This window comes from Lysobacter sp. CA196 (genome assembly GCF_052078695.1).
Classification (GTDB): Bacteria; Pseudomonadota; Gammaproteobacteria; order Xanthomonadales; family Xanthomonadaceae; genus Lysobacter.
Genome location: NZ_JBQJIN010000038.1, coordinates 1 through 48,130 on the forward strand (window position 1 = coordinate 1; position 48,130 = coordinate 48,130).

31 protein-coding genes and 1 pseudogene are annotated in these 48,130 nt (G+C 66.5%); 14 read left to right on the forward strand and 18 right to left on the reverse strand.

Features of this window, described 5'->3' with window-relative positions:
• Positions 1-376: 376 nt before the first annotated feature.
• Positions 377-1,606 (reverse strand): tyrosine--tRNA ligase, encoded by a 1,230-nt coding sequence (gene tyrS / locus ACTOWK_RS21755; protein ID WP_441332179.1) that lies wholly within the window; start codon positions 1,604-1,606, stop codon positions 377-379.
• 192 nt (positions 1,607-1,798) lie between these two features.
• Here tyrS and ACTOWK_RS21760 point away from each other — a divergent pair, with 192 nt between their 5' ends.
• Together ACTOWK_RS21760 and ACTOWK_RS21765 are read left to right on the forward strand one after the other, a co-directional pair.
• A complete protein-coding gene (locus ACTOWK_RS21760) occupies positions 1,799-3,259 on the forward strand; it encodes a M23 family metallopeptidase (protein WP_441332180.1) in 1,461 nt (486 codons plus the stop codon).
• Between the two features lie 374 nt (positions 3,260-3,633).
• The gene (locus ACTOWK_RS21765; RefSeq protein WP_441332181.1) at positions 3,634-4,812 is read left to right on the forward strand and encodes an anhydro-N-acetylmuramic acid kinase; all 1,179 of its coding nucleotides are present in this window, start codon (positions 3,634-3,636) and stop codon (positions 4,810-4,812) included.
• A gap of 27 nt (positions 4,813-4,839) precedes the next feature.
• Here ACTOWK_RS21765 and ACTOWK_RS21770 read toward each other — a convergent pair whose 3' ends face one another.
• From ACTOWK_RS21770 to ACTOWK_RS21780, 3 genes are all read right to left on the reverse strand, one after another.
• Positions 4,840-5,169: a hypothetical protein gene (locus tag ACTOWK_RS21770; protein ID WP_441332182.1), complete on the reverse strand. Its 330-nt coding sequence runs from the start codon at positions 5,167-5,169 to the stop codon at positions 4,840-4,842.
• 117 nt (positions 5,170-5,286) lie between these two features.
• On the reverse strand, positions 5,287-6,678 hold the full coding sequence (locus ACTOWK_RS21775; protein WP_441332183.1) for an AmpG family muropeptide MFS transporter: 1,392 nt from the start codon (positions 6,676-6,678) through the stop codon (positions 5,287-5,289).
• Entirely contained in the window at positions 6,668-7,441 is a 774-nt protein-coding gene (locus ACTOWK_RS21780) for an exodeoxyribonuclease III (RefSeq protein ID WP_441332184.1), read from the reverse strand. Before ACTOWK_RS21780 ends, ACTOWK_RS21775 begins: the two co-directional genes overlap by 11 nt.
• A 55-nt stretch (positions 7,442-7,496) precedes the next feature.
• On the opposite strand from ACTOWK_RS21780, the gene ACTOWK_RS21785 reads away from it, so the two are divergent.
• From ACTOWK_RS21785 to ACTOWK_RS21795, 3 genes are all read left to right on the forward strand, one after another.
• Positions 7,497-8,051 carry a GNAT family N-acetyltransferase gene (locus ACTOWK_RS21785; protein WP_441332185.1) on the forward strand — a complete coding sequence of 185 codons (555 nt, stop codon included), beginning with the start codon at positions 7,497-7,499 and terminating at the stop codon, positions 8,049-8,051.
• Positions 8,048-8,710 (forward strand): orotate phosphoribosyltransferase, encoded by a 663-nt coding sequence (gene pyrE, locus ACTOWK_RS21790; RefSeq protein ID WP_441332186.1) that lies wholly within the window; start codon positions 8,048-8,050, stop codon positions 8,708-8,710. The genes ACTOWK_RS21785 and pyrE overlap by 4 nt, the downstream gene beginning before the upstream one ends.
• Positions 8,711-8,854: 144 nt before the next feature.
• Positions 8,855-9,508 carry a hypothetical protein gene (locus tag ACTOWK_RS21795; protein ID WP_441332187.1) on the forward strand — a complete coding sequence of 218 codons (654 nt, stop codon included), beginning with the start codon at positions 8,855-8,857 and terminating at the stop codon, positions 9,506-9,508.
• Positions 9,509-9,642: 134 nt separating this feature from the next.
• On the opposite strand, the gene ACTOWK_RS21800 is transcribed toward ACTOWK_RS21795, so the two are convergent.
• The 3 genes and pseudogenes from ACTOWK_RS21800 to coaBC form a co-directional block, all read right to left on the reverse strand.
• On the reverse strand, positions 9,643-11,958 hold the full coding sequence (locus ACTOWK_RS21800) for a phosphomannomutase/phosphoglucomutase (RefSeq protein ID WP_441332188.1): 2,316 nt from the start codon (positions 11,956-11,958) through the stop codon (positions 9,643-9,645).
• 148 nt (positions 11,959-12,106) lie between these two features.
• On the reverse strand, positions 12,107-12,565 hold the full coding sequence (gene dut / locus ACTOWK_RS21805) for a dUTP diphosphatase (protein ID WP_057919374.1): 459 nt from the start codon (positions 12,563-12,565) through the stop codon (positions 12,107-12,109).
• Positions 12,566-12,616: 51 nt separating this feature from the next.
• Positions 12,617-13,848 (reverse strand): annotated as a pseudogene (coaBC, locus tag ACTOWK_RS21810) (bifunctional phosphopantothenoylcysteine decarboxylase/phosphopantothenate--cysteine ligase CoaBC).
• A 171-nt stretch (positions 13,849-14,019) separates the two neighbouring features.
• Here coaBC and radC point away from each other — a divergent pair.
• The 4 genes from radC to ACTOWK_RS21830 all read left to right on the forward strand — a co-directional run bounded on the left by radC (position 14,020) and on the right by ACTOWK_RS21830 (position 18,323).
• Positions 14,020-14,694 carry a RadC family protein gene (radC, locus tag ACTOWK_RS21815; protein WP_441332189.1) on the forward strand — a complete coding sequence of 225 codons (675 nt, stop codon included), beginning with the start codon at positions 14,020-14,022 and terminating at the stop codon, positions 14,692-14,694.
• A gap of 207 nt (positions 14,695-14,901) precedes the next feature.
• On the forward strand, positions 14,902-16,590 hold the full coding sequence (gene argS / locus ACTOWK_RS21820; RefSeq protein ID WP_441332190.1) for an arginine--tRNA ligase: 1,689 nt from the start codon (positions 14,902-14,904) through the stop codon (positions 16,588-16,590).
• Complete coding sequence (locus ACTOWK_RS21825) at positions 16,591-17,532, forward strand: SPOR domain-containing protein (protein ID WP_441332191.1); 942 nt, start codon at positions 16,591-16,593, stop codon at positions 17,530-17,532. It begins immediately after the preceding gene.
• A gap of 377 nt (positions 17,533-17,909) precedes the next feature.
• Entirely contained in the window at positions 17,910-18,323 is a 414-nt protein-coding gene (locus ACTOWK_RS21830; RefSeq protein WP_441332192.1) for a hypothetical protein, read from the forward strand.
• Between the two features lie 201 nt (positions 18,324-18,524).
• Here the strand turns inward: ACTOWK_RS21830 and ACTOWK_RS21835 are convergent, their stop codons facing one another.
• The 3 genes from ACTOWK_RS21835 to speA all read right to left on the reverse strand — a co-directional run bounded on the left by ACTOWK_RS21835 (position 18,525) and on the right by speA (position 21,833).
• Positions 18,525-19,439 carry an NAD(P)-dependent oxidoreductase gene (locus tag ACTOWK_RS21835; protein ID WP_441332193.1) on the reverse strand — a complete coding sequence of 305 codons (915 nt, stop codon included), beginning with the start codon at positions 19,437-19,439 and terminating at the stop codon, positions 18,525-18,527.
• 243 nt (positions 19,440-19,682) lie between these two features.
• A complete protein-coding gene (locus ACTOWK_RS21840; RefSeq protein ID WP_441332194.1) occupies positions 19,683-19,916 on the reverse strand; it encodes a YciI family protein in 234 nt (77 codons plus the stop codon).
• Between the two features lie 27 nt (positions 19,917-19,943).
• A complete protein-coding gene (gene speA / locus ACTOWK_RS21845; protein WP_441332195.1) occupies positions 19,944-21,833 on the reverse strand; it encodes an arginine decarboxylase in 1,890 nt (629 codons plus the stop codon).
• Positions 21,834-22,136: 303 nt separating this feature from the next.
• Here speA and speE point away from each other — a divergent pair, with 303 nt between their 5' ends.
• Positions 22,137-23,003 carry a polyamine aminopropyltransferase gene (gene speE / locus ACTOWK_RS21850; RefSeq protein WP_441332196.1) on the forward strand — a complete coding sequence of 289 codons (867 nt, stop codon included), beginning with the start codon at positions 22,137-22,139 and terminating at the stop codon, positions 23,001-23,003.
• A 214-nt stretch (positions 23,004-23,217) separates the two neighbouring features.
• On the opposite strand, the gene ACTOWK_RS21855 is transcribed toward speE, so the two are convergent.
• The 6 genes from ACTOWK_RS21855 to ACTOWK_RS21880 all read right to left on the reverse strand — a co-directional run bounded on the left by ACTOWK_RS21855 (position 23,218) and on the right by ACTOWK_RS21880 (position 42,390).
• Positions 23,218-23,736: a tetratricopeptide repeat protein gene (locus tag ACTOWK_RS21855; RefSeq protein ID WP_441332197.1), complete on the reverse strand. Its 519-nt coding sequence runs from the start codon at positions 23,734-23,736 to the stop codon at positions 23,218-23,220.
• Positions 23,737-23,901: 165 nt separating this feature from the next.
• Entirely contained in the window at positions 23,902-24,369 is a 468-nt protein-coding gene (locus ACTOWK_RS21860; RefSeq protein ID WP_441332198.1) for a hypothetical protein, read from the reverse strand.
• 1,670 nt (positions 24,370-26,039) lie between these two features.
• On the reverse strand, positions 26,040-29,495 hold the full coding sequence (locus ACTOWK_RS21865; RefSeq protein WP_441332199.1) for a hemagglutinin repeat-containing protein: 3,456 nt from the start codon (positions 29,493-29,495) through the stop codon (positions 26,040-26,042).
• A 231-nt stretch (positions 29,496-29,726) separates the two neighbouring features.
• Positions 29,727-30,188 carry a hypothetical protein gene (locus tag ACTOWK_RS21870; protein ID WP_441332200.1) on the reverse strand — a complete coding sequence of 154 codons (462 nt, stop codon included), beginning with the start codon at positions 30,186-30,188 and terminating at the stop codon, positions 29,727-29,729.
• Positions 30,185-40,591: a hemagglutinin repeat-containing protein gene (locus ACTOWK_RS21875; RefSeq protein WP_441332201.1), complete on the reverse strand. Its 10,407-nt coding sequence runs from the start codon at positions 40,589-40,591 to the stop codon at positions 30,185-30,187. The genes ACTOWK_RS21870 and ACTOWK_RS21875 overlap by 4 nt, the downstream gene beginning before the upstream one ends.
• 89 nt (positions 40,592-40,680) lie before the next feature.
• Positions 40,681-42,390, reverse strand: coding sequence for a ShlB/FhaC/HecB family hemolysin secretion/activation protein (locus ACTOWK_RS21880; RefSeq protein ID WP_441332205.1), 1,710 nt, complete (start codon positions 42,388-42,390; stop codon positions 40,681-40,683).
• A 406-nt stretch (positions 42,391-42,796) separates the two neighbouring features.
• On the opposite strand from ACTOWK_RS21880, the gene ACTOWK_RS21885 reads away from it, so the two are divergent.
• Positions 42,797-43,084, forward strand: coding sequence for a hypothetical protein (locus ACTOWK_RS21885; RefSeq protein WP_441332202.1), 288 nt, complete (start codon positions 42,797-42,799; stop codon positions 43,082-43,084).
• A gap of 61 nt (positions 43,085-43,145) precedes the next feature.
• Here ACTOWK_RS21885 and ACTOWK_RS21890 read toward each other — a convergent pair whose 3' ends face one another.
• Positions 43,146-44,159: a YeiH family protein gene (locus ACTOWK_RS21890; protein WP_441332206.1), complete on the reverse strand. Its 1,014-nt coding sequence runs from the start codon at positions 44,157-44,159 to the stop codon at positions 43,146-43,148.
• A 157-nt stretch (positions 44,160-44,316) separates the two neighbouring features.
• Between ACTOWK_RS21890 and ACTOWK_RS21895 the strand changes: the two genes are divergently transcribed.
• Positions 44,317-45,258 carry a LysR substrate-binding domain-containing protein gene (locus ACTOWK_RS21895; protein ID WP_441332203.1) on the forward strand — a complete coding sequence of 314 codons (942 nt, stop codon included), beginning with the start codon at positions 44,317-44,319 and terminating at the stop codon, positions 45,256-45,258.
• A 96-nt stretch (positions 45,259-45,354) separates the two neighbouring features.
• Here ACTOWK_RS21895 and ACTOWK_RS21900 read toward each other — a convergent pair whose 3' ends face one another.
• Positions 45,355-45,693, reverse strand: coding sequence for a P-II family nitrogen regulator (locus ACTOWK_RS21900; protein ID WP_031371341.1), 339 nt, complete (start codon positions 45,691-45,693; stop codon positions 45,355-45,357).
• A gap of 276 nt (positions 45,694-45,969) precedes the next feature.
• On the opposite strand from ACTOWK_RS21900, the gene ubiK reads away from it, so the two are divergent.
• Entirely contained in the window at positions 45,970-46,236 is a 267-nt protein-coding gene (gene ubiK / locus ACTOWK_RS21905) for a ubiquinone biosynthesis accessory factor UbiK (RefSeq protein WP_057919385.1), read from the forward strand.
• 7 nt (positions 46,237-46,243) lie between these two features.
• Positions 46,244-47,761 carry a YifB family Mg chelatase-like AAA ATPase gene (locus ACTOWK_RS21910; protein WP_441332204.1) on the forward strand — a complete coding sequence of 506 codons (1,518 nt, stop codon included), beginning with the start codon at positions 46,244-46,246 and terminating at the stop codon, positions 47,759-47,761.
• The last annotated feature ends 369 nt before the right edge of the window (positions 47,762-48,130 follow it).

The following is a 48,130-nucleotide window of genomic DNA, read 5'->3' on the forward strand; positions in this document are numbered from 1 at the left end:
CGGTCAGCGGGCCGCGCATCTTACAGCAATGTTTCAGACCGTCAACACCTGTCGAAACCGCCGCTTCTGCGCGTCCCCGCCGTGCGATGCATCTGCTCAGCGGGGCCGCGCATTATGCATACATGAACAGGGGTTGGGAAGGGGTTCCGAGAAAAAATGAACAGGGAATTTCGAGGCGGCCGTCAAAAGCCTTATGCGACAGGCTTAACAGGATGGTTTGCGCCCTACGTCGGCCCTCACCCCGGCCCTCTCCCGCAAGCGGGAGAGGGAGCAAGGCACCGCGATCGGGCATTCAATCGTCTTCTGCATCGAACGATCAGGGCACCGGCCGGCATTCACCGGTGCAGCTCTAACCCAATGACTCGCTATATGACGCTCAGGCAGCGACCAGGCGAACTCGGGCGAAATTACGCTTGCCCACGGCGAGCACCCCCTCGAAACCCGGGGCGAACACCTGCTGCGGGTCTTCTATGACGTTGCCGTCGACCTTCACCGCCCGCTCCTTGAGCTTGCGGTTGCCTTCGGCGTTGCTGGGCATCAGCCCGGCGGCGACCAACAAGGCGGCAATGCGCAGCCCCTCGGCCGGCACGCCGACGTCGGTCAGCGGCAAGGAAGCGATATCGCCCTCCCCGCGCACCGCCGCATTCCAGCCCGCCATGGCCTGCTCGGCCGCCTGCGCCCCATGGAAGCGGGCCGCCAGTTCGCGCGCCAGGCGCATCTTGAGGTCGCGCGGGTTGAGCTGGCCGGCGGCGATCTCTTCTTTCAGGCGCGCCGCCTCGGCGATGCCGATCTCGAAGCTCAGCAGGTCGATCCAGCGCCACATCAGCACGTCGTCGATCTTCATCGTCTTGGTGACGATGTCGATCGCCGGCTCGTTGATGCCGATGTAGTTGCCGAGCGACTTGGACATCTTGTTGACGCCGTCCAGGCCCTCGAGCAGTGGCATGGTCAACACGATCTGGGCCGGCTGGCCGTGATGCTCCTGCAGGCCGCGGCCCATCAACAGATTGAATTTCTGGTCGGTGCCGCCGAGCTCGACGTCACACTTCAGGGCCACCGAGTCGTAGCCCTGCACCAGCGGATACAGGAATTCGTGGATCGCGATCGGCTGCTGGGCGGCGTAGCGCTTGGCGAAGTCGTCGCGCTCGAGCATGCGCGCGACCGTGTGCTGGGCGGCGAGCTTGATCATGTCGGCCGAACTCATCTGGCCGAACCATTCGGAATTGAAGCGGACCTCGGTGCGCTCCTTGTCCAGCACCTTGAACACCTGGTCGGCGTAGGTCTGGGCGTTGGCGAGCACGTCTTCGCGGGTCAGCGGCTTGCGGGTGACGTTCTTGCCGGTCGGGTCGCCGATCATTCCGGTGAAGTCGCCGATCAGGAAGATCACCTGATGGCCCAGGTCCTGGAACTGCCGCATCTTGTTGAGCAGGACGGTGTGGCCGATGTGCAGGTCGGGCGCGGTGGGGTCGAAACCGGCCTTGATGCGCAGCGGGCGGCCTCCCGCCTTCATCGATGCGCTAAGGCGGGCTTCGAGCTCCTCGCGCTTGAGGATTTCGTCGGCGCCGCGGGCGATCAGGTCGAGGGCTTCTTGTACGGATGAGGACACGTGGGGACTCGCTCGGCGGCCACGCCCCGGAGTGCGAACGCGGTCACGGATTCAGGTTAATTGGGAGTTAAACGAAACTAGGCCGGCCGGAGATAAAAACCCCATTCAGCTCAAGGGTTTGACGCGTACTACTCGTGTGACTATGGTAACGCCGCTACGCGGCCTTCACACCTCACGCGAGGGATTCATCCAATGACAGTACCCGAGCAGGCTTCCAGTGTGGGCGCGCAACGCCGCGAACGACTGAAAGCCCTGCGTGAAGCCGCATTGCGCCGCCCCGTGCTGGCGCGTCATCTTTCCGATGGATTCAACGGTCGCTGGTCGGGCCGACAGTGGGTGCAGGCCGGTCTGTTCGCGACCCTGGGCATGATGGTCGCGGCCATCGTGCCGGGCTTCAGCCAGTCGACCGCTTCGGTGCGCGTGCACGAGCCGCGCCAATCCCTGGCCCTCGCGCTGCCGCCGCTGCCGATCGCCCGCGTCCGCGGCGAACACGGCGACAGCTGGCAGCTGGTACGGATCAACCGCGGCGAGACCCTGGGTTCGGTGTTCGAGGACCTGGACATCCCGGCCTCGACGATGCACAAGATCCTCGAGCAACCCGGCGCCAAGGAAGCCTTGAAGCGCATGAAGCCCGGGACCGAGCTCGGTTTCGACATGCCGGTCAACGGCAGCCTGCGCACCTTCCGCTACGACCGCGACGACAGTCACCGCATCGAGCTGAGCCTGGCCGGCGACAAGATCACCCAGAAGATCATCACCCGCCCGACCGAGAGCCGCACCGTGGTCCTCAGCGGCAAGGTCGGCAAGTCGCTGTTCCGTTCGGCGCGCAAGGTCGGGCTGACGCCGGCCAACATCAACACGCTGACCGACGACATCTTCAAGTACGACATCGACTTCAACGAAGACGTCGGCGCCGAAGACCGTTTCAGCGTCGTGGTCGAACAGACCTGGCGCGAAGGCGAACTGCTGAGCACCGGTCCGGTGCTCGCGGCGACCTTCACCAGCGAAGGCCGCCTGCACACCGGCTTCCGCTTCGAGCGCGGCGGCAAGGCCGAGTACTTCACCGGCGACGGCCGTCCGCTGAAGAAGAGCTTCATCCGCATGCCGATTCCGTACGCGCGCCTGACCTCGGGCTTCGGTTCGCGCCGTCACCCGGTGCTGGGCCGCATCCGCATGCACACCGGCGTCGATTACGGCGCGGGCACCGGCACGCCGATCATGGCCGCGGGCGATGCGCGGGTGCAGTTCGTGGGCTGGAAGGGCGGCTACGGCCGCGCGGTGATCCTCGACCACGGCCGCGGCTACACCACGCTGTACGGGCATATGTCGAACTTCGGCCGGATCCGGCCGGGCCAGCAAGTCGGCCAGGGCACGGTGATCGGCTACGTCGGCAGCTCCGGCCTGGCGACCGGCCCGCACCTGCACTACGAATTCCGCATCAACGGCGTGCACCGCAATCCCCTGTCGGTGACGATGCCGCCGCCGGAACCGCTGAGCGGCATGGCGCTGGCCCAGTTCCGCACCCAGACCGGCGTCGCCCTGGCGCGCATCCGCCAAGTCGAGAACATCATCTACGCCGATGCCGGCCCGGCACCGACCGCGGCGCCGGCCCCGGCCAAGGCGGGCGCAAAGAAGAAGACGACCAAGGCCTGACCGGGCCGCGGCAAGCGAAAGGCCTCTTCGGAGGCCTTTCTGCTTTTTGGGGGTGGCGTCGCCGGGTGCCATGCGGCGGTTGGACGCGTTACCGTGGGGCGCTGTGGCCGACAGGAAACTTCCGGCCCCTGCGGCCGCTGGCGTCGCTACGCCCGCTTCAGGCCTTAGGAGCCTTCGTCGCGATTGAGAATTCTTCGATCCCGACGGCCGCTGGCGTCGTCAACCCTCACAGGAATCTTCACCATGGTCCCCACTGTTACTGACGTCGCTACGCCTCTTTCAGGCCTTAGGAGCCTTCACCGTGGTTGAGACTTCTTCGGTCCCTGCTGTTACTGACGTCGCTACGCCTGCTTCAGGCCTTAGGAGCCTTCACCGTGGTTGAGACTTCTTCGGTCCCTGCTGTTACTGACGTCGCTACGCCTGCTTCAGGCCTTTATCTTGGACTGATCTCCGGCACCAGTGCCGACGGCATCGACGCGGCGCTGGTGCGCTTCGACGCCGGCGCCGCGCCGACCCGCTGCGAGCTGGTGCTCGGCCGCACCTACCCCTGGCAGGACGCGCTGCGCGAACGCCTGGTCGCGCTCGGCCAGGGAGGCGACGCGCGCTCGCTGGAAGAGCTGGGCACGCTCGACGTGCAGGTCGCCGAGGCCTTCGCCGACGCGGCGCTGAGCCTGATCGGCGAGGCCGGAGTAACCGCTGCGCAGGTCGCCGCGATCGGCTCGCACGGTCAGACCCTGCGCCATCGCCCGACCGGCGCCGCGTTCGACGGCCGCCATCCTTTCACCTGGCAGATCGGCGACGGCGCGGTGATCGCCGAACGCAGCGGCATCGCCACCGTGGTCGACTTCCGCCGCCGCGACGTCGCCGCGGGCGGCCACGGCGCGCCGCTGATGCCGGCCTTCCACGCCGCCCTGCTGCACTCCGACGGTGAAGACCGCGCCGCGCTCAATCTCGGCGGCATCGCCAACTTCACCCTGTTGCCGGCGCGCGGCGACGTGCGCGGTTTCGACACCGGGCCGGCCAACTGCCTGATGGACGCCTGGGCGCTGCGCCACCTGGGCACGCCGTTCGATGCCGACGGCGCCTTCGCCGCGCGCGGCTCGGTCGACCCGGACTTGCTTGCGCGCCTGCTCGACGAGCCCTGGTTCGCCTTGCCGCCGCCGAAGAGCACCGGGCGCGAGCAATTCCACCTGGCCTGGGTCGAGGCGCGCCTGAGCGGCCAGGAGGCGCCACAGGACGTGCAGGCGACCCTGCTCGAACTCAGTGCGATCACCACCGCCGAGGCGCTGCGCGCGCAGCAGCCGAGCACGAAGCGGGTCTTGGCCTGCGGCGGCGGCGTGCGCAATCGCGCCCTGCTCGACCGGATCGCCGCGCACCTGCCCGGGGTCGCGATCGAGTCGACGGTGCCTTACGGTCTGGACCCGGACTTGGTCGAAGCGATGGGCTTCGCCTGGCTGGCGCGGCAGACCTTGAGCGGACTGCCGGGCAACCTGCCCAGCGTCACCGGCGCGCGCGGCCCGCGCGTGCTCGGCACGCTGCATCCGGCTGCCTAGCCCGCAACGCCCGACCCGCCACCGGCCTCAGGCCGAGTCGGTGTTGATGCGGAATTCTTCGAGCAGTTCCAGGCCGCTGAAATCGGGCCCGGTCGGCTTGGGTGCGGCCGGTTCGGCGCGGCCGATCTTGGAGAAACCCGGGTCGCTGGGGATGTGCTCCAAGGCCGCGATCGCTTCCTGCAGCGCCGAGGCGTCGTGGTCGCTGAAACGGCCGACCATTTCGGCCTCGACCGCGAACAAGCCGCTCTCGATCAGGTGCAGCGCAGTGCGCTGCAGGCTCCAGCCGCGCGTCTCCGCGACCCGGCGAATGCGGTCGGCCAGGATAGCGTCCAGGTTGTGCAGGATGATGTCGGCCACAGGCGAGCAAAGTGCCACCGTTGCGGTATCGATAGCAACACGAAGTTGCTGGATTCGCGTTCAGGAACTCGACTGCACCGACGGCCGGCGCTTGCCGGCGGACACGAGGGCGACCGATCAAGCCGTCGGTTGCACCACGGTCGGCGGTTTGCGGACCGCCAACACGATGCACAGCAACAAGGCCGGAATGCCGACCAGGGCGGTGCCGACGAAGAACAGCGAATAGGCTTCCAACAGAGTGCGGTCGATCGCCAGGTGCTCGACCGCGACGCCCGACAAGCCCTTCAGCACCTTGCCGAGCAAGGCGTAGAACGAACTGAGCAGGGCGTACTGGGTGGCGGTGTAGCCCAGGTTGGTCAGGCTGGACATGTAGCCGACCAGGGCCACCCCGGAGTAACCGTTGCAGAAGTTGTCGATGACCATCGCGGCGGTGAACACGCCGGTGTCGCTGCCGTGCAGGGCCAGGTAGGCGAAGGCGAGGTTCGAGCCCGGCCCGAGGATCGCGCCGGCGATCAGGGTCGGGACGAAGCCGAAGCGCACCGCGCTGAGTCCTGCCGCAGCGACGCCGGCGATGGTCGCGACCAGACCGAACGAACCACGCACGGCGCCGACGGTTTCCTTGTCCATGCCGAGGTCGGCGTAGAACGGATTGGCCATCGGCCCGAGCAGGAAGTCCGGCAGCCGGAACAGGCTGATCGTCAGCAGCATCAGCAGCGCCCATTGGCCGTGCTGGCGGAAGAACGCAATGAACGGACCGACCACCGCATCGGCCAGCCCGCGCGGAGTGAACAAGGCCGGGTGCGGCCTGGCCGCGGCGAGCACGCTCGCGGCCGGCTCGCGCGCCATCAGCGTCGCCAGCACGCCCACGCCCATCAACGCGGCCATCGCCTGGTAGGACAGCGCCCAGCCCGCGTGCGCGGCCAGAATCAGGATCAGCGAGTCGGTGACCAACAGGGCCCCGCGATACCCCAGTGTGGAGGTCGAGGTCAGCAGCCCCTGCTGCTCCGGACTGTCCGCGCTTTCGATGCGCCAGGCGTCGACGACGATGTCCTGGGTCGACGATGCGAACGCGACCACCAGGGCCAGCCCGCCGAACACCAGCAACTGATCGAGGACCACGCCGGCCAGGACCAGTTGGCCCTGGCGCGGCTCGACCAGCGCCATGCCGACCAAGGCCGCGGCGGCGACCAGCTGCGACAGCAGCATCCAGCCGCGCCGGCGTCCCAGCCAGCGGCCGACCAGCGGCGCGTCGAGTTTGTCGACCAACGGCGCCCACAGGAACTTCAGCGAATAGGCCAGCCCGACCCAGGACAGGAACCCGATCGTCGACAGCTCGATCGCGTTCTCGCGCATCCAGAAGCCGAGGGTGTTGCCGACCAGGTAGATCGGGATGCCCGAGCTGAACCCGAGCAGCAACATCACCAGCAGCTTGGGTTCGCGCAGGTTGCTCAGTACCTGCCGCCAGCCCGAACGCGCGGGCCGGGCGACCGGGGCGACCTCAGAGGTCATAGTCCACGCTGAAGGGCGCGTGGTCGGAGAAGCGCGGCGCCTTCAGGATCGAGCAGCCGCGCAGGCGGTCGCGCAGGCTCGGGGTGGCGAACTGGTAGTCGATGCGCCAGCCGACGTCGTTGGCGCGCGCGGCGCCGCGGTTGCTCCACCAGGTGTAGTCCTGGCCCTCGGCGTTCAAGCTGCGGTAGGCGTCGACCCAACCGCTTTCGTCCATGCATACGCCGTTGAGCCAGTCGCGCTCGGGCGGCAGGCAGCCGGAATTCTTCTGGTTCGAGGTCCAGTTCTTGATGTCCAGGCGGGTGCGAACGATGTTCCAGTCGCCGCACAGGACGTAGTCGCGGCCGCTCGCCAGCCACTGGTCGAGGATGGGTTTGAGCCACTCCATGACCTCGAACTTGAAGCCCTGGCGCAGCTCGCCGGAGGAACCGGACGGGATGTAGAACGAAACCACGCTGAGGTTGCCGAAGCGCGCCTCGATGTAGCGGCCTTCCTCGTCGAACGGCGCCCAGCCCAGGGCGGTGCGGACCTCGTCGGGCTCGCGCCGGCTGTAGATCGCCACGCCGCTATAGCCCTTCTTGGTGGTGGCGTCGCGGAAATAGGCGCGGTAGCCGTCGGGCAGGAAGGCCGGCCCGACCAGTTGGTGTTCCTGGGCCTTGGTCTCCTGCACGCAGAGCACGTCCGCGTCCTGGGTCTTGAACCAATCGAAGAAGCCCTTGGTCGTGGCCGACCGCAGACCGTTGGCGTTGAAGCTGACGATGCGCATGCGCGCTCCACATCCGAAGTGCGCACGATCATAGCAACGGCCGGGCACGGGTATCATGTCGGCCATGACCGTGGCGACCTCCGTTTTCAGCGATTCCGCGGCCGCCGTGCGCGTACTGCCGGTGACCGAGGCGCTGGCGCCTGCGGTCCGCGCGCTGCAGGTCGCGCCGGAGCAACAGGCCTTCGTCGGCGATACCGCCTTCAACCTGGCCGACACCTGGCGCGACCCGAACAGCGAGGCGATGGCGGTGCTGGCCGGCGACCGCGTGGTCGGCTTCTACCGGCTCGACTTCAGCGTCCAGGCGATCGCCGGGCGCTCGCTCGGCGAGCCCGGCGTGGGCCTGCGCGCCTACATGATCGACCACGCTCAGCAAGGCCGCGGCTACGGCACGCACGCCATCGCCGCCTGCCGCGACGACCTGCGCCAGCGCCATCCGCAGCGCCGCCTGCTTGCGCTGACCGTGAACGTGCGCAACCGCGCGGCGATCTCGGCCTATCTCAAGGCCGGCTTCGTCGACACCGGCGAGCTGTTCCACGGCGGCAACGCCGGCCCGCAGCACTTGATGCTGCTGCGCCTGGTTCCTTCTTCCCCCGACCCGACCCCGCCATGACCGACCATCGCCATCGCTTCCTCCAGCTCGCCGTGAACGCCGACGCCCTGCGCTTCGGCGAGTTCACCCTCAAGTCGGGCCGGGTCAGTCCGTATTTCTTCAATGCCGGCCGCTTCGATTCGGGCGCGGCGCTGGCCGGGCTGGCGAGCTGCTATGCCGATGCGGTCCAGGCCGCGGGCCTGGAGTTCGACCTGTTGTTCGGCCCGGCCTACAAGGGCATCCCGCTGGCGACCGCGCTCGGCTGCGAGTACGCGCGCCGCGGCCGCGACCTGCCGCTGGCCTTCAACCGCAAGGAAGCCAAGGCCCATGGCGAAGGCGGCACGCTGATCGGCGCGCCGCTGGCGGGCCGCAGGGTGCTGATCGTCGACGACGTGATCACCGCCGGCACCGCGATCCGCGAGGCGCTGGGCCTGATCGCCGAGGCCGGAGGCAGCGTCGCCGGCATCGTCATCGCGCTCGACCGCCAGGAAGCCGTGGACCCTGCACAATCCCGACGCTCGGCGGCAGAAACTGTCGCAATCGAACACGCTCTGCCGGTGGTCGCGATCGCCACCCTCGACGACCTCCTCGCCTTCACCGGCGAAAGTGCACAGTTCGCCTCGCAGCGCGAACGCCTGCTGGCCTATCGCAGCGCTTACGGCCGTAGCGCGGAGGCTTGATCGAGCGGCTGCGCCGTTGCAGACCGCAGCGGGCGTCGGCGACGCTCGCACTGTGACCGCAGGCACGAAAGAGGAGACCGAGATGGCCCGACTCTTGCTTGGTTCTTTGCCGATGGGCCGACCGTTCGACGGCACGAGGGCGACATGAACCGACTCCATACCCTGCTGGCCAGCGCGCTGTTGCTGGCGCTGGCTGCGCCGCTGGCCGCCGCCCCGCCCTCCGACGGGCCGGCCAAGAAGCTCTACTGCTGGAACGAAGGCGGCCGCAAGGTCTGCGGCGATGCCCTGCCCGCGCACGCCGTCGACAGCGCGCGCACCGAGATCAGCGCACGCAGCGGCCTGCCCACCGGCCAGGTCGAGCGCGCCCTGACCGCGGAAGAACGCGTGCTCGCCGAACAGGCGGCGCGCGCGGCGCGCAGCGCCGCGATGGCCGAAGAGGCGCGCAAGCGGCGCGACCACGCCATGGCCGAGTCGTACGCGACCGAGCAGGAGCTGCGCGACTCCTTCCAGGAGCGGATCATCCTGCTCGACGAGACCGTCAAGGCCTCGCAGCTCGGCATCGATGGCCGCCGCCAGACCCTGTTGAGCCTGCTGCGCCGCGCCGGCGAAGCCGAACTCGGCACCAAGCCGGTCGGCAAGACCCTGGCCGACAACATCCGCCACCAGCACGAAGAGCTGATGCACCAGCAGGACATGCTCAAGCAGCAATTGGCCGAGCGCAGCGTGGCCGACGACGACCTTGCCGCCGCGCTGGAGCGCTATCACGCCATGAAGGCGCGCCGGCCCAACCAGGGCTGAGGCCGCGCCACCACAGGCGGCCGCGTCGAGCGGCCGCAGCAAGCAACTTCAGTAACGAAAACGCCGCGGCAAGCCGCGGCGTTTTCGTGTGCGCTGTCGGCACGATGCCGGCCGGGCCGGCATCGCCCCGCCGCTTAGAACGGCAGCTTCAGGTCCGGCTTCAGCGCCAGCAGCTGGGTGCGGAAGGCTTCCTGGATCCGCACCAGCGCCTCGTGGGTGTCGGCGTCGAAGCGCATGACCAGGATCGGCGTGGTGTTGGATGCGCGCACCAGGCCCCAGCCGTCGGCGAAGTCCACGCGCAGGCCGTCGATGGTCGACAGGCGCGCGCCTTCGAACGAGGCCTCGGCGACGAAACGCTCGACGAAGCTGTGCGGGTCGCCATTGGGCGCGTCGACCTTGATCTCGGCGGTGGCGACGCCGTTGGGCAGGGCGTTGAGGGTATCGCTCGGGCTCTGCGGCTGCGCCGACAGGATCTCAAGCAGGCGCGCCGCCGAGTAGATGCCGTCGTCGAAACCGTACCAGCGCTCCTTGAAGAAGAAGTGGCCGCTCATCTCGCCGGCCAGCTCGGCGTCGGTCTCGCGCATCTTGGCCTTGATCAGCGAATGGCCGGTCTTCCACATCAGCGGGCTGCCGCCGTGGCGCAGGATGTGGCCCGGCAAGCGGCCGGTGCACTTGACGTCGTAGATGATCATCGCGCCCGGGTTGCGCTCGAGCACGTCGGCCGCGAACAGCATCAGCAGACGGTCCGGGAAGATGTTCTGGCCGTCGCGGGTGACCACGCCGAGGCGGTCGCCGTCGCCGTCGAAGGCGATGCCGAGATCGGCGTTGAGGCGGCCGACCATCTTGATCAGGTCGATCAGGTTGTGCGGCTCGCTCGGGTCCGGATGGTGGTTCGGGAACTCGCCGTCGATCTCGCAATACAACGGCGTGACCTCGGCGCCGATCGCGGCGAGCACGCGCGGACCGACGTCGCCGGCGACGCCGTTGCCGGCATCGACGACCACCTTGAGCGGACGGTCGATCTGGATGTCCGAGGCGATGCGCTGGACGTAGTCCTCGGAGATGTCGCGCTGCGACAGCGTGCCGGGCTCGGCCGCGGTGTGCAGGCGGCCGCCGACGATGCGCTGGTACAGGTCGGTGATCGCCGTGCCCGACAACGTTTCGCCGCCGACCACGATCTTGAAGCCGTTGTAGTCCGGCGGGTTATGGCTGCCGGTGACCGAGACGCAGGAACCGGCGCGCAGGTGATAGGCGCCGAAATAGACCAGCGGGGTCGGCGCCAGGCCGATGTCGATGACGTTGCGGCCGGCCTTGCGCAGACCCGCGATCAAGCCCTCGATCATCGCCGGGCCGGACAGGCGGCCGTCGCGGCCGACCACGATCTCGGTCAGGCCCTGGTCGTGCATCACCGAACCGACCGCGTGGCCGATCATCTGGGCGACGCCGGGGTCGAGGGTCTGGCCGATCACGCCGCGGATGTCGTAGGCGCGGAAGATTCCGCCGTCGATGGCCACGGCCTTGGGCGCGGCAGAATTCTGGCTTTCGATCACGTTGGCATCGGTCGCTTCGAGTGGAGAGACCGACATGGTCTCAGCCAAAGTCTGAACCGGGCCTTCGTCCTCGACCGGTACCGTGCGATACGCGCGTTGACGCAGGCGCATCAGCACGAACGCGAGCAGGCCGAACAGCACCGCCGCGATGAAGCAGCTCAAGGCGCCGAGGCCCAGCGGGCCGCCCGGAACATCCGGCACGGCCGCAGCCAGACGCAGGTCGCTGCCCGGGATCTTGGCCGCCATCGCCTCGGCGCCGTTGCCGAGCGAGGTGTCGCCGCGTTCGATCACGCTGAAGCCGCCCTGGCGCAGAGCCAGGTAGCTGCTGCCGTCGACGTCGGCCTTTTCGATGCCGTCGCTGATGCGCTGCAAGGGCAGTTGCAGGTAAGCCACTCCGACCAATTGCTCGCCGGCGCGCGCCGGCGCGGCCAGCGCCAGCACCGGCTTGCCGCCGTCGCGCACGATCGCCGCGGTCGGTTTGTCGGCGACGATCGCCGCTTCCAGCGCCGCGAGCCGGCCGTAGCCGCTCTTCGGCAGCTGCGCGTAGTCGCCGGCCAGGTCGGGCGGCAGGACCACGCCGGCCTTCGCACCCGGCCAGCTCTGGGTCAGCAGGGTCGCGGCGCGCGCCAGGTCGCCGGCCTGCAGCGCGGCCTGCATTTCCGGCGCGGCCATGCGTTCGCGCAGGCGCTTGTGCTCGATGCCGAGGGCGTCGTGGGCGGCGCTGACCGCCTTGTCGCGGGCACCGGTCAGATCGGCCCGGCGCGAGGCGTCCCGGTGCTGCTGGACGCCGCTCCAGCCGAACCACAGGGTCAGCAGCAGACATACGAACGCCGTCGGCAGCAATACGGGCTTGATTTGCGCCAGCGACAGCTGCGGCTTTTCCATCTTCACATCGACCATTGCCAGAACCTTTCCCCTGTCTGTGCCTTGCGCGGGCGATACCCCAGTCTGCACCGGGGCCGCGGATCATTCCGTCGACTGCGCCTCGTGACGCGAATCGCTCCCGTGGTTGTCTAGCACGATGTGTGCCATGGCACCCGGACGACGCTCAACGCACCCCGGTATGGCCGAACCCGCCGCCCCCGCGCGCGCTGCTTTCGAACTCCTCGACCACCTGCAGGCTGGCCCGCACGATCGGCAAGACCACCAGTTGGGCGATCCGATCCCCCGGCTGCATCGTAAAAGTCTCGCGGCCCCGGTTCCATACGCTGATCAGCAGCGGGCCCTGGTAGTCGGCGTCGATCAGGCCGGTGCCGTTGCCGAGCACGATGCCGTTTTTATGGCCCAGCCCGGACCGCGGCAGGATCACCGCGCACAGGGTCGGGTCGCCGAGATGGATGGCCAGGCCCGACGGCACCAGCGCGGTGTCGCCCGGGTGCAGGACCAGCGGCTCGTCCAGCGCGGCGCGCAGGTCCAGGCCGGCGCTGGCCGGGGTCGCATAGCTCGGCAACGGCCATTCATGGCCATGCCGCGCATCGAGGATCTTGAGTTCCAGCGTGTGGTTCATCGGTGGGGGGGTCCAGACAGAAGGAGGGCGCCGCCGCGCGGCGCGCGCGGCTCAGGCCGGCCAGCGCGCGAGGATCAGGTCGAGCAGTTCGTCGGCGAGCTGGGTCTTCGGCGCCGGGCCCAGGGCGCGGGCGCCGTCGCGCCAGTACACGGTCAGCGCGTTGTCGTCGCTTTCGAAACCGCTGCCGGCCACGCCGACCCGATTGGCCGCAATCAGGTCGACCCGCTTCTTTTCCAGTTTGCCGCGGGCGTAGAACTCGACATCGTGGGTCTCGGCGGCGAAGCCGACCACCAGGGTCGGGCGCTGCGGGTGCGCGGCGACCTCGGCCAGGATGTCGGGGGTGCGCACCAGCTCCAGGGTGAGCTGCTCGTCTTTCTTCTTGATCTTGCCGGGCGCAACCTGCGCCGGCGCGTAGTCGGCCACGGCGGCGGCGCCGACATAGGCGTCGGCCGGCAACGCGCCGATCACCGCCTCGCGCATCTGCCGGGCCGAACGCACGTCGATCCGCTCGACCCCGGCCGGGGTCGCCAGGGCGACCGGGCCGGCGACCAGCACCACCTGGGCGCCGCGCCGCGCCGCGGCTTCGGCGATCGCGAAGCCCATCTTGCCGCTGCTGCGGTTGCCGATAAAGCGGACCGGGTCGATGTCTTCGAAGGTCGGGCCGGCGCTGACCACCAGGCGCCGACCGGCGAGGCTGACGCCGCTCATGCGCCGGCTCCGGAGAAGGCGGCCCCGGCGAGGGCGGCGACCAGCTCGTGGGATTCGAGCAGACGGCCCGGGCCGGATTCGGGTTCGGCCATGCGGCCCTCGCCCGGGCCGAAGAACGCCACGCCGCGCCCACGCAGGGTCGCCACATTGGCCTGGGTGGCTGGATGGCCCCACATGCGGTGGTTCATCGCCGGGGCGATCGCGACCGGCGCTTCCGAGGCCAGGCACAGGGTGCTGATGAGGTCGTCGGCGAAGCCGTGGGCGAGCTTGGCGATCATGTCGGCGGTGGCCGGCGCGATCAGGATCCGCTGCGCCCAACGCGCCAGTTCGATATGCCCCATCGCCAGCTCGGCCGCCTCGTCCCACAGCGAGCTGCGGACCGGATGGCCGGACAGGGCCTGGAAGGTCGCGGCGCCCACGAAGCGGGTGGCGTTTTCGGTCATGGCCACGCGCACCTGGGCGCCGGCGTCCTGCAGGCGCCGCACCAGGTCGGCCGCCTTGTAGGCGGCGATGCCGCCGCAGACGCAAAGCAGGATGCGCTGGTCGTGCAGCGGCAGGGAGTTGTCTTGCGCCATGGGCGGGCCGGAGCTCGTTCGGTTCTCGATGCAGGTTCGGAGACGATGAGTGATGCGGCCGCGACGAGCGTCGCGTCGGCGAATCCCTACACCCTCTCGGCGGTCTAGCTTACCCGATGCCCCGCACGCCCCCGATGCCGCCCCTGGCCCGGTGCCGCGCAGGATGCGGCCATGAGAATCCACGAATGGCCGAGCGCGGAACGCCCGCGCGAAAAATTGCTCGCTCACGGCAGCGGCTCGCTGTCGGACGCCGAGCTGTTGGCGATCTTCCTGGGCTCGGGCCTGCGCGGCCAGGACGCGGTCGGCACCGCGCGCGCGCTGCTGACCGAGCACGGCCCCTTGCGCGACCTGCTCGACCAGCCGCCGGCCAGGCTGGTGGGCATGCGCGGCATCGGCACGGCCCGCGCCTGCGCCCTCAAGGCCGCGCTGGAACTGGCCACCCGCTGCCTGCGCGCCGAGCTCGATCGCGGCACCGCCCTGACCGACCCGGAATCGGCCGGGCGCTACTTCGCCCAGCGCCTGCGCGGTCTGCAGCACGAGGTGTTCGCGGTCATGTTCCTGGACGCCCGCCACCGCGTGATCGGCTTCGAGGAAATGTTCCAGGGCACCATCAACGGCGCCGAGGTGCACCCGCGCGAGGTGGTCCGGCGCGCCCTGCAGCGCAACGCCGCGGCGGTGATCGTCGGCCACAACCACCCCAGCGGCAACGCCGAGCCCAGCCAGGACGACCGCGCGGTCACCGCCCGCCTGAAGCAGGCCCTGTCCCTGGTCGAGATCCGCCTGCTCGACCATTTCGTGGTCGGCGACGGCCTGCCGATGTCGATGGCCGCGCGCGGCTGGGTCTGAGCGCCGGGCCAGACCGCGGCTGGGCCGGCCGCAGGCCGGCGCCGCACTCACGGCGCCTGGACGCGCCGCACCGGAACATCCGCGCCCGACGAGATCAGCGCCCAATGAAAATCCGCGCCCGATCCAGCCGTCGATCGCCCGCGCAAGCCCGTTCGATACGGGTAAAATGTGCGGTTCCGTAATGCCCTGCGAATCGCAAAGTCCCCTGTGAAAGCCACCCTATATGCGCTCGTCGCGCAGGCCATCGATGCATTGCGCGCAGCCGGCACCGTGCCGGCCAACCTGTCCACGCCCGATTTCGTCATCGAGCGCCCCAAGAGCCGCGCCCAGGGCGACTTCTCGACCAACGCCGCGATGCTGCTGGCCAAGCCGGCGCGCAGCAATCCGCGCGAGATCGCGCAGAAGCTGATCGACGCCCTGCCCGCCAGCGCCGACCTCGGCCGGGTCGAGATCGCCGGCCCGGGCTTCATCAACTTCCACGTCGACGAAGCGGCCTGGCGCCGCCAGCTCGGCGAGGCGCTCGCGCAGGGCGCGCAGTACGGCCGCAACGCCAGCGGCGCCGGCCACCGCGCCGGGGTCGAATACGTCTCCGCCAACCCGACCGGCCCGCTGCACGTCGGCCACGGCCGCGCCGCGGTCATCGGCGACTGCATCGCGCGCGTGCTCGACGCCAACGGCTGGAACGTCGCGCGCGAGTTCTACTACAACGACGCCGGCGTACAGATCAACAACCTGGCGATCTCGGTGCAGGCGCGCGCGCAGGGCCGCACGCCCGACGATGCCGGCTGGCCCGAGGACGGCTATCGCGGCGACTACATCGCCGACGTCGCCCGCGCCTACCTCGACGGCGCCACGGTCGAAGTCGACGGCCACCGCATCACCGGCGCCGGCGACGTCGACGATCTCGACGCGATCCGCCGTTTCGCCGTGGCCTATCTGCGCCGCGAGCAGAACGCCGACCTCGCCGCCTATGGCGTGGGCTTCGACGTGTACTTCCTCGAAAGCTCGCTGTACGAGCAGCAGAAGGTCGAGGAAACCGTGCGCGAATTGATCGCCCACGGCCACACCTACGAAGAAGGCGGCGCCTTGTGGCTGCGGTCGACCGATTTCGGCGACGACAAGGACCGCGTGATGCGCAAGTCCGACGGCAGCTACACCTATTTCGTGCCCGACGTCGCCTATCACCTCAGCAAGTGGCAGCGCGGCTACGAGCGCGCGATCACCGAACTCGGCGCCGATCACCACGGCTCGCTGGCGCGCGTGCGCGCCGGCCTGCAGGCGCTCGACCAGGGCATCCCGCAGGGCTGGCCCGAGTACGTGCTGCACCAGATGGTCACGGTCATGCGCGGCGGCGAGGAAGTGAAGCTCGGCAAGCGCGCTGGTGGCTACCTGACCCTGCGCGACCTGATCGACGAGGTCGGCCGCGACGCGGTGCGCTGGTTCCTGATCGCGCGCAAGGCCGATTCGCAGCTGACCTTCGATGTCGACCTGGCGCGTTCGCAGTCGATGGACAACCCGGTCTACTACGTGCAGGTCTCGCATGCGCGCATGTGCGGCCTGATGCGCCAGCTCGCCGAGCGCGGCCTGTCCTACGACGCCGCGCACGGCCTGGCCCAGCCGCTGGACCTGAACGACGCCGCCGCGCACGAGCTGATCGTGACCCTGCTGCGTTATCCGGACGTGGTCGCGGTCGCCGGCCGCGACCTGGAGCCGCACCAGATCGCCGGTTATCTGCTCGAGTTGGCGCAGACCTTCCAGACGTATTACAACGACCACCAGTTCCTGGTCGACGACGACGCCCAGCGCCATGCGCGCCTGGTGCTGGCCGCGGCGACGCGCCAGGTGCTCGCGAACGGTCTCGAACTGCTTGGGGTGAACGCCCCGGAGGTGATGTAAGTGGCAGCACGACGCGGAAAATCTCAGGCCAAGCGCAACCAGGGCAACGACAGCCTGCCGGGCTGGGCCTGGGGCGTGATCGGGCTGCTGCTGGGAGTCGTGTTGATCCTGGTCGCGCCCAAGTACTTCAAGTCCGACGGCGACGGCTTCTTCCGTCCGCAGCCGAACCCGGACGCCCAGCCGGCCGCGGTCACCGCCGACGAAGAGCCGGTCGCGCCGGAAGACAGCAGCGCGACGGCCAAGCCGGCTCGTAATACCGATGCGGCCGACGCCCAGGCCGGCAAAGACGGCAAGGCCGACAAGGACGGTACCGACTACGACTTCTACACCCTGCTGCCGGGCAAGGAAGTCGAGATGAGCGATGCCGAGCTCGCCGCGACCGAAGCCGCCGAGGAACAGCGCCGCGCCGCCCAGCAACGCAGGAACGCGCAGACCGCCGCGAGCCAGCCGCAGCCGGTGCAGGCCGCGACCGCGGTGCAGACTGCGCCGCCGACCCGGGCCCCGGCCGCCGCCTCGGCCGCCACCGCGACTACCGTCAGCCTGCCCAAGCCGGTCGACACCATCGCGGTCGAACCGACCCGTCCCGCCGCACCGCCGGTCCAGGTCGCCAGCGCGACCCCGCCGCCGGCCACTTCGGTCGCGCCGAAACCGCCGGCCGTCGCCGCGACCCAGGGCAACCTCGCCAAGCCGGCCGCCGCGGTCAGCGACAACACCCGCTACCTGCTCCAGGCCGGCGCCTTCCAGGCCTCCGGCCAGGCCGAGGAAATGAAGGCCAAGATCGCGATGCTCGGCCTCGGCGCGCGCGTCGAATCGGCGCAGATCAGCGGCAAGACCGTATACCGCGTGCGCATGGGCCCTTACGGCACCGCCGGCGACCTGGCCGACGCCAAGCGCAAGCTCGCCGACGGCGGCCTGCCCGGCATGGCGATCAAGGTGCAGTAAGCCTGCGCCGTTGCGGCGGCGATAGGCGCAAAGCGAAGGCCTGGCCGCGAGCCCGGCCTCTAATTGGCGGCGATCCGCAGGCACGACAGCGATCCCGCACTCGCGCAGTTCCGGCCTGCAACGCCGCGTCGCTTTCCACTGGCCGCCCGCACCCGTACGCCGCTGCGTCCGGCCGCCGGAGATTCGCCCAGCCCGGCATTCGCCGTATGCGCGAACCGCGGGCGCGAACCGTCGGCAAAAACTGCCGCGCTGCGTCACCGCGCGTCGGCGCAGTGCCACCTTCCGGCAGCGCGCCCGGCCACAGCGCGACGCCGGTCACCCTGCCTCGCACGAGCGTCGAAGTAGACTGCGCCCGCTACGTAGTCGTTGGGGATCGGATGGACAAGCGCATTCTTCTGGGCTGCCTGAGTGCGGCAGGCGTGCTGTTGTTGTTCGGCATTTTCATCAAGTTCCTCGGCCTGGACGCGCGCCAGACGATCGAGACCGGCGCCGGCGCGATTCCGCTGCTCGACGTGTTCTGGGCCTTGATCGCCATGGGCGTCGGCGGCGCGATCGCGCGCCACCCGCATTTCCGCTGGATCGCTCTGCTGCTGATGGTGGCGATGTGGGTGCTGACCCTGTGGACCATCGTTTCGATGGCCCTGCCGGACAGCCCGCTGCCGATGCGTTCGCTGGCCGGCGCGCTGCGCTACAACGCCGTCGCCATCGTCCTGTCCGTCGTCGCCGCCTTCGCCGGCGCCATCCTCGGCGAGCGCTTCGCGCAACGACGCGACCGGCCGGCTACGCGCTGAACGGTATCTCCGTTCAGCGCTCGTGCCGCGCGCTGCCCGAGTAGGAGCGGCGCCCCACAGGGATTTCCTTCGGTCACAAGCCGCGAACGCGCACCGCCAGTCGCGACGCAACGGCAGCAAACCGATCCGCCACACAACAAAAAACCCGCACGCTGCTGGCAGCGTGCGGGTTTTCGTCATTCGCTGGAACCAGGCCTGCGCTCAGGCCTCGATGCTGGCCGCACTCCCCGGCGCCGCATCCGATTCTTCGACCACCGCCGCCGGACGCGCGCGCTTGAGCGCGATCAAGGCCGAGGTGTCGGACTCGCCATAGCCGCGTTCGATCAGTTCGGCGTAATCGGCCACGGCCTGGTCGATGGTCTGGGTGCGGATGCCGCTGTCGCGGGCGATGCCCTGGACGATGCGCAGATCCTTGAGCATGTGCAGGCACTTGAAGCCGGGCGCGAACTCGTCGCGCAGCATGGTCGCACCGCGCTTGTCGAGGAACCAGTTGCTCGCCGCGCCGGCCATCAGGGTCGGCAGCAGGCGTTCCGGATCCAGGCCGAGCTTCTCGCCGAGCGCCAGGCCTTCGCAGACCGCCTCGTTGATGCCGGCGACCAGGATCTGGTTGATGGCCTTGGTCGCCTGGCCGGCGCCGGTCGCGCCCATGTGGGTGATGCGCGCGGCATAGGTATCGATCACGTCGCGCACGCGCTCGAGCTGGGCTTCGTCGCCGCCGACCATGATCGACAGCTTGCCGTTGCGCGCGCCTTCGACGCCGCCGGACACCGGCGCATCGAGGAAGCCGATGTCGTGCACCGCCAGCAACGCGGCGGCGCGGCGTGCGGTTTCGACCGACACGGTCGAGTGATCGACCACGATCGCGCCGGGCTTGAGCACTTCGGCCAGGGCCGCGACGTTTTCCAGCACGTCGGCATCGAGCGACACGCACAGCACGACCAGATCGCAGTCGGCGAAGTTGGCGGCCGAGCGGGCCGAGCGCACCTCCAGCTCCGATGCCAGCGCGTCGGCCTTGGCCTGCGTGCGGTTGCCGACCGCGGTCAGCACGCCCTTGCTATGCACGTAACGCGCCATCGGCGCGCCCATGGCTCCCAGACCGATTACCCCAGCTTTCATTTCGACCTTCTGCCCGTACGGGCGCTAAATATTGCAAAAGAACATGCTGCCGCGCCGTCGGCGGACCGCCCGACCGGCTGTGGACAGTACCGCGATCCCGCCCGCCCGTCGTGCGACCGGCGTTGCCGGACGACGCCGATGCGCCCCAGTCTGGGTCTCCAGGCTCCCCTGTTGCCTGAACGCGCCGAGCCTCGCGCAGTGAAACCGGCTTGCGCCGCCGAACCCGGCGCGCTCAGCCCGGACTCAGGCCTGCCATTCGTAGACATCGATCCGCGACGAGCCACTCAGGTGCAGCGGATCGCGGAACGCCAGCACCCGGGCTTCATCGAGATCCGACGCGCGCAGCACGTAGGCGCCGCCGCTTTTGTCGCCGAAACCGCCGGCCAGCTCCAGCCGGCCCTGCCCGCGCAGCTCGTCGAGGAAGTCCCGATGCGGGCCGATCTGCGCCGTGTCGAACTGCGGCAGGCGCATGGCCATGACCAGGTAGCGATTCATCGTCATCGTTCAGGCCAGCGGCGAGTCGTCGAGATAGGTGTAGCCGGTCAGGCCGGTTTCCAATGCCTCGTCGAGGCGGCGAGCCTCCTCGGCCGGCAGGTTGGCGGCGGCGACCTTGCTGCGATAAGCCTCGCGCAGGTCGGCGAGCTTGTAGCCGACGTAGTCGAGCATGACGTCGGTGGTGTCGCCGCGGCGCTGTTGGGCCAGGCGATAGCCGTCGCCGTCCACGCGCACTTCGACCGCGTCGGTGTCGCCGAACAGGTTGTGGATGTCGCCGAGGATTTCCTGGTACGCACCGACCAGGAAGAAGCCCAGGCGATAGCTCTCGCCCGACTTCAAGGCATGCAACGGCAGCGAGGTGTCCAGGCCTTCGTTCTCGACGTAGGTGTCGATCTTGCCGTCGGAATCGCAGGTCAGGTCGGCGATCACGCCGCGCCGGCCCGGCACTTCGTCCAGACGCTCGATCGGCACGATCGGAAACACCTGATCGATCGCCCACACATCCGGCATCGACTCGAACACGCTGAAATTGACGAAATACTTGTCGACCAGGCGCTCGTTCAATTCATCGAGCAGATCGCGATGGCTCTTCTCGCTGCCGTCCAGGCGCGCGCGCACCGCATGCGCGATGGCGTAGAACAGATCGTCGATGCGCGCACGATGGGTCAGGTCGATCTGGCCCAGCGCGTACAGCGACAGGCCTTCGCCGTGGTGATGCTGGGCCTCGTGGAACAGCTCCACCGCCGGGCGCTGATCGAGTTCGCCGTGGATCTCGCGCAGATGGCGGATCACCGCCGGCTCGTCGTCGTGCGCCGGCGGCACGCGGCCTTCCGGCGCTTCTTCGATTTCCGAAACATTGGCGACCAACACCGCGTGGTGCGCGGTCATCGCGCGGCCGCACTCGGTGACCAGGCGCGGCGGGGTCAGCCGGTATTCCTGGCAGGCCTCCGCGAGCGGCTGGATGATGTTCGAGGCGTATTGATTGACGCCGTAATTGATCGAGCAATAGCTGCGCGAACGCGTGCCTTCGTAATCGATACCGAGGCCGCCGCCGACGTCCATGTAGCGCACGTTGGCGCCGAGCTTGGACAGCTCGACGAAATAGCGGGTCGCCTCGCGCATGCCGTTGGCGATGTCGCGCACGTTGGAGATCTGCGAGCCCATGTGGAAATGCAGCAGTCCCAGGCAATCCTGCAGGCCGTTGTCGCGCAGTTGCTTCCACAGGTCCAGCACCTGGCGCGGGCTGAGGCCGAACTTGGCCTTGTCGCCGCCGCTGTTCTGCCACTTGCCGGCGCCCAGCGAGGCCAGGCGCATGCGCACGCCGAGGCCCGGCTTCACCCCGAGCGCCTTGGCTTCTTCGAACACGACCTGCAGCTCGGACGGCTTCTCGACGACGATGTAGGTCTCCATGCCGAGCTTGCGGCCGATCAGGGCCAGGCGGATGTACTCGCGGTCCTTGTAGCCGTTGCAGACGATCAGGCCGCCGGGCCGGCTCAACGCCAGCACCGCCATCAGCTCGGGCTTGCTGCCCGCTTCCAGGCCGAAACCTTCGCCGGCGTGCGAGGCCAGCGTGCCGGCCACGCCCTGGTGCTGGTTGACCTTGATCGGATAGACCGCGGTGTAGCCGCCGGCGTAGTCCCAGTCGCGCATCGCCTGGGCGAATGCGCTCTGCAGCTTGCCGAGGCGGTCGCCGAGGATGTCCGGGAAACGCACCAGCATCGGCAGCTTGGCGCCGGCCGCGCGGGCGGCGTCGACGACCTCGGGCAACGCCACGGTCGGGCCGCGCTCGCCGCGCGGGCTCACCGCGATCCGGCCGGCGGCGTCGATGTCGAAATAACCTTCGGACCAGTGGGGGATCGAGTAGGTCTTGCGGGCCTGATCGAGCGACCAGTCGGACATCGGCGTGGTACCGGACAGTGTGGGGAACGCGCATTCTACAGGCCGCACCCCCGGTGGGGACCCGCCGCAGGCGTCGGGGCCGGCCGGATCGGCAAACCCGGGCGATCACGACGTCCGTTCATACGGCCCGTTTCATATGGGTCCGCTACAATCCGCGCCCCCGGCCTCGAAAGCGTGGCCCCGAAACCCGCTGCCGGGCCAGGCACCCGCCCGACCCAAACCAGCGATCACGCGGCACCGGCGCTCGACGCCGTCCCACGCAGCAACGCCCAACCCGCACGGCCTTTATCAGGAAGCAACGGCATGACTACCGAACCGACGTGGCACTACGAAAACTTCGAGCCGACCGGCTCGTCCATCGGCTACCGCGTCACCCGCAAGCTCGATGAAGTCCAATCGCCGTTCCAGAAGATCGAGATCTTCGAGACGACCGACTGGGGCAACCTGATGCTCATCGACGGCGCGGTGATGCTGACCACGCGCGACAACTTCCTGTACCACGAGATGATGTCGCACCCGGCGCTGTTCACCCATCGCGCGCCGAAGAACGTCGTCATCATCGGCGGCGGCGACTGCGGCACCCTGCGCGAAGTGCTCAAGCACGACGGCGTGAGCGAAGCCGTGCAGTGCGACATCGACGAACAAGTCACGCGCATGGCCGAGAAGTGGTTCCCGGAACTGTGCGACCGCAACGACGACCCGCGCGCGCAGTTGCTGTTCGACGACGGCATCGCCTACATGGCCAACCGTGCGCCCAACAGCGTCGACCTGATCATCGTCGACTCCACCGACCCGGTCGGCCCGGCCGAAGGCCTGTTCAACAAGGCCTTCTACGACAGCTGCTTCCGCGCCCTGCGTGAGGACGGCATCCTGGTCCAGCAGTCCGAATCGCCGCTGATGCTGATCGAGCTGATCAAGGAAATGCGCACCGAGATGGGCAAGGCCGGCTTCAAGACCTTCAAGACCCTGCCCTTCCCGCAGCCCTGCTACCCGACCGGCTGGTGGAGCTGCACCCTGGCGCGCAAGCATGCCGATAAGGAGCAAGGTGATTTCGAGTTCCGCGAAGCCGACGCCCAGGCCAAGACCTTCGCCAGCAAGTACTACAACGCCGGCATCCACCGCGGCGCGCTGTCGACCCCGGCCTTCGTAGCCGAGGCGCTGGGCGAGTAAGCCCCGCGCGGCGCGGTGCATCGCGCTTGGCGCAGCCAATAAAAAAGCCCCGCTCGCGCGGGGCTTTTTTATGCTCGAAATCCGCTTCGTATCACGCCCTGCGAAGTCGATAATCGCTGGATGGTAAAGACATCGCCACTCGACGCGATGATATCGCCTGCTGTCGGCCCGAGAGGGGCGGACAACAAATCGCCCTTTGCAGGTCGGCGATGCCTTACTCCTGCGGCTTCACCCCGAGATAGGCACCGGCGACGTACTCGGTAATCCACGGACTGTCGCCCTCCAACTCGAACGCCCGATCGAACATGCGCTCCGCCGTCGCGCGGTCGCCCTGCAGCAGGTAATGCGCACCGATTTCCGCATGCGCCTTCGCGTCGTCGCGGTTACCGGCGATGAAGCGATCGAACAAAGGCTTGGCCTTCGCCCACTCCCCGGCTTCCGCGTACACCCGCGCGATGCGATACACATCGCTGTCCTCGTGCTTGCCCGACAGAATCCCGTCGAACACCGATTGCCCTTGCGCCTTCAACCCGCCGAGGTAATACACCCGGCCGGCCCCGATCCGCTCCCAACTGCCATTCTTGCCGGCCTGCACCAGCGCGACCTCCAGCAATGCCTTAGCGGCATCTTCGGGCGCTTTCTGGTGGTAAGCCGCGGCCGTGGGCTGCGGCTTCTTAGCGGCATGGCTTGCACCGATGCCGGCGCCGAAAAGAACCACGGCCACCGCCGTCATTATGTGTGCCTTCATGCAACTCCCCCTGTTTGGAAACTAGATCCTAGCAGGCGGGGAACCGCAGTTCGACTGAAAAAATATGCGCCTTTGGATAGCACCTATGCTCGATCGAGACCAATTTAACCGACAGCAGCCGGATGGTCACGAGCGCGTTCGCCAAACAAATTAAAGCGCCAGCCGTCCTTCCAGGAAAATTCGCCCTCCGGCCAAATTAAAATCGCCTATCGTGATTTCCTCAATGGCGCGACTTTCACCGGTAGCGCAACAAACACAGGCATAGACCAAAACAGGCGGCTTATAAGCTTTTTGGAAATCACTAAAGCCCAAGCCAACAGCAGAATTTCCTTCGCGTTCCACCCTCAGAAGGCGAACCACTCTAAAATCACAGCGCGCAAACTGCGCCGCCAGCTTCTTCTCAATTGACGCACGCCCCGCGTGGTCAAAATTTCTCCACTCATATGAATCAACCTCAGTAATAGCCACTTCATTCTTTCGACAGCTACTCGCGGAGCAGAGCCCGGCAGTATCCGCATCACCCTCGCCGGAAAATAAAAAATGAGGGAAGACCGATCCACAGGAATCGCAACGAAGCTGCAAAATTGTTCCTTGCACTATTCGAGGCAAGCTGGTCACTTCACCCTCCTCGCATCAAAACGGATCTTTTCGCTGAGCTCGAGCCTCGGGCGACTGGACCACATCATGTAATGCCTCCAACTGAAGCGATAAGCACAGCATCTGAGCAACATCTGACCGGGAGCCGGCTCAGCACCCAGGCGTTACCAAGCGCAGGCCGAACTGCTGCGCGAACAGGGCGCCGGAGTTCATCAAGGCGCGGAACTGGTCTTCGTCGCTGGCGTAGCCGTCGAGAAACGGCGGCCCTCGGCGCCGGATTTACGTCGATCACGAGGAGCTAACAAAAGACAGGAAGTAAGCAACCAGTATCCACGTGATTGATAGTACGAAGACTTCGAGGCGTGGCACCTTCCCAATCGTTATCCAGCGCGCAAGCGCAACTAGCGTCATCAGCGGAGTGATTAATACTGCGGGAGCGAACAACCACTTCTTTAGCTCGTGCAATACTCCACAGATGGATGTATCGCACGAATAGAGGAATGACCCCCCATAATCAATGCTGAAATCGATTGCCATACACAACCAAAAAAGCAAGCAGAATCCCCACAAAGACACATAAATCATTCTTCGCATATTTCCTCCGAAACATCGGACCACACCCTTATTCAAATCAGTAGCGAGCGCAGCTTTGTGCACTACTTCCTGGCCTCAAAGGCGGGCGCGGCCCATAGATCCGCTGGAGTGTTGGCCCGAGCCTACCTAACCGTCGGCGCGGCCGAGCACGGTGCCGACAGCCTCGGTTGACTCGACCTTCGACGTCTGACTCACTGAGCTACACCCCTTATCTAGGCCAGCCCATAGCATGTGTCTTCCGTTTATTTCCGACATCCGTTTGATAACCGACACACTCGACTTTACGCAAGAGCGCCGGCATAAAAACTCATTAACGAATTACAGCGCTAGCCCCTGAATCCGGTAATAGTCATTACAACGTACCAAGCCAGAACCAGGAATTGAATAATCCAAGCAATCAGAGAAAAAATCAGCTCGCGTCTAGACGCCACCACCCCGCCGAGCGCACGAAAATGCAAGAGGATAGTAAGCGCAGGAGTTAGCAATAGTGCACATATCAACGAAATCTTATGCATCACATTTGATAATTCACAGAAAACTTCACTTCCGCAAATGAAACCGTCTAACGTGCCAGACGAAACAAAGAACAACGGCCACGAAACCATGCAAAGCAACCAGAGGAAGTGCGTCGTTTTGGCGCCGCCATTTTTCATATATGTACTCGGTCAAAGTAAAGCGACGCTCTTCACTAATGCCCAGGTGAAACAGAGCTCAAGCGGCAATAGCAGGACAAGAGCAGAATCCACCATCCGACGAGAGCAGACTTATAAACTCTCAGGATCTTATAAAGGAAAGGTTATAGATAAAAGCACTCCAGGCTCCAAAGGCGATCAGAACCTCGATGAATGAAACCACTCTCTTAATTAAGCGGGCCACAAAAATAACACTGATCGCTAAGAGGCCGAAAAAAACCGGCACTTCCAAAGCTTCCTTCAAAACTAGCGCCAACTTGCAAATGCCATGAACACATCGGTACAAGCTGAAGTTATCCGGAAATCGATCGAGCCCAACTCCAAGCCAGTAGATTAAACAAACGACCCATACCGCGATATAGAATTTTTTCCAAGCCACGACACACCTCCCGAATAATAAATTTATCAATCGCCCCTCTGATTCTGCGCCCCTGGCAACTTTCGCGGAATTATTATCCGTCGCCCCTCGCCGCCATATATTCTACGAATTGTCGGCTCTAGCACGCTTTGCAGAGGTGATTGATATGCGTTTTTGGGGACAAGTCCCCGCGCAGTCTGCTTTACATCAGAGATATTTCGAAGCACTGGATTCGCAGTATTGCTCGGCATGACAGATGTGCAATTTTCTCTTAGGCCGCATTCAGAAACCGGCGAACTGACCAACCCTTTAACATCTTGCCCGCCGGCTTGGCGCATAGCTTTCTCGAGAATATTCTTCTGCGCGCTTTCGGCCTCATGACTAGCGACCTCTGTGGCCAGCCTATTGATCTGAGATACCGGCACTACTGGACCTCCCGAGGCTTTTGACGCAGCCCCATATAATACTAACGTATAATCTAAATAGGCTTCTTGATGCGAATATGGGTTATCAGGATCAGGCTGGTTTACCGAATCTCTTGCATGTCCGATCATCGGCGAATAATGCGTCCCATCCCGTTGGACGTGCGCAAAAGAGTCACCGAACGAATGCAGAACTCGCTGAACTTCGGGATCAGTAAGCAACCCAGCCTTTGCTACCGGGTCGCCATCGTACTGTTTGAGCTTCGTTAAAATCGCGGTCACTTCAGCCGCGAGCGTTCGCTGGACCGCAGCGACTTTAGCCGGATCGGTTTCACCATCGAGCAAATGTATCCGCTGCTGCTCATCCCCGGAATCTAAACCTGCGAATATAAAGTTATCTATCGTCATCGCATTGCGTTTATCCGTATCTGGCGACCAAGCGGCCAGAGCAACAGCTTTCGCATCCGTTTCTGAAAATCCAGCCAAATACAGCACCGTCGCCATGGTCGAGTAATGCCCCACCTCGCCCCAATTGTTGTCCACTGCATTCTGCGCTGCAGTTCCACTGGCAATCAGGCTTGAAATATCACTTCCGAACGCGCCCAGCGTCGCACCGCCGATCCCAACGATTGCGCTGACCGTCGACTTCTCCTCTGCGCTTAAATCCTTGGCTTCCTTTCCGTACAGATATTGAGCCAGGGCAGGTGCCGCCGCTTCGGCGCCGCCAGCGGCAATGCCGGCGATCAAGGCATTGTTGCCTCCGGAGGCGGCTACCGCGGCACCCAAGAGGCTGTGGACGAGCAGGTGCGTGGCGCTTCCTTCTTCGCTGCGGCTGCCACCGTCCACCATGTTCTTGGCCGTGTTGTCCTTGAAGTACTGTCCGACCAAGTACGAAGCACCGGGGGCCAAAGTGCTGGCGGCCACTCCGGCTGCACTGTTGGCCGGCGTAGAAAGGCCTCCAGCAATGGCGCTTACTAGCACCCCGACTTTCTGCAAACGCTCGACCTCCCTCTGAGCATCCAGTGCCATCGCCAGCAATTCGCTCCTTTGCGCACCGCTCAAGTTCAGATCCGGGTCTTTCAACGCTGCGTTGGCATCCTTCTGGCGTTGCCTGGCGTCATCGATGGAGGCATTTATTTCGTTGCGCACGCCCTGTTGCGTACGATCGAACGTCTGCGTCACCTGCACCTGCAGATCGAGTTCCTTCTGAACGACGTCGGCATCGAACTTGTTCACCAGTGCGCCGCTGTTCGCGGCCACCGTGTCGGTACCTGTCGTCGTCGCGACCTCTGCTTTGATCTGTTCGGCCGTCTTTCCTGTCGCCGCCTGGCCGATACCATCGGTGATCGTGATGTTCCGAGTATTGATGCCGCTTGCAGTGACGCTGTTCTGGCTACCGTCATCGCTCCCGAAACCGAGCGACTTGTTAGCGGACGTGCCGCCCGCCTTCCCGTCCGCTGAGCCTTGCGCCGTTTGGTGTTTGCCTTGCTCGCCATCGCCATTCTTGCCATAGCTGCCACTCACCCCGAACGCTGTGCCTTCGTACTCGGCTCGGTTCCTGATATCGCTCGCCGTCAGCGTTCCAGTCGTGAAGCTGTTACGACCCGCATCCTCGGCAGTCTGGGTACTGGTGATGATGCCGCCCTTCAGGTCGGTATTGCCCCTGACATTGACGGCATAGCCGCCGTCGCCGGCCAGGATGCCGCTTTGCTCGGCCACACTGGCATAGTTGGAGTCGACTTTGGATTGGCTGTAGCTGGCACTGACTGAGGCACCGAAGCCGACGGTGACCTGCACACTGGCATCCATCTGCTTGCTGGCGTAGGACTCGGTGTCTTGCAGGCTTTCGATGGCTAGTTGGGCCGCATCCACTTCCACACGATCGCCAAGGACTTGGCCACCGCGGATCGTGGTAGCGCCGCCACTGGTCAGTGCAGTCGTGCCGCCACCGCCCACGTGCGAATTGACGTTGGTGACCGTCTTGCCATCGCTGTGACCTTTGCCTGCGTTGACGCCTGCCGTAATTCCGGCGCTCATGCCGCCCGCTCCGACGCTGATTCCGACGCCGACATTCCAACCGCTGGAGCTGTTTTCCGTGCGCTGCTCGTGGGTGCTCTGAGCCGCCAGGATGTCGATGGCGTCGTCGGCGTACAAGCCTGTTCCCGTCCCGCCAATCACCTCTGAACCGGAGACTCGGATATCGGAGTCTTGGCCCGCCCCCGTCGCAACGATGTCCACACGCTCCCCGGCGTTAACGGAACTGCCAACTACCTCGCTCGAACTGGAAGTCAACTCGCTCTTGGACCGCTGCTGTCCCACCGTAATGGAGACACTGGCCGCCTGACCGCTCATCGCAGCGCTGGCTGCGCCCGCCATTTGATATGCGTTGTAGGCTGTGTTGGCCGCCGCCATGGCGTTGATCCTGCCGTCCTTGCTTTGGCCCACGGTCTTGGCCGAGCCGTATGCGGCCATTGCTGCATCCACTATCGGAGCGGAGGCTCCGACGGTCAAACCACCTTGCTTGGTCTTGGTGACTTCGTGATACGCCGAAGTGTTGTAGGCCTCCTCGATATTCACGGCTTGCCCCAGGATTGCTACGCCGCCTTCGGGCGACGAAACCGTTGAGCCTTGAATGTGGACGGTACCGTCGTTGGCCAGAATCGTGGTATCGCCCAGCAGGCTGCCGACCATAGCCCCTCGTACGGTGCTGCTGCTCGATTCCGTTTGAACGTCCTTCTTCTTGCTGCCGATCGTGAAGCTGGCGCCGCCGTTGCCGAATACGCCGGAAGTCTTCTTGCTTGAGGCGTGCGCCGAGGTCGACTCGTCCGTCGCGTGGACGATCTCAACGCCCTTGTTGCCTGATATGACCGTGCCATACGTACTGACCACGTCCGAACCTTGAACGGTCACTACGTTCCCGGCTCTTATCGCCACCTTCTCGCCACTAAGCGAGGTGCCAATGGCGTAGCTATCCATCGCCTCGTCGTGCGTCTTTGTGGTCGTACTGGATAGCGTGCCCTTTTTCTTGGTCGTGCTGTCCTGCACGTAATCGTGCTGCTCCTGCGCAGCCGTCAGATTCACATCGCGTCCGGCCGACAGCGCGATGCCGCCGCTGTGGCGCCAACACGGTGGTGCGGGTGCCTTCGGGCATGGTCACGGTTGTTCGACTAGCCAGACGATGTCGCTGGTCAGTTGCGCCATCTGCGCCGCGGTCAGGGCGATGCCCGGGCGCAGGCCGAACTGCTGTGCGAACAGGGCGCCGGAGTTCATCAAGGCGCGGAATCGGACTTGGCGCGCAACCACTGAAAGCAACTACATTGCCAGCAAAAGCTCTCTTTTTTTAGCTACCACAGCGGCCCATTCAGTGCTCAATAGAACATCATCCTCAAGGGCCATTGCAGTATTTCCGTCTTCCCCGCAAATACAATAGATTTGATTGGCAACATCCTCCGTCAGGATATGCTCAAAATCAAACGACCCTTCAAACGCAAACCAAACGAAGGACGCCCCATCTGCAAAAGCCCACTCTATACAGCGATTCAAATATCCAGCTAAAGAGTCTGGAAATTGCTGTAACTTGATCTCGTAATGTACAACCTCCCGCCCCTTGAGAATCCCGCACTCATCCTCGAGCCGGAACTTAGCCGAGCTTTCCGAGAGGAGCCTCCGCTTTTCACCTTCACCTCCTTCCTGATTACAGCTCATGTAGACGCAATACATGCCAATTGCAATATCCACCCCACTCCAAGAAAGCGCCTCGGCGACACGAGTCATTTATTTATCCCCCATTGAGCCATCTGATTTTTATCTGGCACGATTGCAGACAACACCCTTCCATTATAAGGGCCTTCTTTCGCAACAAATACCACAACGGGCTTTCCTGCAACCTCTCCGACAAAAGCCCTGGACTGAGTAACACCCAACTTCCAATCAAATGTAGCTGTCGGAGCCTGAAGAATTGGGGAGGTGAGAATTTCAAACTGACGAGCACGACCAGACAATGCACCTGCGTTCTGGATAAGCCCTTCATCAATCAGATGCCTCATTGCGTGCCCACCACCCGAGCGCATCCCCTGGTACGCGGATGAAACGGTTTCGCTTGTGAAATATGAGGCCTTTACGGGGTGAGGAGATGCTGATGTACCCGCCTCACTATCCGCAGCAGCACCTGCAATGGGCGAAAAGGGCTTGTTGACCTTGCCTATCTCTACCCACTTGCCATTTACAAGCTGCACTAACTTACCGCCAACCACGCCCGTAGCTCCTCCGACCACGAAGGCACCTGCCTGCCCCCCCATGAACTCGCCGGCAGGCCTTAAGTGTCCCTGTTCTCCAGCGTTCGCAATCGCACGCATATCTTCTTGAATGGCTTGTCCAGTACCCACCGGATCGTTAAAAAATCCAGTGATGCCGTCCCACATGTTGCTCAACGAATCCAGCGGATGCGCAATGGCATAGACCGCATCTCCAGCTCTATCGGCCGCGCCCCTACCCACGCCTAAGAAATAGTCGCCCGCAGCCGCCAGCCCGAGGCTAGGTGGAGGTGTGGTCATCTGCGGATTAGCACTGAAAATCGTCGCGTCTTGGCGCTGATACCCAACCGCAGTAAACAACGGGACATTACTCCCCCACTGATCTTGGCCAACGCTATAGCGTCCGACGCTATCGGCGTAAGTTTTAAGGTAGTTGGCTGCCGCTTGATCCCATCCCCCATCAGCTGCGGCGGCTGCGTCTACCATGCGCAACAGCTGGGCTTCCAGAGTGTTACGGGCCTGCTCGATCGTCATGCCATGTGCCTTGGCATACTCTTCGGCCAACTCTTCCCGAATGATTTTTTTCTCGGTCGGGTGCAACTGCCGGTTGTACTGATCCCCAGCCAGCGCCGCAGCAGCGCCGCTGCCGCCACCGATCAGGCCTCCCAACGCGGCGCTGCCGAGTTCCATCAGCATGTCGAAGGCGGCGCTGCCGTAGGCGATCTTGTGCTGATCCAGGTATTCCGCCATCGCGCCCTTGGCGCGCTCGACGCCTGCGGCGCCCAAGCCGGCGCCTAGCACGTCGCCGCCGCCCAACACGGCCGCGGCGGCAGCGGTCATGCCGTGCAGCAGGGCTTTGTTCGTACCGCCGTCACTCCAACTATTCAGACGCGTGGTGGCTGCGTTGATCGCTGACTGATCGCCCGCGGCTTCTGCTGCCCGCAAGTCGGCCACCGCGTCTTGCTGCATTTTATCCGCGAGTGTTCCACTCACCTGCATGCCGACCTGCAAGGCTGCGGTACCGGCCTCCATCCGCTCGCGGACCTGCCTCTCGTCGAAGATCGGCTTCAGTCCGGTCTGCTGCAGGCCGGTGATGCTGCGGTCGAGCTTGGCGACGGCGCTGTCGTCGCCGCCACGAATATCGATCGTGCCGGCGCTGATGCCGCTGCGGGTGACGCTGCTGGCGTCTTCCTTCTGCGGCATGCTGAGGTTCAGCGAACCGCCATTGGTGCCGACCGTGCCGCCGATGCTGGTCGCGCTGTACTTGGCGGAGTTCTGCAGATCGGTGGCGATCAACGCCTGGGTGCTGAGGCGGTTCTTGGCCGCATCGGCGGTGCTGGCGATGGCCGCGCCGGTGAGGGTCGTGGTGCCGCCGACCTCGATATCGAAGCCACCCTTGCCCGCGGCGATCCCAGTCTGCTCGGTGACGCTCTTGTAGTTGCTGTCGACCTTGCTCTGGTTGTAGCTGACGCTGGCGCTGCTGCCGAAACCGACCACCACTTGACCGCTCGCCGACTGCTCCTTGCTCTCGTAGCGGTCGGTGTCCTGCTGGCTGATCAGGTTCAGATCGCCGCCGACGCGGGCGATGACCTGCTCGCCCCGCGCTTGCGCGCCTTGCAGGGTGGTGTTGCCGCCGCTGCGAAGCACGAGGGTCTTGGACGCATCGATGGCGGATTCGGCGTGGGTGACGCTGTCGCCATCGGCGCCGCCGCGGCTGGCGTTAGCCTCGACATAAAAGCCCATGCCGCTTTGGCCGATCAAGACGCCGACGCCACCACCGCCGCTCTTGCTGGTCGAATGCTGACTGCTGGTTTCCTGCGCCGACTGCAGGGTCAGGTTGCGCGCCGCATCCAACAGTACGTTCTGGCCGGCAACATGGCTGCCGGTAACGGTCAGATCGCCCTCGGTGGCCACGATGGCGACGTCGCCGCCGCTGCGGATGTTGCTGCCGCGCTGGGTCGTCTGGTCGATCACGGTCTTGCCGCTCGAACTCTGGCTGCCGATGCCGAGCTTGAGGTTGACGGCTTCGTTCTGCGGACTGCCCTGCGGCCCGACTTCGGAGTGCGCTGCGTTCTTGCCGGGGTTGTTGGCGGCCGCCTGATAGGCGTTGTATCCGCCGCCGACCGCAGTGGCGGCGTTCAATGCCCGAGTGCGGCTGTCGCCGCTTTCGTTCTTACTCGCACGCTTGCCGGCTTGGTAGGCGCCCATCGCCGCGTTGACCGCAGTGCCGCTCAAGCTCAGCTCCAAGCCCGACTGCTGGAACTGGGTCGTGTGGGTCTGCTGCGACTTCTGCTCGGCGGCCTCGATCGTCACGTTCTTGCCGACGATGCTGGTACCGGTCGCGGAAATCACGTCGGTGCCGCGGATCTTGACGTTCTCGCCGGCGACCAGGGTGACCTGACCGTCGGTGCTACCGAGCACGGTGCCGACGGCTTCGGTCGCGGTCGTTGTTTGCGTCTGCGCCATGCTGCGGCTGCCGACCATGATGCCGACACCGCCTGTGCCCATCAGGCCAGACTTCTTTTGAGTCTGGCTGTGTTCTTCGCTGTAGGTGGATTGCGCCGCATCCAGGGTCAGATCGCGGCCTGCGGCGACCAACACATCGCCGGTGCCGGCAACCTGGGCGCCGTGGGCGGTCACATCGCGACCGGCCGAAATGGCGACCCTGTCGCCGCTGAGCGTGGTGCCGACGGCGAGACTCGCATGCGACTCATCATGCGTCGTCTTCTTACTGCTGCTGAGGAACCCGGACTTCTTGGTCGTGCTGTCCTGCACGTAATCGTGCTGCTCCTGCGCAGCTGTCAGATTCACATCGCGCGCGGCCGACAGCGCGATGCCGCCGTTCTCACTGACGGCCGACGCGGCCTGCAGGGTGATGTCCTGGCCGGCCTGCATGGCGATATCGCCACCCGCCTTGATCGTCGTGCCATGCAGTGTCTCGTCCTTGGCATGCAAGGTCGTACGGGTCTTGCCGTCGCTGTAGTAACGGTCGGTGGTGTCGGTCGTCGTAAGGGTAGTGCTGACGATGTCGCGCCCCGCAACCACGGCCGCCGACTTCCCGGCTTCCAGTTGCGCCGCGGTGAGCTGCACGTCGCGGCCGCCCGAGAGCACGAGGTTGCCGCCGGCACTGACGCTGGCCACATCCAGCGATTGCTTGGTATCGCGGTTCTTGCCGAAGCCGGTAGTCGTGGTGTCGCCGACGCGCGAGGCGATGCTGAGGTCGCGGCCGGCGCTCAGGGCGGCGTCGCCGGCGCTGCGTACTTGGGCGGCGCCGAGCACGGACAGGTCGCGGCCGGCGCTGGCGAGCAGCACGCCGTTCGGGTTGCTGACGTAGAGGCCGGCGAGGCGGTCGGGGGCGTAGTCCTTCGTGCCTTCGACGATCAGGTCGCGGCCGGCGCTGACGACTAACCGGTCGTTGCCCTGGATGATGCCGCCGCGGTTGATCAGGTCCTGCTGCGCGCGCACGGCGACGTTGCCGCCCTGGATCAGGCCGCCGAGGTTGCCGATGTTCTGCGCGGTGATCGCGACCGCGGTGCGGCCGGCGATGCGGCCGCCGTTGACCAGGTCGCCCTGCAGCTTGAGCTGGGTCGCATCGCCGGCGATCAGGCTGCCGTCGCGGTGCAGGTCGTCGTTGCGCACGCGCACGTACACCTGCGGCGCGAGCACGGTGGTGCGGGTGCCGTCGGGCAAGGTGACGGTCTGTTCGACCAGCCAGACGATGTCGCTGGTCAGTTGCGCCATCTGCGCCGCGGTCAGGGCGATGCCCGGGCGCAGGCCGAACTGCTGCGCGAACAGGGCGCCGGAGTTCATCAAGGCGCGGAACTGGTCTTCGTCGCTGGCGTAGCCGTCGAGGAAGCGGCGGCCGGTGAGCTGGGCGATCTGGTCGCGGACCAGGCGTTGCTCGTAATAGCCGTCGCCCAGACGCTTGTGCAGGTTGGCCGGATCGGTGCCGAGCAAGCCGAGCAGATAATCCGAGCCCAGCCAGTTGCGGTAGTTGGCGAAACGCGAATCGGTTTCGACCAGATAGCCACCACCGTTGAGGATGAGGCGGAACAGGCTGCTGCTCGGCAGGCCGAAGTTCGCCGGCAGGGTGCGGATGGTCGCCGGTGCATTCGCGGTGCCGCCGGCCACCGCGCCGCCTGCGGCAGCGGACGCATTCGGTGCCGGATTGGCGGCGACTTCGATCGCTGCGGCGCCGGGCTGCAGCACGAAACTGCTGCCGCCGCCGGCGTTGCTCGCCGCGCCCGCGTTGAGGTTCAGCAGCACCGACGGGGCGACGACGCCGGGCGCGTTGCGGCCGAGGTTGAGGTTGCTGATGTCGCCGGTGTCGATCGTCAGGGTGCCGTTGCTGGTGATCGAACCGCCGAGTTGGCCGATTTGCTCGGACAAGGACGGGTTGCTCCAGGCCCGCGTGGTGCCGTTGTAGCCGTGGCTGACGTTGTTGAAGTCGTAACTGCGATATAGCGTCTGGCCGACATTGGTGACCTGGCTGGCGCCGCCGTGGCCGGTGATGCTTAGATCGCCGCCGGCGGCGATCTGGCCGTAGCGATTGGTCAAATCGTCGACGCGCAAGGACATCGCCCCACCCGAGCGGATCACCGCGTCGCTGCCGATGCCCGCTGCGATCGCGTCCTCGGTGACGGCCTGGGTGGCGATGCGGTATTCCTCGTTGTCGCCCAGGCTTCCGCCCCCGGTGCCTTGCGGCACCAGCAGGGTGTGGTCGGGGTCGTCGTAGTCGAACGAGGTCCACAACTGCACGCAGTTGCTGGCGCAGGTGCCGTAGGCGTTGGAGTAGGCCAGGTTGTCGCTCTGGTAGACGAACCCCGGCGAACCCGGCTGCGGCTGCGACAGTTCGGCGAAGGGATCGTCGCTGCCGCCCTGGTCGGGATTGGACTGCGCGTCCTGGCGACCGGTGTAGTAGATCGTCACCGTACCGTCGACGCCGCCCAGGCGCGAGCGCTCGGCGAGCGCGGCGTACATGCCGCCGCGGGCGAAGTAGTAGGCGCTGGTCTGCGCGGTCAGCCGCACCACCGCCTTGCGCAGCATGACCCCGTCCGGGGTGATGTACGGCGTGTCCGACAAGATGTCGTTCGGGTCGAGGTAATACACCTCGTAGGCGGTGTAGTTGCTGCTGCTGCGGATGTTGAGGGTGGCGTTGCTGCCGTTGTTGCGCCACTGCGGCTGGTCCAGGCGCACCGGCGCGCGGGTGGTGGTGGACTGGGTGATCGAGACGTTCTCGCGCACGTTGGCGATGGCGGTGGCGTCGATCGCCAGTGCCCCGGCGACGTCGATGATGGCGCTGGTGTTGTTGACCGCGCTGGCCGTGCCGGTAGCCAGGCCAGCGGCGTCGAGCGCGCCGCCGATGGCCGCGTCGCCGCCGCTGTAGATCAGGCCTTCGCGGCGGTTGTTGAGCACGCCGGCACCGATGTCGAGGCGTTCGCGGGCGGCGATGGTGCCGGCGCGGGTGACGCCGCCGACAGTTTCTTCGAGGTTGTTGATCTCGCCGGCGCCGAGCGCGAGGTGGTCGCCGTAGAGGCGACCGGTGCCGAGGTTGTCGATGCGCGCGGCGTCGATGCGGGTGTCGGCGCTGTCGATCAGGCCGCGGTTGGTCACCGTGGTGGCAACGCTGATGTGCGCGCTGCCACCGGCGGCACTGATCTCACCGTTGACGGTGTTGTCGAGGGCGTTGGCGCTCAGCGCCAGATCGCCGCCGGCGCCGATCTTGCCGGCGTTGCGCAGGTCGCCCTGGGTCGACAGCGACAGGTCACGATTGGCCAGGATCGTGCCCTGATGGTCTAAGCCGTCGACGAGCGCGATCGACGCATCCAGGCCCGACTGCAGGCTGCCGGTGCCGTCGAGGCGCTTGAGCTGCAGGCTCAACAGTTCGCCGGCGGCGATGCTGCCGCCGTTGTTGTCGAGCGTGCGGGTATTGCCGGCATCGCGGATATCGACCGTGCCGCCGGCGCTGATCTGGCCGCCGACGTTGGCGACCGCGCCGCCGCCTTGCAGCAGCAAGGTCTGGTCGGCACTGAGCACACCGGCCGTGTTGTCGACCCTGTCGGCGGCGATGGCGACGTTGCCGCCGACCACGCCCTGGTTGGCGCCGAGGGTGTTGCGATTGTCCAGGCGGGCCGCGCTCAGGCTCAGCTGCGCCGCCGAGCCGATCAAGCCGGCCTGATTGTCGATGAGGCCGGCGCCGGCATCGAGGCGGGTATCGCCCAGCGCCTGGATCTGGCCGCCGCGGTTGTCGATGCCGCCGGCGCTGAGCGTCAGCGTGTCGCGGCCGCCGATCTGGCCGCGGTTGACGATACTGGCGGCCTGCAGCGTGGCGGCGCCGCCGGCATAGACGGTGCCGGCGCTGTTGTTGAGTGCCCCGGCACTCACCTGCAAGGTACCGCCGCTGCTGATGCCCTTGTCGCCACCGCTGTTGGCGTTGTCGAGCGCCTGACCGTGCGTGTCGATGGCCAGCGCAGTGCCGGCCTGGATCAGGCCGGCGTCGTTGCTCAAGACGCCGCTGTCGATGCGCAGCGTCTGCGCGCCGGCGATGCGGCCGCCGTCGTTGTCGAGCGCGCCGTTGCCGGCGTCGATCGCGACCGTGGCGCCGGCGATGTCGCCACCGGTGTTGTCCAGGCCTTGCGAATTCAGGTTGATCGCGGTGCCCGACTGGATTCGCCCGCCGACATTGGAGAACGCTCCGGCGATGTCCAGATCGACCGCGTCGTCGATCGAAGCCAGCACGCCACCGTCGTTGTCCAGGCTGGCCGCGGAAACGCCGAGCGCCTGCTGGGCGACGATGCTGCCGGCGTTGTTGTCGAGCGCACCGGCGACCGACAATGCGGCCGTCGCGCCGCTCTGGATCTGGCCCTGGCGGTTGTCGAGCGCGCCGGTGGTGACCTGCATTGCCGTGGTGCTGGCGATCACTCCGGCCTGGTTGGCGAGCGTGCCGGCCTGCAGTTGCAGATCGCCACCGCTGGCGATGCGGCCGGCGGCGTTGTCGAGCGTGCCTTGCACTTGGAGCAGCGCGCTTTCGCCAGCACTGAGCTTGCCGCCCGCGGTGATCAGGTCGATGGCCCGCAGATCGACGCGTTGACCGTAGGTATCGCCGCCGCGAAGGTCGGCCGATTGCGCGTCGATGTTCAGTCGACCGTTGCTGGCGATCTTGCCGCCGGCACCGTCGATGGCGACCGCCTGCACAGCGAGCGTGCCGGTGCCGGCGTGCTCGATCGTGCCGCCGCGGTTGCGCAGAGTCGTGGCCTGCACACGCGTGTCGCCGCTGGCCGCGATGCGGCCCTGACTGTTGTCGAGGGTGTCGCGGATGCCGAGCGTTGCGGTATCGCCGGCCTGCAGCGTGCCGCCGACGTGGTTCAGCGCGTCGGCTTGAATGCCGATCTGGCGCGCATAAGTCTGGCCGCCGCTGAGGTCGACCGCGCCGCCGCGCAGGTCCAAGGCACCGTTGCTGCCGATGGTGCCGCCGGCACCGTTCAGGGTCGCGGCCTGGATCGCGAGGGTGCCGGCGCCGGCGTGCTCGATCGTGCCGGCCTGGTTGCTCAGCACGGCGGTGCTCAGCGTGGTGTCGCCGTTGCTGGCGATGCGGCCGCCGGCGTTATCGAGCGCGCTCGGCGCGGCGATCGACAAGCCACTGGCCGATTGCAGACTGCCGCGCGCGGTCGACAAGGTGTCGACGGCGATATCGACGCTGCGCGCGAAAGTCGTGCCGGCGCTGAGGTCGACGTTCTGGCCGCGTAGCAGCAGGTTGCCATTGCTGCCGAGGGTGCCGCCCGCGCCCCGCACGGTGTTCGCTTGAATCGACGTCGTGCCGGTGCCGGCGGATTGCAGCGTGCCGCCGGCGTTGCCGAGGCTGTCGACGGCAATACTCAGATCGCCTTGCGTCGCGATGCTGCCGCCGTCGTTGTCGAGTCGGCTGTCCACCGTGAACGTGGCCACGCCACCGGACTGGATCGTGCCACCGCGATTGTCGAACTGGCTGGCGACGAGGTCCAAGCCGTTCGCGCTCAAACTCGCGCCGCGATGATCGACCACGCCGGCATGGAGCTGCAGCGCGCTGGCCGTGGCGATCTGCCCGCCCGGGCCGTTGAGGCTGCCGGTGTTCAAGCGCATGCCGGCGCTGCCCGCGTGCTCGATCCGTCCTTGTTCGTTGATCAGGCTGCCGGCGTCGAGCTGGAATTGGACGGCATTGGTCGCCAGGCGCCCGCCGCTGTTGTCGAGCAGGCCCGCGACCTGCCAATGGCTGGCCTCGCTGCCGCCGTGCAACCACTCGCCACCGCGGTTGCTGAAGGCCTGCGCGGTCAGGCCGAGCGTGCCGCCGACACTGAAGCGGCCGGCATCGTTGGCGAGCGTGCCGAGCTGCAGTTGCGCCCCGCCCTGCACCGCCAGGGTGCCGCCGCGATTGCTGAGGTCGCCGCCAGCGACCGTCAACGTCGACAGGCCCAGTTCGCCGCCGTCGTTGTTCAAACCGCTGTGCGTGTTCAAAGCGATGCCGCTGGCGGCGACGATCGCGCCGGCATCGTTGTTCAACAGCCCGCCGATACGCAGCGTGCCGTCGGCCAGTGGCACGACCGGCGGCGGTGCCACCGTCGGTGCGCCGGGATCGCTCGGCGGGGGCATGCCACCGCCCCCGCTCGTGCCGCCGGAGCCGGTAGAACCGCCGCCACCAGCGGACAGCTCGGCCAGGCCGATGCGGCCGTCGTCGCGATTGCTCAGCGCGCCGGCATCCAATCGCAAGGCTTGCAGGCCGGTTTGCTCGATCGAACCTTCGCGATTGACCAGGCTCTGCGCGCTGAGGTCGAGGCGACGCGCGTTGAGCGTGCCACCGCTGTTGTCGAGATCTTGCGCCGTGCCGATGCGCAGCTCTTGGCCGGCGCTGATCGTGCCGGCGTTGGCGATGCCGCCGCTCAGGTCGAGTGCGGCATTGCTCTGCGCCTGGATCTGGCCGCTGTTGCTGAGCCGGCCGTCGGCGCTAAGGGTCAGTTCGCCGGCCTGCGCTCCGAGCGCGCCGGCATTGCGCACGCCGAGGCCATGCTCGGTGCCGATCAGAGCGATCTTGCCGGCGTACATGCCGCCGAGCGCGCCGACGTCGAGCGCGAAGGCGGGCGCCGCACCGCGGCCATTACCCGCGACGATGTTCGCGTGATCGGCGCTGACGGTGTTGGCGCCGACGGTGACGCGCAATTGCTGCGCCCACACCCCGGCGTTGACCTCCAGCGAGCGCGCGATCAGGTCGGTGTAGTCGGTGCCGGTCGCATCCAGGCCGGCACCGCCGATGCGGATCGCGCCGGCTTCGACGCGGTAGCCGTCGAGATTGCCGCTGTTGAGCATCGGCGCGCCGGTGGTCAGAGTCGCCCGGCTGGTGTTGATGAAGCCGCCGCCGTCGACCTGGATGCCGGCCGGATTGGCGACCACCACCTCGGCGCGCGGCCCGGCGACTTCGACATAGCCGTTCAAGTGGCTTGGGTTGGCGCTGTTGACCTCGTTGAGGATGACCCGCGCATCGCCGCCGGCAAGCCAGGGGTTGCCCTGCACCCAGCCGCCGAGCTGGGTCTGCACGTTGCTGCGCGAGTTGTTGAGGATCGCGCCTTCGCGATTTACATCGAACTGGCTATAGGTGTTGCGCGACACACCGGCCGCACTCGGCGTCTGGATATTGACCAGCGGCACGCCGTTCGGCGCCTGCAGCACGGTCGGACGCTGATTACCTGGCGCATTCGGGTCGGCCACCACCTGGGCGAGGGCCGGCAAGGTCGTCGCGAAGCCCAGCGCTATCCACAAAGCGCAGGTCATCCACCGCAGGCCCGGCGCCACGGTACGGCCGCCAGTGCTGCCGCCGCTCGGCGAGCGCACCAATTCGGAGGCAACTTGCCAGATGCCGAGGGCGCAATTGAAGACCAGACGGTAGATGCGGTTCATGGCGTGCTTCCTTGGCTGCGGTGCTGCCGGATCGGGGGAAAGTCGACCGCATTCGCCGCGCAGGCCTGCGCGACGCGGCGGCTTGCCGGTCAATACGACCAGGCGAGGTTGAAACCGGTAGTGGTGTAGGCGGTGGGGTAGCCGCGCGGCGCCGACAGCGGCGCGCCGACGAAGCCGTCCCAACTCAAGCGGCGCCAGCGGCCGCGCAAGCCGAGCACCGCACCGGCGAGGTGGTCGCCGGATTGCCACGCCGCGCTCGGGCCGCCGATGTGGCCGTAGTCGGCACCGAGGTAGGCCTCGTGGGCACCACCGAGCGACCAGGCGAGTTCGTTGCGCAACAGCCAGCCGCGTTCGCCGCTCAAGGCCACCTCACCGTCGAAGCCGCGCACGGTATAGCGCCCACCGATGGCGAAGCGGTCCTGCGGCACCAACGGCGTGCGGTTCCATTGCCCGCGCCAGCTGCCGGTGTAGCGCAGGCGCTGTTCGCCGATCTGCCACGGCACGGTCAGCTGCAACTCGGCGGCGATCAGCTTCATGCGCGAGGTGCCTTCGCCGAACGGCTGCTCCGGCGCGGGCAGCGCGTCGAAGGCACCGGTGCCGCGGCGATAGGACAGGTTCGCGTCCACGATCGCCTTGCCGATGAAGCGCTTGTAGGTGAAGCCCGCTTCCCAACCGGCATTGCGCCGGCGCTGCACTTCGATCTCGGTGTCGTCGATGAAGTTGTCGGACTGGCGCCACCAGCCGCGCGCGTACGCGCGGAACTTGCTGTGGGCATCGCGAAACAGCAGCCGCGCCACACGCAGTTCGGCATTCTGGCTGGAGCCACTGTAGCGGTAATCCTGGCTGGCGCCGGCTATGGTCTGGTGGTAGTCGTAACCGCTCGCAGTCGCGCCCAGCATCCAATAGCCGAACGGCAGGTCGTAGTGCGCGGTCCAGCTCGACGTGCCCTTGCCGCTGCCGTTGAAGGCGCCGTGGCCGAGGTTGACGTAGAACAAGTCGTTCAACGCCAGGCCGTGGTCGATCGACAAGGTCGCGTTCGCCTGCAGCTTGCCGGTGCCTTCGCTACCGGCATCGTCCAGGCCCAGATTGGCCCGGAACGGCGAACGCTGTTGCCAGGCGACGACCAGATCGCTCTCGCCGGGCGCGGCGTTCGCCGCGGCGGTCGGCGCGATCTGGATGTCCGCGGTCACCGTTGGGATGCGCTGGAAATTCTCCAAGCCTTGCTCGATGTCGCGCAGATTGAGCAATTCGCCCGACCGTGCCGGCAACGCGTTCGACAGCCTCGCGCGCGGGCCGCTGCCGTCGGAGAAACGCAGTGCGCTCACCCGCCCCGGCACCACGGTCAAGCTCAGGATGCCGCCGCTGAGGTCCTGCGGCGGAGCCAGCACGCGGGTGGTGACGTAGCCGCGGGCGATGATCGCGTTCTGTACCCGCTTCATCAGCACGTTGACGCCCTGCACACCGAGGCAGCGGCCGGACCAAGGGTCCGCGTCGCCATCGGCCGCTTTCAGCGCCCATTGAAAGCGTTGCGATTCTTCGCCATCGAGCTTTAGCTCATGCACCGCGAAGCACGGCGTTTCGCCTTCGGGCAAGCGCTCGGCAACCGCCTGGCCGCCTTGATCGAGACGCACGTCGGGACGCGTTTCCTGTTGTTCGCGCAATGCCCGCTCGCGCTCGCGTTGGCGCGAAAGTTCGCGCTCGGCTTGATCGGGCGACTGCGCGCCGGCAGTCGCGACGACGCCGCTCAGCAGGCAGGCCAGGCAGGCGCTCAACGGCCGCTGCCGGCTCAGGGGTTTTATCAAGGTCACTGCACCGCTCCTGTGGTTTCAAACGGACTCGGACCCAGGCGTCGCGCCAGCGCAAGCGATGCGCAAAGACCGACGCGAAGGAACCGACAGGGGCGATCGAGATGCGGCGCCATACGCGAGCCGTCGCGGCGCCGTTCCTGCACGAAGCTGCAGTGCGAACGGGCGCGTACTGTTCGCATTGCGCTTCGTGGCTCAGCCATACGGGCTAAGACGACCTGGCACACTCATCCATTGATAGCTCCGCTCCATACTCCGAACTGCGTCACAAATTTCGTGCCAGCAGTGGAGCGGCAATGGCGAGCGGCCTCATCCATCGCGAATGCGCAAAGCACATTTGACGTCGCTGCCGGATAGTTGACGCGACGCGTCACCTGCTGACCAAGCAGGAAGTCAACGCATGGAAACTGAACGATGCGAGCCCTGTTACGAGCGGGCCGATAAGCACATTGGCGAGGCGGCCGGATGCGATTCGGTCGCGGCTCAGATCATCGCGGGCGGCGCGATGTCATGGCTTCTTGTCGATGCGAACGATGAATACGCATGGAAGCTGCAACGGCCGATGTTGCCGGCCTGGCAGCGTAAGAAACACACGCGGGAGAAATGCGGAAAGCGGTCAGGCCACGCTTCGCCGGGCGCTTGCGTCAGCACGAGGGGGCTCAGCAACGACGGGTGTCATCCGCCGTGATCGACCTGGTGGCGATGCCCAGGCAAGAGATCGAAACGACCCGATCAGGACGACAGGTGGATCAGGCCGAACCGAACAGTTTCGCCATACCGACATTCAAGCCGTAGCCGCCGATGGTCAGTACGCAGAACAGTACCGCGGCGAGCAACATCGGCTTCGGGCCGGCCTGGCGGATCGCGCCGACATGGGTGCGCAAGCCCAGTGCGGCCATCGCCATCGCCAGCAGCACGGTGTCGATCTGCACGATCGCGGCCTTCCACGGCTCCGGCAACAGGTGCAGCGAGTTGAAACCGCTGACCGCGACGAACCACAGCGCGAACCACGGCACGACGATCTTCGACTTCGCCGCGCCCGGCGCGGCGCCGATGCGCGACGACAGCAGCAACAGGAACGGCGCCAGCAGCATCACCCGCAGCATCTTCTCGATCACCGCCGCCGAGGCCGCGGACTCGCCGACCGCGCGGCCGGCGACGACGACCTGGGCGACTTCGTGGATGGTCGAACCGGCATAGACGCCATAGGCGTGTTCGCTGAGGCCCAGGTAGGGATACAGCATCGGGTAGACGAACATGCCGAGCGTGCCGAACACCACCACGGTGGCGACCGCGACCGACACTTTGTGCGCTTGGCCGCGCACCACCGGTTCGGCCGCCATCACCGCGGCGGCGCCGCAGATGGCGCTGCCGGCGCCGATCAGCATCGAGGTCTCGCGATCGAGCTTGAGCCAGCGCGTGCCCAGCCAGGTCGCCAAGCCGAACACGCTGGCCACGACGACCATGTCGATCGCCAGGCCGGCCACACCGACCCCGGCGATCTCCTGGAAAGTCACGCGGAAGCCGTACAGCACGATGCCGAGCCGCAGCAGCGTGCCCTTGCTGAAATCCACGCCGCTGCCGGCGGCCGCCGCAAACGCGGGGAAGACGGTATTACCGACGACGATGCCGAGCACGATGGCCAAGGTCAGCGCGCTCAGGCCCCAGGCCTGCAAGGCCGGCAGCGAGGCCAGCGCCATCGCCGCGGCCGCGATAGCCGCCGCCAGCGCCAACCCTGGCCAGAACCCAGGCGAGCGGGTCAGGCCCGGTTGCGAGGAGGCGGCGGACGAAGACGGGTTCAGGACGGACACGGCACGGGACTCCAAAACGGCGGCGGATCGACAACGGCGCCAAGGTAGGCCCGCGCATCCGGGGAGTCCAATACATATAATTCAAGTATCCATGAACTGAGCTCATGCCATGAACCTGCACCTGTTGCGCGTGTTCCTGACCGTGGTCGAACAGCAGAGCTTTTCGCGCGCGGCCGAGGCATTGTTCGTCAGCCAATCGGCGGTGTCGAAGGCAGTACGCGAGCTCGAACACCAGCTCGACCTGCCCCTGATCGAACGCAACGGCGCCGAAGCCAAGGCGGTGCGCGGCGTGCAGCTGACCGATCACGGCAAGGCGGTGTTCGAGCATGCGCGGGCGATCTTCGCCCTGGAACGCATCGCCAGCGAGGACGTGCGCGATCGGGTCGAACTGCGCCAGGGCAGCCTGCGCATCGGCGCGAGCACCACCGTGGCCGCGTATTGGCTACCGCAGAGCCTCGGCCCGTTCGTGCGGCGCCATGCCGGGCTGACCGTGGAGTTGGTGGTCGGCAACACCGAGCAGATCAGCCGCGCCGTGGTCGATTGCCGGGTCGACGTCGGCTTCGTCGAGGGCGCGGTCGAGGATGCGCGCATCCAGTCCAGCCTGTGGCGCAGCGAACCGCTGCGTTTGGTCGCCGCCGCCGACAGCGCGCTGGGCGCCAAGCGCCGCCCTTCCCTCGCCGAACTCGCGCGCCAGACCTGGCTGGTGCGCGAACAAGGCTCGGGCACGCGCCAGGTCGCGCAGTCGCTGTTCGCCGCGCGCGGCATCGAACCGGCGCGGGTGATCGAGATCGGCAGCAACGAAGCGATCGCGCACGCCGTCGCCGCCGACGCCGGCATCGCCTTGTTGCCGGAAACCGTGGTCGCCGACCTGGTGACGATGCAACGCGTGCGCACGATCAAGCTCGACGAAGACGCGTCGATGACACGCCCGCTGTATCGACTGGAACTGGTCAACCGCCCGCGCGCGCCGGCGCTGCAGGCCTTTCTCGATCAGGGCGAGGCCGCCAGCTCAGTGTCGACGCAGGTGCGCCGGCCGGTTCGACACCGCTAAGGTCCGACCTGAACGATGGTCGCTTCGTTCACGGTCGTTCGGCCGCCGCAGCCGCCATCGTATGGAGCCGCGCCGGCAACGCCGGCCGGCGTTCGCTCACAGCGCGTCGCCGTCCATCTCGCCGGTGCGGATCCGCACCGCGCGTTCGAGGTCCCAGACGAAGATCTTGCCGTCGCCGATCTTGCCGGTGCCGGCCGCCTTCATGATCGCCTCGACCACGGTGTCGACCTGATCGTCGGTCACCGCCACTTCCAGCTTGATCTTGGGCAGGAAGTCGACCACGTACTCGGCCCCGCGGTACAGCTCGGTATGCCCCTTCTGGCGCCCGAAGCCCTTGACCTCGGTCGCGGTGATGCCGGCCACGCCGGCCTCGGCCAGCGCCTCGCGCACGTCGTCGAGCTTGAACGGCTTGATCACCGCCATGACCATCTTCATCGTCGATCTCCTTGCAATACCGCGCAGGATAACGTGCCACGCGGTCGCGACCTAGGTCCGACGCGGGTCACGCCGCTCGTCGGACGCCGTTCACACAGCCTCCGCGCGCTCCGTTGGACGATGAGGACAAAGCGCTTGCGGGCCTCGCGGGCGCCGTGATGTAGTGACCGCGTCATCCACTTCGGACTTTTCCGACAACCCACCACGGCCCCGGCCGACGGCGAGGTCCCGGTCCGGCGGTCAAGCTGACCCCATTGCCGGAGGAGCTTTCCCCACATGATCGACCTGAACTACATCGACGACCTCGCCCGCCGCCTCAGCTCTCTGGTTCCCGCCGGCTTGCGTGAAGGCCGCGAGGAAATGCAACAGAACTTCAAGTCCGTACTGCAGACCGGCCTGTCCAAGCTCGAATTGGTCACCCGCGAGGAATTCGAAGTCCAGCGCGCGGTATTGCTGCGCACCCGCGAGAAGCTCGACGAACTCCAGCGCACCGTCGCCGAGCTCGAAGCGCAACTCGACAACGCCTCCACGCCTCAGCACTGAGCCCGCCATGAACCTGGCACTCGTGCACAGCCGTGCGCGATCGGGCGTCCGTGCGCCCGCGGTGCGGGTCGAGGTCCACCTCGGCGGCGGCCTGCCGACCATGTCGATCGTCGGCCTGCCCGAAGCGGCGGTGCGCGAAGCCAAGGACCGCGTCCGCGCGGCGATCCAGTGCGCGCAGTTCGAATTTCCGCAGCGGCGCATCACCGTCAACCTGGCCCCTGCCGATCTGCCCAAGGACGGCGGCCGCTACGACCTCGCCATCGCCCTGGGCATCCTCGCCGCGAGCGGGCAGATCCCGCTCGAAGCGCTCAACGAGTACGAGTTCCTCGGCGAACTCGGCCTGACCGGCGAGCTGCGCGCCATCGACGGCGTGCTGCCGGCCGCGCTCGCGGTCGCCGCGCTCGGGCGCCGCCTGATCGTGCCGGCCGGCAACGGCGCCGAGGCGGCGCTCGCCAGCCGCGTCGAAGCGCGCACCGGCCGCACCCTGCTCGAAGTCTGCGCCATGCTGTGCGGCCGCGCCGAACTGCCGCAGGCCCAGGCTGAGCCGCTGCTGCGCGCGCCCGGCCTGGACATGCGCGATGTGCGCGGCCAGACGCAGGCGCGGCGCGCGCTCGAAATCGCCGCCGCCGGTGGCCACCATCTGTTGCTGATCGGCCCGCCCGGCTGCGGCAAGACCCTGCTCGCCTCGCGCCTGCCCGGCCTGTTGCCCGAGGCCAGCGAAGAAGAAGCACTGGAGACCGCGGCGATCGCCTCGGTCGCCGGTGGCACGCACGGCCACGGTCTCGACCCCGCACGCTGGCGCGAACGTCCTTTCCGCTCGCCGCACCACACTGCCAGCGCGGTCGCCCTGGTCGGCGGTGGCGCCGACCCGCGCCCGGGCGAGATTTCGCTCGCACATCAGGGCGTGCTGTTTCTCGATGAACTACCCGAGTGGGAGCGGCGCGCACTGGAAGTGCTGCGTGAGCCGCTCGAGTCCGGCGTGGTCACGGTGTCGCGCGCGGCGCGCAGCGCCGAGTTCCCGGCGCGCTTCCAACTGGTCGCGGCGATGAACCCCTGCCCCTGCGGCTGGGCCGGCGACAGCAGCGGGCGTTGCCGCTGCGCCGGCGAAGCGATCCGCCGTTACCGCGCGCGCATTTCCGGGCCCCTGCTCGACCGCATCGATCTGCACATCGAGGTGCCGCGCCTGCTCTCTTCGGCACTGCGCCCCGACCAACCCTGCGGCGAAAGCAGCGCCACCATCCGCGAGCGCGTCGTCGCCGCGCGCCAACGCCAATCGGCGCGCAGCGGCAAGAGCAACGCGCAACTCAGCCAGGCCGAGACCACCGCGACCTGCGCCATCAACGCCTCCGACCACGCCCTGCTCGAACGCGCCGTCGACGCCCTGCAACTGTCGGCACGTTCGATGCACCGCATCCTGCGGGTGGCACGCACTATCGCCGACCTCGCCGAAAGCCCGCGCATCGCCACGGCGCATTTGACCGAGGCGATCGGGTATCGGCGGGGGGAGCGGGAAGTTGGTGTTTAGAGCGCCATTGCGGATCCCTCCCTTGTAACAGCGACGCGAGTCGCGACCGCGGGACGCGCCGAATCAACAGCGCCGACGACGCCCATCGAAGCGGGGTGCGGTCGCAGGGGTAGGAGCGGCGCAAGCCGCGACCGCGCTGTTTCGCCCTTGCGGCGTATCACTCAAGCAAGATCAAGATCTAAATCAAACGCCAAAAGCTTCCGCCACTAAAGCGGCGGGTTACTTTCTTTTGTCTAAAGCAACAAAAGAAAGCTAACTGCACTGTCTAACCTCAAGCGCATCACTCGCCTTTGAGGTCAGCGCATGGGAACCCGGTACAGCCACTTCAGCGCCGAAGAGCGCGGTGTGATCATGGCCATGAAGCAGCAC

Coding starts and splice junctions, on each gene's coding strand:
- ACTOWK_RS21855 (WP_441332197.1), bottom strand. CDS start 23,736: ATGACGGCGGTGGCCGTGGTTCTTTTCGGCGCCGGCATCGGTGCAAGC.
- ACTOWK_RS21900 (WP_031371341.1), bottom strand. CDS start 45,693: ATGAAGATGGTCATGGCGGTGATCAAGCCGTTCAAGCTCGACGACGTG.
- ACTOWK_RS21875 (WP_441332201.1), bottom strand. CDS start 40,591: ATGAACCGCATCTACCGTCTGGTCTTCAATTGCGCCCTCGGCATCTGG.
- ACTOWK_RS21795 (WP_441332187.1), top strand. CDS start 8,855: ATGAACCGACTCCATACCCTGCTGGCCAGCGCGCTGTTGCTGGCGCTG.
- ACTOWK_RS21830 (WP_441332192.1), top strand. CDS start 17,910: ATGGACAAGCGCATTCTTCTGGGCTGCCTGAGTGCGGCAGGCGTGCTG.
- ACTOWK_RS21775 (WP_441332183.1), bottom strand. CDS start 6,678: ATGACCTCTGAGGTCGCCCCGGTCGCCCGGCCCGCGCGTTCGGGCTGG.
- ACTOWK_RS21785 (WP_441332185.1), top strand. CDS start 7,497: ATGTCGGCCATGACCGTGGCGACCTCCGTTTTCAGCGATTCCGCGGCC.
- ACTOWK_RS21910 (WP_441332204.1), top strand. CDS start 46,244: ATGAACCTGGCACTCGTGCACAGCCGTGCGCGATCGGGCGTCCGTGCG.
- radC (WP_441332189.1), top strand. CDS start 14,020: ATGAGAATCCACGAATGGCCGAGCGCGGAACGCCCGCGCGAAAAATTG.
- ACTOWK_RS21760 (WP_441332180.1), top strand. CDS start 1,799: ATGACAGTACCCGAGCAGGCTTCCAGTGTGGGCGCGCAACGCCGCGAA.
- ACTOWK_RS21870 (WP_441332200.1), bottom strand. CDS start 30,188: ATGACTCGTGTCGCCGAGGCGCTTTCTTGGAGTGGGGTGGATATTGCA.
- ACTOWK_RS21780 (WP_441332184.1), bottom strand. CDS start 7,441: ATGCGCATCGTCAGCTTCAACGCCAACGGTCTGCGGTCGGCCACGACC.
- speA (WP_441332195.1), bottom strand. CDS start 21,833: ATGTCCGACTGGTCGCTCGATCAGGCCCGCAAGACCTACTCGATCCCC.
- ubiK (WP_057919385.1), top strand. CDS start 45,970: ATGATCGACCTGAACTACATCGACGACCTCGCCCGCCGCCTCAGCTCT.
- ACTOWK_RS21885 (WP_441332202.1), top strand. CDS start 42,797: ATGGAAACTGAACGATGCGAGCCCTGTTACGAGCGGGCCGATAAGCAC.
- ACTOWK_RS21895 (WP_441332203.1), top strand. CDS start 44,317: ATGAACCTGCACCTGTTGCGCGTGTTCCTGACCGTGGTCGAACAGCAG.
- dut (WP_057919374.1), bottom strand. CDS start 12,565: ATGAACCACACGCTGGAACTCAAGATCCTCGATGCGCGGCATGGCCAT.
- ACTOWK_RS21800 (WP_441332188.1), bottom strand. CDS start 11,958: ATGGTCGATGTGAAGATGGAAAAGCCGCAGCTGTCGCTGGCGCAAATC.
- ACTOWK_RS21835 (WP_441332193.1), bottom strand. CDS start 19,439: ATGAAAGCTGGGGTAATCGGTCTGGGAGCCATGGGCGCGCCGATGGCG.
- pyrE (WP_441332186.1), top strand. CDS start 8,048: ATGACCGACCATCGCCATCGCTTCCTCCAGCTCGCCGTGAACGCCGAC.
- ACTOWK_RS21840 (WP_441332194.1), bottom strand. CDS start 19,916: ATGGCCATGCGCCTGCCGCAGTTCGACACGGCGCAGATCGGCCCGCAT.
- speE (WP_441332196.1), top strand. CDS start 22,137: ATGACTACCGAACCGACGTGGCACTACGAAAACTTCGAGCCGACCGGC.